Genomic DNA, 57,671 nt, shown 5'->3' on the forward strand with positions numbered 1-57,671 from the left:
ACACTAGATCGCGTGTTTATCAAAATTAGGATCTAAAAAGAAGGTATTGCCAGTTTCACCGATGAAGCGTGGAGTTACGATATTTGACACCGGTTCTAATTGTTTTTAAAAAGCCCAATCAACATAAAGATCCACATCAGCTTGGTAATAATCTTCTTCTAACTCACTGCGTACAAAACTTGAGTTTGAAGAGCCCGCATCACGACCGCCTCCAATTCCACTTTGCAAGTTAGCTAGTGTATTAGGGTCAATATTAAGTGATACATTATTTTGGTTGAGTGACCAGCCTGCCGTTTGAGCAGCATTTTGAATAGCAGTGGCGTTTTCGCCCGCGTTTGAACTTTTATATGCAGCTTCCCAGCTTTTCTTCCGGCCCCCCTTCTGATTTTGTATTACACTAGATCGCGTGTTCGCGCTTTAAAATTATCGCCTTCATAAGTTAAATTAAAATCAAAGGTATCGGAGGTGGATTCTTCACGTACATAACTGCCGCGCATCCACGGAAACTGCATATCACTTTCAATACCGCTTGCCATCGCATCGTATTGCATACCTGTAACAATACTTCCCGACTCATCAAGATTTACATCAGTTAAAAAATCAGAATTTAAAGACCACTCAGGTATATCAATCACAGATTCAGTTCTGTCTTGGCCGAGTGTAAAGCCAAAGTAATTAAATCCAAGCTCTAAACGATTTGTTGGTCGCCACTGTGTACTAACTTGAATTCCTTCGCGCTCACGTTTTTCGTTAAGAACTGAGCCTCGCACAACTTGTGGAAACCAAACGCCATCGTAACTGTTGCCGTTTGCATCATTAATAGTATCCCAACCATTATTGTTATTAACTGCGTTACCGTTTATGTCTGTAGGTTGTCCACCGCCAGTGTAGCGCCATACATTTGCATCAGTTCCTCCCGAAAGTGTCCTGTTTGTGCGTTCCTGATACGTATAGCCAACTAATACACCAAAGTCTTCGTCGTCGTTTTTCCATGAATATAAACCCGTAAACTGTGGTTCGTATTCTTTTGTAACATCAGCGTAAGTACTCTCTACATTAAATACACCCGAGTTTGCATCCATACTCAAAGGCTTTCGGCTATGCATTAATACAGTACCACCAACCCCTCCTTCATCTAAGCGTGCCTCTGGCGATTTATAAACCTCTACACTTTCAATCATCGAAGACGGTAACAAAGCATAATCAAACGAACGCGAAGGCTCTCCCGGAGAAGACGCAATAAAATTACCATTAAGCTGTGTAAAGGTAAGTTCTGACGATAAACCACGAATACTGACAGATGAACCTTCTCCACCATCACGCTCAATTACCACACCGGGTACACGCTGAAGAGAGTCTGCTACATTTTTATCAGGGAATTTTCCAATATCTTCAGCGGTAATTGCATCAACCACAGAGCCAGACATACGTTTTACATCTAAGTTTTCGGCCATGCTTGAACGGATACCACGTACTTCTATTACTTCTATATCTTTTGTGTGCTGCGAGTTTTCGTTTTCTTGCGCTGCAAAAGCACACGTAGAACCCAAAGCAGAAAAAATTGATACATAAAGTGATGACTTACAAAACGTTGAAAAAGGGAAAGGGTATATACTTACTACTATCATGTGAGAGGCTGTTCCATTTAAATCTGCTCATAAAACTAAAGCGAGAAGTTAGTCCTTTTACGCAAATTATTCACGTAATGGCAAAAATTGTTCCCAATTCTACACAGCCAAACTTAACCGTTTGTTAACCAAAAATATAAAATCGAGTGGATCCTCTTTTAACTGTATTTATACCTATTAAATGAAAGCTAAAACCCAGCCCACACATCAAAGCCGCTCTCAATTAATAAACTAAGAGCGGCTTTGTTGTATTTAATAGCTTAATAAAATAATTACGGTGCAAAAATCATCATAAAGTGTATACAAAAAAACGAAGGGGATAATTAGGTGTGGTAGTCAGCAGCTTACATTTTAAAAAGCAAAGCTGCCGAATGATATTTAAAAAGTAGAAAACCCTAAAGAGCAGATGACTTTTCAAGTGTAGCAATAACCTCTGAAAGCTCGAGTAATGTCGGCTTTCCACCATAATAATTGGTATCTATATGATAACTATTACCCACCCAAAAAGGTGCTTTAGTTGAGTTATGTCCATGTATTGAAAAGTCGACTCCATGACTTTTAACTACCTTATTTTGTTTAACTACTTCGCGATCCCACAATAAAGATTGCACAATCACCGATTTATCATCAGGGTAATTTTCCCAATCCCACGATTGTGCAAATGTATGAGACAACCCAAATTTATAACCGCGATATTCAAGTACTATTGAAAGAGGTTTAGTTAGTAACTCATCGCACATAACATTGAGCTTTTCACTCGATACCGACTTGTGCCAATTGCCGCCATTGTCAGTCCATAATTTAAAAGCCGCTTTATCATTACTTAATAATGATTCCAACATTAAATGCTCATGATTACCTAATATCATACATGCCCTAATGGCCTGTAAGTATGTAAATAAGTCATATGTTTTATCCCCGCGATCAACAAAATCGCCTAGACAAAACAAAGTGTCTCTTTCAGGGTCAAAATTTACGTTATTAAGTGCGTTTTTTAAGGCCGGTAAATCACCATCAAGATCGCCAATTACAAATACTCGGCACTCATCATTAATAAATATGGCTTGTTTTGAAGATACAGCCTGAATAGCGTTAATACCTATATCCAAAATAGACTCCTATAGAATGCAATCTAAAACTTAGATTAATGCTTGAGTTTATAAAGCCTTAAGGTAACACAATATAGTTGATAATTAATGAAGGTAATAAGATTTGATTGAAACTAAAAATGCATGGCAGAGGACCTTAGCTACAACCTAAATAAGTAATGTAAGTAGTGTTTTTAGCCTAAATTAAAAGCTGCTTAGCAAAATACCTGACGAGTTATTTGCCAGTTACCCGCACAAATTTCTCTGCTAGTTCGTCCAAAGTTTCACGCTTATTCGGATCGGGCTTTATGCAGTCAATAGGGCAAACACTTACGCAAGTAGGTTTATCATAATGCCCTACACACTCTGTACATTTGTTTGCATCTATTTGGTATATTTTAGCGCCCATATAAATAGCCTCATTAGGGCATTCTGGGTCACACATATCGCAGTTAATGCATTTGCTATTTATGAGTAGAGCCATTTTTTAGCCTTTTCAATTAATATCATTATAAAACAAAAAGATAAGTAAAAACAAATGTGTGTAAAGGCTAACTTTTGTGCAGTTCTAGTTTAATAAAAAACCGCTATTTTTCATTAAATCGTAACACAAATTAGTAACACAAATTTTTATTTTTGGGTGTAAATTACAGCCGCGAATTATGCCTATCTTTCTCTGTTGCTTTGTTGATCTTAATCAATAAAAATCGCCGAAAGGCCTTTATTTATATAGGTTTAATCAAAGTGAAAAAATCACTATCAACGCTTACCAAAGCTCAATACACGAAAGCGAAACTAGAATGGAAGCAACTTAAATCGCCATTTTCTATGCAGCACATAAATCGCTGTGTTATTTTGGCCTCTCAAATCATCTTTTTTGAGGAAAAAGAAAAATCAAAACAAGAGGTTAAGAAACAAGATACGAAGCGATTATCGAAATATGAGGCACAACACAATCTTCGTCTTATATTTACCCTATCTGGAACAGTATCTTTTTACTCAGCTTTCCCTAAATCATCTGGCATAGCTAATACCAAGTTAGGTGAAGCACCTGAATTAACAATAGCAAAAGCGCGTAAGCTTACTGATCAAATGAAGTATGGCGTTTTAAATAATCATAATATTAAAACTGTGTTTGATGCATATGAACAAAGCTTAATAGAGCGTCATAACATCGCACCCACTAAATTTGCAGCTTCATCGCTCAGAACATATCAATGCAGAATAAAAAAGCTCAGGCATCATTTTCCGCTTAAGAGAGCGTTCCAGTCTCTTACAGCTGGAGAGTTAGAAAAGATTGTAGATATAATTATAAAAACAGAGTCTAACAACCAAGCAATTGAGCTTTTTGCACAAATTAGAAGAGTATGGCGATTTGCCAAAAACAAATTTAACTCAGGTAAAAACCCAGCTGCTGATATCGATGACTTTTACGTATCTGACCGTGTAGAAAGCCCCCGTCCTTGCCAAGTTTATACAGACTTAGATTCGATAGCTGAATTATGGATAAATCTAGCATCGGCCCCAAATGTACATCAAAAAAATGCTGCGCGATTTATGATTTTGACAGGCATACGCCCTATTAATATTCCACAAATGAAGTGGGAGTGGCTCAATAGTATCGACTTTCCAACCTTAATTACCTTTCCGGCATCTGTTGTTGGGGTTCGTGGAGAAATGAAAAACCAAAAAGAATATAAGCTGCCATTAACCAAGGCCATGCGCACCATTATTTTAGAGCAGAGAGCCTGGATGGAAAATGCATTACCCAACTGTAACCCTGATCATATATTTCTTCAGCCTCGCGATCTTAACAAACCATTTGCTAAAAGGTCGCTGGATAAGATCATTAAAGATTACTCACCTGTTGATGCAGTAAAAGGAGATAAAAGAAATATTGTAATGAAAGGATCTGCAGGTGCATTTTGCACAATGTGCCGAAGTTTTTTAAATCCAACGCAAAAGCGATTATGGTTGCCAACGGCTATCATTTTAAACACGCAGAGGAACTCACAAGACTCGCGCTTCATCACCTAAGAAAAGAGGACGATCCAAACGGCTTAAACTATGATAAATCTGAAGAGCTATTTGGCACTTCAACAAAGCTAAAATTTAATGTATTCAAAATTCATGAAGCAAGTATTTTAAAAAGAGCCAAAGAACTCGAAAGCCAACAACTCAAACTTACAGGTATGCAAAGTAAACAAGCTAAAAACCTAGATGAAAACAACCAAAAGAAAGCCCTGAGAGATAGAATTAAAGCTCATTTAGTTCACAAAGGCAGTTATGTAAACTTCATTAATCAGCCTCTTGGTGATACGGGCAGAGTAGCAAAAGATTTGATCTTAACCGAAGAAGGAAGAGCTGTCGTTGAGAGGTATTTAAGTGACCAAGAAGCTAAAGCAAAAAATAATTAAAAAAAGTTTAATTTCGACTTACCAAAGTTTTTGTAAAAAAAATTAATTTCATATCATTGCCTTATTAGAGCGATACCTCATCAGTTATTTGATGATTTTAACTTTTTTAAGGCTTATATATTAATGGCAACATCAGTATTAAATTCAATAAAACCATGTGAGGTCACGATTAAAAGTCGTGACCTTTGCATGGCTGAATTTAATGCGAATAAGCCTCCATACAATGACAAGTCAATGGAAGAGCTAGCCAGTCTTGCGACTATTATATTGGCGCAAGAAAAAGGAAAAAGACTTTCAAAATATCAACTTAAAGATCAAATAAGAATTGTCTTCCAGAATGATGGCATTATTAAATTTTTTACTCATTTTAAAAAAGAACATGGCATAAAAAATATCAAGCTTGGTGATTCTAATGATATGAGTTTTTCAGCAGCGAAATTAAAAGCGGCTGAAATATACAAAAAGAGCACTTCTAATTACACATTCGAATTTGTAGTATGTAAACAAATAGAAAACTTACAGTCAATAAATAAACATAGCCCTAGCAAGTTAGCTGAAACCACAGTAACAACATACACCTCTTACCTTAATGCAATTCAAAATGCCTTTGGTAAAAATACGTTATTTCAGACTATTACGCCTGAGATAATAGAAGCAACGCTTGACCAACTACTAACAGAGAAAAGTGGCCCGCATGTGGCTAAGCTATTCGAGCAAATGAAAAAACTGTGGGTATTCGCAAAAAATAAATATAATAATGGCACTAATCCATTCCTAGAAATAGACAATAATTATATATCTTCTCGAACGGCGAAGCCTATTCCTTGTAAGGCCTATACTGATATATCTCTTGTTTCTCAGCTATACATAAACCTAAAAACAGCTAAAAATAATACATTAATAAATGCCGTACTACTGATGATGTTTACTGGGCTAAGACCCATAAATATTTTGCAACCTTCATCTATCGTATATAGATGATTTAGATAACCCTAAGTTTTTGACGTTTCCTGAAACAACTCATACCACTCGCGGTGCTATGAAAAACCAAAAAGAGTTTAAAATACAACTTACATCCGAAATGAAAAAAGCGATACAACAAGAATTAAAATTAAACCCAGACATAAACCGCACCTATTTATTCTGCAAGGTTAAAAACGCCTCAAACCCAATAAGTAAAGAGAGTTTAAACCGAACTCTTAAATATCATGCACCAAAGAACATGGTGGCGGCCCCGCGAGATAACATAAATATAAAAGGATCTGCCGGAGCATTTCCAACACTACTGCGCAGCTTTTTAAAATCGCACATGAAAGAAGTGCTAACTAAAAAAATTGGCTCATCAACGATTGCTGAAATTGAGTCTAAAAAAATGCTTCATCACTCTGTTTCAGAGCACGATCCAATGAGTAAACATTATGACCACTCGAATAAATTATATAATACTGATATTAAAGCACTTTATAAAAACTTCTCACTATTTGAGAAGGAAGTACTTAAAGAAGTAAAAATACAGGCTAAGTTAAAAAACAAAACGACACAAAAATCATTTTTTAAATTTGATAATTCAAATACATTTATCGCCAACGTCAAAAGCACAATAAATGCATATTCAACTATCTGGAGTAATATAATCCAGCAAACCCAAAAGCTTAAAAAGAGCCGCCCTTTGCAAATATTAGAGTAGCGCTTACATATTGCTATACAGCGTTGTCGTTATTTACAAACCTATAAAGAGCTTTTACTAGGTGGTGCAGATTGATTTCTTATAAAAGCAGGGATGTCAAAAATATCAGATGGCTTTGGCTTAGTGGCGACTACTTTAGAGCTTGACTCACTTTTAGTGTCATCAAGTACCATTTTAGAACTCGCGCCCGTAGCAATAACCAGTAGCTCATAATTGGTTGCTAAGGTTTCTATTTTTGAAACACCACAAATAACTAACGCATTAGGGCTTACCTGCTGACGTACTGTATCGGTAATGAGGTTGTAACTACCCAGTGAAATTTCATCTTTGCAATTGACTTGTATTATTACACCCGTACTTGATGACATATCAACTTGATTAACCAGCGGATTGTTAAGTGCCCCATCAAGCGCAGTAGTAAGCTCGCTTTCTTCATCGCATTTACCAACACCTAGTACAGCATCTCCCTGGCAATCCATAATTTTAGCAAAGTCATTTAAATCAACGTTTATTAAGCCTTGATGGCAAAGCATATCGATGAGTGATTTTATCAGTGAGTGGAGTATTTGGTTTGAATGTTTAAACGCATCGAATAATCCTATATCGTTACCAAGCACCTCAATCAGTTGATCATTTGGGAGAGTAATAACCGCATTAGCATGCTCTTTAAGCTCATTTAAACCTGCTTGCGCTATATTATTTCTAAACTGCCCTTCACTACTAAATGGTAATGTAGCAACAAATATAATGGGCTTACCTTGCTCACTAGCAAGTTGTGCAATATACGGGCTAGCGCCAGTCCCAGTACCGCCCCCCAACCCTGTTGCACACAGAATTATATCGCAGCCATTAATGAGCGATAAAAGCTGCTCTTTACTCTCTTCTGCCGCTTGTAGTCCAACTTTAGGGTCGGCTCCTGCACCATAACCATGAGTTAGCTCAGCACCTATAAGCACTGCTTCATCACTCTGTGTATGCTCAAGTACTACTTTATCGGTATTAACACTGTACAAGTGCGCCTGATCAGACTCGCGTTGCTCAAAAATACTGTTAAGGGTATTACAACCGCACCCACCAATACCAAATACACCGATTGATAAACCATCATTTTGCTGAATTAATTGAAACATAATCTAATCACTCCTTAACTTTTAAAGGAGCATAACAAATAGGTGCGTCAAAAATTGACGCACCCAAGTTAATTAGCGTTATTGATAGTTACTAGCAGCCGCTTTAAGCTTAGAAATAATTCTTTGTCTCAGCTTTTCCGGCTTAATCACTTCAAGCCAATGTGCACATTTAAGCAACTCATCGGTTAATTGCTCGGTATCAATAGTTTGGTAGGTAAGTAATACGTTTTTTTCATCAATACTTTGCTTGTCAGTCAGCTCACCAAGCTCAATAAATCCTTGATTAACAGCAGAGTGTTTGGGAGCTTTTACAATAAGTTCAATACACTCTTGGTTCATGCATTTATTAATAGCACTGCGCAACGTTTTTAGTTGTTCAGCACTCGGTTCTCTACGATTTTTTTGTAGTACATGTACATTACGAATGCGATAAACCGGCATTTGATAGCATTTATCGTGAAGCGACCCCACCATAAACTCCGCCATCAACACTCCGCCTTGCTCAACTAAGTTATAAAAACTCAATTCAGCAAACTTAAGCCAATGTGCCTCATCGTAAAGTACTCTATAAAGCTCAGTGCTCACTGCACGCTTATGCTTAATCGCATGCTCAATTTGCGCAACTAACTGATTATCAATATTCACTTTTAACGAAGGCTTAGGCAGAGTCGAAAACCACTCAGGCACATGGCCATTAACACGTTTTAGTGCCTGCTCTGCTTTAATATGTACCGACTGCTTAACATCTATGGGGGCCGATTGTGGTAGTAACTGCTCTAGAAGCAAATAATGCTCAGCAACTTCGCTGCTCATAACTTTTGCGTTACCACCTCGCCACTGAGCATTGATAGACCAGCCATAGGGCTTACTGCGGGTATCTTTTTCAAGCCCAAAGCAACCTTGCTCGTAAAGTGATTGCAGGTCACGCTGGAGCATGCGGGTTGATAATTCAACACCTCGCTGTGATAAATCATCTTGTAGCTGTTTGACTGAAATACTTAAAGGGCTGATAGGTATATATTCTAAAAGAGTTAGGTATCGAAAAGGTTTCATTTTTATTAGTCTTACCAGCTAGGACAAAATTATCTAATTTTCATAATGTGTTATTAATATCAATCAATTCAAATATCTAATTAAATTAATACATATCAAATAAACCTCTAATATAAATTTAAAATACTAGTACTTTAGTACATCTCAGATGTCGATTTTAGCTATTATTAAGGGAAATAATATGGGTATTATAATAAAGAAGAGGAAGATCTTCGGCTTTTAGTAATAAAATTTCCCGCATGTCATTTATTTAGAAAGCTAGGTTATTTTAGCTTAATGAATAACCTGCTTCTTTACCTTTTGCTAACTTTACATGTTGCAAAATGGGGTTGTTAAATCCTACTTAGTAACACTTGATTTTGTCACTGTAAGCTCTTCTACTAATTTTATAAATTCGGGTCTCTCAATAAGGTTTTTCTGTAATTCGCTAAACACCCCAAGCACTATATTTACTTGTTCTTGGTGAGTATTGGTACTCTCAAACAGAGGGAGCATTGGCTTTAAAATAATAATTGGGTGCCATTTATTGTGTTTTGCGTTTGGCTCTACAGCCGTATCTATATACTCCCAATCATTAACAAACGATTTAAGTCCCTCTTTAAATTTTTTATAATTCTCTGAATGTTTAATCGTTTCTTGGCCTGTTCGATTAAAGTCAAAAACTAAACATAATTTTAGTTCATTGTTTGTAAAGTTTTTAACCCCGTGATCCGCACCATCGAGTAACACACCACAAAATATTCCAGGAAGCCATTGCCTGCCTTTATCTTTAATCGTAGGGCAAAATTCTAGCCCAACTCTTGACTCAGTTCCTTGGCGCTTAAATACAGGCTCCATTCCTATGCTTTGTAGCGGCCATACTAGTTTTTGAGCCTCTTTGAAGATAGAGTCAACTTGTTCACTAAACTTCACGGCCTCTAAATAATTAGCAATTGAGAAGCGATTCATTGGCGTTTTTGGCCCTAATCCCTCTGATTTTAGTAATGATAAGAAATCTTCGATTGCCCAACTCGCGTGCTCATCATTTATTTTATCAGCCAAAACTATTAAGCATTTATAAATTTCCTCCCAACATAATGCAGCATCAGGCTTTTGAGCGTGCTGAAAAGAAGTAGCGGTTATTAATATTATTTTGTGGTTGTCATAAGTTTTGAGTGCATATTCTCGATAGTTTTGAAGTTGATTTAAATGCAATGGAGAATTAACCTTGTGCTCAAATACAAGCGTGCAATCATGCCAACTAATGACTAGATCAGGGAATTTATTATTAAAATTTTCCTGCGTTGAAATAAAAATATCACCATCGGGCACATTAATTGGTGGTTGCAGTTTGTTATTTATACACTCCAGTACTGCTTGTAAAACTTCTCGGTTACTTCTTAACAGCCAAGCAAACGCTTCTGTTAAAAAGTTTTCTAGTGGATCATTATTTTCTCTAGGGCGGTATTTTCTTAAATTGACTAAAAGGCTTTCCATAATTGCTACCTGTAAAATTGCTCCGCTAACTAACTTAGCAAGTTAGCCTCATTTTCGTATTAAACTAGATTAGAGTTTATTTAACTAATTTGCATGTCGACCAGCAAAGTTAGAGGAAAAGACCCACATAGATGCTTAAAAATCTGTAAGTGCATAATAATTTAAAAGTAATAACGCAATTTAGCATAGAATGCGTCACTTTCAATATTATCAATTAACCTATCAGCTATAATTACCCTAAGTTTCTGGGGGTCTGAGTATTTAACTTCCATTGAATGAGTAAGCGCATTGAAATGTTCTGGGCTAGTAGCATGCAAAATTTCATTTTTTTCATAATCTAAAAAGTACACAAAGAGCCCTAATTCGAATGCGGTGCTAATTCTTGAGCTCCAAAAACGCCCATCGCTACCTCCTTTATGGAGATCTGTAATTAACACCTCCGTGCTCGCGAGTATGTGTTTGACATTACATGATCAGCTACATCTCTAGGGGTATATACCGAATCAAAGCGCGTCATAATACATTTTGTAACTTTTAAGCCTGACTTTTTAGTTATTTTGGTATTTGTTACAGCGATTAAATGAACATTTTGGGTATCATGTTTTAACAATGCGATTTTATTGTCTGATTTTACTAAATCAAAATGCCAAGCTTTTCTAATAGAACTCGCTTTTCATTAGTTGAAATACTGAGGCAGTGAGCCGAATTAACCTCTTTTAAGTTGAGGTTATAATCACTATCAGCTACGTTGCTATTAGGCTCATTTAACGCTAATACAGTTTCAAAAATATCATCATAAGGGTTCATAGTCCGAGCCTAATTTAAGCCTACATTTACTGCAACAGACTTTAAGATATTATAATATGATTTTTGGCATTATAAAAATGACGACACTAAAAAAGCGCGCTGGAATTGGGCGCTTTGCTTTTAAGACAAATACACAAGCTAAGAAAGTAAATTAAGTAAAAAAAATACAAAACTTTTGGGTATAACCGTCGCCAGTTAAAGTGACCAATAAGTCACTTTAAGGCCCAAAATGCAGCTTAAAGATCCCTAAAAGGCACTTTATGGTGAAAAGTGAAAAACACTAAAATGCGTTTTAATTTTTTACGCTTCTAATTTGATTTACACTCTATTGTATAAGGAACCTGAACAAAATTAGCCAGTATCTACTTTGCTTGGCATTAACACGTATCAAACGCTTTACTCGCAACAAAATAGACACTATAGTATCCATTAACCCTATTTAAAATCCACTTTAGATACACACATGTCTTTTTTGAGGTTCTATTATTAATTATTTATTATTAAGCGAAGGTGATGTGCAGCTAGCTTTTGCTGAGCATCTAAAAGAACGCCGCAAAAAAGCAAAGATGTCACGTGAGGCGTTAGCTAAAAAAAGTACGGTACCTGCTTCTACAATAAAAAAGTTTGAGGTTACAGGACTTATTTCATTCAGGCAGCTATTACTTTTGTGGCAATCTCTCGACGATTTGACTCGTTTATATGAATTAACAAAAGCGCCAACTCAAGGTAAGAATGCGCCAACGTCAATTGCTCAGGTATTAAACAATGGCCTTTAAACCCATAGAAAAGCTAGAAGTAAAACGTACACTGTCAGACTCAACAGAGTTAATGGTTGGTGTACTTGCTCAAAATAGACAAGGTGTTTACTTTCAATTCGATCAAGGCTATTTAGACACATATGGTAATCTTTCACCATTTTCACTCGCCTTCAATAGAGATGTTCAGTTAGCACCCAAAAGCCCACATAATGGATTGCATGGGGTCTTTTCTGATTGTTTACCTGATGGGTGGGGGCTATTACTACAGGATCGTGTATTCAGACAAAATAATATAATGCCTAACTTTGTTACAGCAATGGACCGCTTATCTTTTGTTGGCCATTCGGCTATGGGAGCATTATCGTTTACACCTGAAACTCATTATGATGGCACAAATGACGATGAAGCTGGTCTTGCTACATTAGGCCAACAAGCCCAAGCAATATTTGACGGACAAACAGAAGAAGTACTTTCTGCGTTAGTGGCTGCTGGTAGCTCCGGCGGTGCACGCCCAAAAGCCCAAATTTATTTTTCTGACAATAATATACAAGAATGTAGAACAAAACCTAAAACAGGTGATGATGCTTGGTTAATAAAATTCACATCCAAAAACCTCGCTTTAGGACATGAGGAAGGGTTATGTGAAGCTGTGTATTTGGATTTAGCTGAACAAGCGGGATTAAACCCTCCCCAGAGATTACTGGTACCCGCCCCAGAAGGGACCGGTGCAAAACAATGGCTTGCCCTAAAACGATTCGATAGGTTTAAATTAAGGGGTAATAAAATGGGCTGCAAACATATGCATAGTGCATGTGGCTTGCTTGATGCTGATTTTCGCACACCTACATTAGATTATGAAGATTTAATTAAAGCGAGCCGTGTTTTATGCAAATCACCTGCTGCAGGGCAATTACAATTTCGTCGGGCTATGTTTAATTTATTTAGCTGTAACCAAGACGACCACAGTAAAAACTGGGCTTTTTTACAAGAAGATTCTGGTGAGTGGGATTTAGCGCCTTTTTATGATGTCACTTTTAGTCCTCACCCTTTTAATGAGCATGCTACTTCGTTTGCTGGATTTGGAAAAAACCCGCCACTAAAAGCGATTCAAAAGCTAGCCTCTGCTGCTGGTTACGCAAATTGGAAGCAGGTACAAGTTATCATATCTGAAATAGCAGAGATTATTTTAAACTTTAAAAACACAGCAAAAGCGCTCGACGTAAATAAGCAAACGATTAGTTTAATAGAGCAACAGCTTGATAATACGTACGCCATAAATAAGCATTTAATAGGCAGTTAATTGTATTAAGCTAATAGTATTGATTTATTTATAACTCTAAAAAGGCAGCGGCAACTTTATTTCTAATTGACATTTCTAATTGACATTTCTAATTGACATTTCTAATTGACATTTCTAATTGACATTTCTAATTGACATTTCTAATGTCTATTTCAATGCCCCTAGCAAACATGACTTCAAACTACGTTTAATTCATTTAGCTGATCAGATTGAGTTACGTTATCTACCAGTACTCTTACTTACTTGGAATCTTATTTAAGCGTTATTAGATTTAAATAATATCGATTCAAAGTTTATGGTAGTTTGTGTTTTTAATTTTTTAGTTAATACAATTTGCCTTCTAAGGTTCTTTTTAAGATACTAACCAAGTGCTAACGAGTTACGTAAAATCGTAGCACAAGCTATAGCACGACAAAGTAACGAGCTGTTTTTAAAGACTTTAATTGAAAACCTTATAACTATCGCAGTTAATGCATTTACTATTTATGAGTAGAGCCACTTATAAGCCTCGTTCATTAAAGTCCATATAAAACAAGCAATGAAAAAATAGAGCATTCACTGCTGTATTTTAAATAATATGATTAACAGCGTTAAATTATGCATTTTATTAGCTTTTTCTTTGTTGATCTTTATCAATAAAAACCTCGGTCTTCTCTACTTTTAATCTCGAATGAAATTTTAAAGTGCCGCTGTTAATATTGTCTACCTCCTAAATAATAAAGTAGTTCTAATGGCAGCTAGTTATTCTCTTGATGATTTACGTTACTTTTGCACCATAGTAAAACTAGGTAGCTTTAAAAAAGCATCCATAAACCTTGGTATGTCATTATCAACTTTAAGCCGTAGAATACGTTTATTAGAGCAAGCCCTTCAATTAACGTTACTAAATCGAGATGCTCATAGAGTTACACTTACACATACTGGCGAATTATATTACGACCGCTACCGCAAGTTATTTGACGAAGTAGAGTGTATTGAGCAAGCACTTTGTGATGAGAAAGACCAACCTAAAGGAAAAATTAGGATCTCTGCACCCATTTACATAGGTAAACACTTTTTAAGTGCTATTTTTTGTGAATTTTTACTGCAACATCCCGATATTCAATTAGATTTACGCTTTTCAAATAATCTTATTGATATTGAAAAAGAAGGGATTGATATCGCGTTTAGAGTAAGAAACCCAGCCATCGACAATTGGGTTATTAGAGAACTTAAGCTTACTCATAACCTGCTGTGTGCTCATCCTGACTATGATTATCAATCCATCACTCATCCTGAGCAATTAGAAGAGCAATCAAAAGTTACGTGCGTTGGGTTGGTACCGTGGCAATTAAAAAATCAGCAAACGAGTGAAGAGTACTGTTTTAATCCAAACACACATGTTCGATTAGAAGTTGATGAAATTCAAATGATGAAACAAGCAGTTGAGTCTGGTGTGGGTATTAGCTACATCCCTGATTATATAGCATTACCACTTATTAAAGCCGGAAAGCTTAAACACATTCTTCCTGATTGGCAAAGCAAAGGGCAGCCATTTTCTATGCTTTATCGCGACAGAAAACAAATCCCTTATCGAGTGCGATTACTTATAGAGCATACACTGCAACACTTCACTAAAATGTAGCAGTGTAGGCTTTTCACAGCAAAGTAATTAAGCTAATTCATCTTTTAAAAACTAAGCCTTAGTACGATTACACCTAAAAATGCCGTTGTTAATCCTATAACTTCTTGGCGTGTAAAAGACTCTTTTAGAATGATGCGTGAATACAACAAAATAATTAAAATATTCATACCTGAAATCGCTGAAACTAGCCCTGTATTACCAATAGCAAAAGCCGATATTATTGCAACCATGCCAGCTACATTTGTTAAACCAATAAGTAACCCGCACGAAAATGTTTTACCGGCAGACCAATACGCTTGAGAAGAGCCTTGCTCTGCTAGCATTTTTTTTCGCTTTACTAACCAACTGACGGCAAAAAGAAAGCTACCAAAACCAAACATAGACGTTAAAGTTGCAAACGTATCCGCCTCAAGAAGCGTTGATTGCTTACCCATTAAATCATTAAATGCAAAGGACAGTGCCGCCAGTAACCCCCATTGCGCGCCTTGTAAATTACTTAATGAGATATCGCTGGAGTAGCGAATAATATAAAGGCCGCCAAAAATAATAAAAAAGCCGATTAATTGAATAACAGTTAAGGTTTCTTTCCATAATAAAAAGGCAAATAAAAGTACAAATAAAGGCGTTAACCCCGACAGGATGCTAATTAAAGACGCTTTCCCAACCGAAAACCCTTTGTGCAAAAACCCATTAGCCGCAAAAGATCCAAAACCTAAAGCGAGTCCAACCGTAATATCAGCCCAGCCGTACCATGTGTGCTCAAACACCACAGTACCTAGCGCACTAATTATAAATCCCACAAAAAAAACACCGAATAATAATAGATTACGATTAATCTTTTTTTGTGACGTCCATTGGTACATTATTCCTCGCGCACCAAAAAAAACAGTGGCGAGTAATGCAAAAATTATCCACATATAAATGAGACCCTTTATAATTTACTTCGATAAACCTGAATAAAAAGTGGTTATTTAACATTGTTGAATGCAATGACTATTACATAAAGGTTCAGCTGTAAAACACGTAGCCACTACAAGAGCGTTACCCGATACCTAGCTTCTACTCTATAAAATAAGCAGCTTAAGCTTCAAAAAATAAAATACTAGCCACACAATTACACATTAATAAACAACAACACCAGTATATTCAATCTATAAATATTATAAATAGGCATAAGTGGCACTATAGATCCCATAAATAGCACTTAACTATTTAGTCGTTTAACTTCAATTACATAGTGAGCAACTAACACACAGAAATAACAACAACTTAGTGAAAAAAACGAATTTATAAAAACATAAAAAACAGTTTTAAACTGTCATTTTATCGACAATATATTTTTAACCTAAAACTCAATTGACTTTATTTTTAAACTCAATATGATTGATTTAAACAAAGAGGATAATATGTTTAATTTAATCACATACCTGCTAAAAACAAATACCACCTTCGGAATTTAAGCCGAGTGTAACCCTTACACTCGGCAGTTACACTGTACCTTTATATATTTAAATTCGATTTAGTTTTTGTGGGGGTTAGTCCGTGCTTTCTTTTCTGTTCGAGCGTAAAAAATCTTTCCTGTCTAAAAATGACTTCACAGACGCAGCGGTACTATTACAACCGCTGAAGCTTGCGTATTTACTACAAGAAGTCGAGTATTCACAGCGGCCTTGGTCAAAATTCAATCCGCATGTACAAATTAATAGCACGGTGGTCATTAAAAATATAACCACCGGTTTTAAGCGCCGCATAACTTTAGTGCCTCCAAGCCAACGAAGGCACTTTATTAGTGACGTATCATTTCACTCTCCTCTTGGGGTCGCTCTTTTAGGGCATAAAATAAATCATATTATTGAATATAAAGAAGCTGGGGAATCCCACCTTTGGGAAATAATAGCCATTAATATTAAGGAGGAAATATAGAGTAAATTATTTCAATTTTTATTTATTAATTTTATATATTTAATTGGAGTTATTTGTAATGAGTAAAGAAAAACCTAAAAAACATGCAAGCAAAATATTAAAACAAAAACGTAAAGAGCGAAGAGATAAGCTAAAGCAACTTGAAAAATAATTAATATTATTTTAAATAAAGTCGCAAACTCGGGGTTTTTATAACCCCGAGTTTTTTGAAAAAACTATATTCAGCTGTAGCTAAACAGCTTGTTTAAATGGATTACGAGTATCTTGGTGTTCCTCAAGATTACGCATTAAAATAGCATGCGCAAAGTTAATGCCTTCATTTAGCGGTATTTTTACAATGTGACCAGAGCCTTTAGCATCGCTAATACTTTCGCCCTTTTTGTTTTCCATATATTCAAGCTTAAAAGTAAAGTTACCTTGTGGTGTCATAAGCTCTAAGGAGTGACCTATACAAAATTTATTTTTAACGTCTATTTCAACTAATCCATTTTCGCAGCGCCCAAGTACTTCACCCACAAATTGCTGTTTAGTTGATACAGAATGACCGTACTCATAGTTTTGATAATCTTGATGGGCATGGCGTTTTAAAAAGCCTTCTGTATAACCACGATGCGCTAGATTTTCGAGAGTTTTAAATAAGTTATTATCAAATGGTTTACCCGCAACAGCATCGTCTATTGCTTTGCGATAAACTTGTGCTGTGCGCGCTACATAATAAAATGACTTAGTACGCCCTTCTATTTTTAAACTATGTACCCCCATTTCTGTTAACTGCTCTACGTATTGTACTGCGCGTAAATCTTTTGAGTTCATAATATACGTGCCGTGTTCATCCTCAAACGCAGGCATATACTCACCAGGGCGACCTTGTTCCTCTAGCATAAATACATCGTTACTTGGCGCGCCTTCACCCAGAGTAGGAATCACCTGTTTGGGGTCAATTTTATGCACCATTTCGCCGGTTTCGTTTTCAACCCCTGGTTTTACATCATAATCCCATCTACATGCATTAGTACACGTGCCTTGATTTGGATCGCGCTTATTTATGTAACCAGAGAGCAAACAACGCCCCGAATACGCCATACAAAGCGCACCATGTACAAACACTTCAAGTTCGGTGTCTGGGCAGAGTGTGCGTATTTCGGTTATTTCTTCGAGCGACAGCTCCCGTGATAAAATAACACGTTCAATCCCCTGTTTTGCCCAAAATTGTACACTTGCGTAATTTACCGCATTCGCCTGTACTGATAAGTGAATAGGCATGGCTGGCCATTTTTCACGAACAAGCATAATCAAACCAGGGTCTGACATAATCAGCGCATCGGGCTGCATCGCAATAACCGGTTCTATATCACGTAAATACGATTTAACTTTGGCATTATGCGGCGCAATATTAGACACCACATAAAACTTTTTATTTTGCGCATGGGCTTCACTAATGCCGACTTGCAGAGTGTCTAGGTCAAACTCATTATTACGCACACGCAAGCTATAACGAGGCTGCCCCGCATAAACCGCATCTGCGCCATAAGCAAACGCGTAGCGCATGTTTTTTAAACTGCCTGCGGGGCATAATAATTCAGGAATAAAAGGAATAAAAGGCATTGAAGAAATAACGGGTAACATGTGCGCTCCATACATCGAACTGGGTTTAAACCAGTTGCATGAGTTTTACCAATTTGATTGAAAAATTAAGCATTAATCCAGTGAAATTGGTGTTATTGAAAAATACATAAACACAAGCGCAGCAGTATAAATATGGCTAATAATTTAAATTTGATCGAGATCATAAAACAGCAATCAAACTGGTTTTTAATAAAATTAGGATTTTTCAGTTAAAGCGCGTATAATTCGCGCCCGTTAATATTCACACTTTTACTTAAAATTATTGGAGCATAAAGATGGCTTTAGAGCGTACTTTCTCAATCGTAAAACCAGACGCAGTTGCTAAAAACCACATTGGCGCTATCTACAACCGTTTCGAATCTGCTGGCCTTAAAATCGTTGCAGCTAAAATGGTTCACCTTTCACAAGAGAAAGCTGAAGGTTTCTACGCAGAGCACAGCGAACGTCCTTTCTTTGGCGCTTTAGTATCTTTCATGACATCTGGTCCAGTAATGGTTACAGTTCTTGAAGGCGAAAACGCTGTTCTTAAAAACCGTGAAATCATGGGTGCTACTAACCCTGCTGAAGCACTAGCTGGCACTTTACGTGCAGACTACGCTGATAGCATCGACGAAAATGCTGTTCACGGTTCTGATGCTGTTGAATCTGCTGCTCGCGAAATCGCGTACTTCTTCGCTGACGAAGAGCTTTGTTCACGTACTCGTTAATTCGAATTCGTTAACAAAATGAAAAGGGCTTTCGGGCCCTTTTTTAGTCATTACGTAAAGTATTCATAAGTACATTTTTGATATTTTACTTAATGATTAAACTGAGTGAATTGTGTACAATTCGTACTTGTAAATTTTTATCTCCACCGTCACCGATTGAGGTTGTTTCATGACCGAGCAAAAAAAGATTAACTTATTAGATTTAAACCGAGATGCAATGCGCGAGCTATTTGTATCGTTCGGTGAAAAGCCATTTCGTGGCGACCAGGTGATGAAATGGATTTATCATTTTGGCGTAGATAACTTCGACGAAATGAGCAACGTAAATAAAAAGCTTAAAGAAAAACTTAAAAACGAATGCGAAATTGTAGCGCCAGAAATATCTGTTCGCCAACAAGCAAGCGACGGCACAATCAAATACGCATTAGTACTTGAAGGCGGCCAAGAAGTAGAAGCTGTGTGGATCCCAGAAAAAGAACGTGCAACGTTATGTGTATCTTCACAAGTTGGCTGTGCTTTAGAATGTACGTTTTGTTCTACCGCCCAACAAGGCTTTAACCGCAACTTAAAAGTATCAGAAATTATTGGCCAAGTATGGCGCGTAGCTAAAGATATTGGCCTTGATGGCAACAGCGAAAAACGCCCTGTTACTAACGTAGTAATGATGGGTATGGGCGAGCCATTACTTAACGTTAAAAACGTAGTACCAGCTATGGAATTAATGATGGACGACTGGGGCTTTGGCTTATCTAAGCGCCGTGTAACATTAAGTACATCGGGTGTAGTACCTGCACTTGATTTATTAAAAGAGAAGATTGACGTAGCACTTGCTATTTCACTTCACGCACCAGATAACGCACTGCGTGATATTTTAGTGCCTATTAATAAAAAGTACCCTATTGAAGAGTTTTTAGCAGCATGTCGTCGTTACATTGATGGCTCTAAAGCAAATAAAGACGTTACAATTGAATACGTAATGCTTAATGGCGTAAACGACAGCACTGATCAAGCGCATGCTTTAGTTCAAACGCTCAAAGGTACTCCATCTAAGGTTAACCTAATTCCGTTTAATCCATTCCCTGGTAACGAATATACACGTTCGAGCAATAGTCGTATTGACCGTTTTTCAAAAGTATTACAAGCCGCTGGCGTTACATGTATTGTTCGTCGTACTCGTGGTGACGATATTGACGCAGCGTGTGGGCAATTAGCTGGTGATGTAGTTGACCGCACTAAACGTATGGCGAAAAAGAAAATGCGCGAAGATAACGCTATTAGCGTGAATATTCATCAGGCATAATTGCATTAAGTGCTCGCATGTTAATTAAACCTGTGAGCACTTAAGTCGTTTATTTTTAAATAAATGATGCAACGTAAAAGCTTTTAGGTAATATAGACGCTATGGACAAAAATAAAGAGACAAGGTAATGCGATCTATACTTGCTATAACACTATCAACACTTGCCCTAAGTGGTTGTGTGAGCGAAAGTAGTTATAACGGCAGTAATAAACCCGTCGTCGAAAATAAAGTTAATAATACTGGCGCAGCACGAACACGAATTGCTTTAGCCCTACAGTATTTAAAAACGGGTAATAATTCTCAAGCCAAATACAATTTAGAACGTGCAGCAGCATTTGCTCCTGACCTACCTGAAGTACATTACTCTCTTGCTTATTACTACCAACAAGTGGGCGAAAACCCGCTAGCTGATAAAGCCTACCAAAAAGCACTTGAAATCAAGCCAGACGATCCTAACACCCTCAATAACTACGGTGTGTTTTTATGTGGTATTGATGAATACGATCGTGCAACTGATCAATTTTTAAAAGCCATTGAAGTACCAAGTTATATTCGTGTTGCCGAAAGCTACGAAAATTTAGCCTTGTGTGCTATTGAATTTGATGATTTTGAAAATGCAGAAAGCTACTTTCAACAGGCACTTAATCACAGCTCTCAGCGTACATCTACATTAATTAGCTTAGCCGCACTGTATTACGCTAAAAGTGACTTGTACAAAGCCAGTGAACTTTTAAAACGCTATGAAAGTACGGGTCGAGTATCTTCTCGCGCATTAATGCTTAGCTATCTTGTAAAAAACCGAATGGGCAGAATTGAAGAAGCTGAAAAAATTTCAAACACTATTTTGCAAACTTACTCTACCAGCAACGAAGCCTATGCGTTAAAAGAGAAAAGAACACGTTTTAATGAGTTTGAAATACTGCGAGAAAAATACCGTAAAGCGCAGTTAAAAGAACTAAAAAATGACGCAAGCGGCGCGCACGTTAGTTCAAAACCAAAAATAAAAGTTATAAGAAAGAAACGTTCGCCAGAGGACGGGTCAACAAGCTTGGTAACAAACAACGAGCAAAAAACAGATAAAAAGCTCGCAACAGCAAATAACCAAGATGTAAATCCAGTTATAGCAAGAGAAAAGCAAGCTCAAGCATTGCCAAATACGCTCATTACGCAAACCGACGAAGCAACCGTAATAGCAAAACAAGTAACGACCCAAAAAGAAGAAGCTCCTAAAGTCGTCGCGCCAAGTACCCCTACCGATACATCGGCTGTTATGCTTGCACTTACTACTGAGCACGACTCTGCAGATTCTATAGTAGCAGCGCCTGAAAAAGCGCAACCCGTTTTAGAACCTCAAAAAGAAGTTATAGCGACAAAACAACCGGCTAAAGCCGATGACGAGGTAACAATAATATCGTTTGGCGCACCTAAAACAGGCCAGTTTAATTCGCAGCAAACTAGTAACTACAGTAATTCTGCACCTGCAGTTACGAATCAAAAAAACAGTAGTGACGTGGTATTCTACGAAGCGACTAAAAATACAACCGTTTTTGAAAACAGCAACTATCAAAATAATGCTGATATTGAATTTAAAAGCTACGAAGCAGTGCAAAAAACTGAGCTTCCAATGCTTAATCCTAAAGTATCGCCTTTACGCGTGCCATTTCATGTAATTGCTGTTGGCGAAAACCTATTTAGCATTTCGGTGCGATACAATGTTAAACTACAAAAACTCCTGCAATGGAATGGTTTAAAAGAGTCGGATCGGGTAATGAATGGAAGTAAAATATACCTAAACGATCCTAATATTTATTACGAAATTAAAGCTGGTGATTCCCTTTACGATATAGCTACCCAGCGGCATGTATTAATTGATGAATTAATGCGATGGAATAAATTAAGTCCTGATATAGCATTAAAACCAGGGCACAGACTTTTACTAGTGGATCCAGACTCATACACATTATGAATGAAGAAAATACGCAAACACAGAGCGAACAGCCGACTGTAGGCCAAATACTAAAAAATCATAGAGAGCAAGCAAACGTTAGCATCGCAACTATCGCTGCACCGTTAAAGCTGTCTGAACTTCAAATTAAACGCCTTGAAAATGATGAATTTGCGTTACTAGGCCCTATCACTTTTGTTAAAGGCTATATAAAAAATTATTGCCGTGAATTAAAAGTCGATAGCGCACCTATATTAGCAATGATGCCGGCCCCACCAGAGCCGACCAAGCCCGCTAATATGCAAAGCTTTTCGCGCCGAACAGAAAAAGAAGCAAGCGACAACCGTTTAATGTTTTTTAGTTATTTAATTTTAGCGATTGTTATTGGCTCATCTGCTTTATGGTTTTGGCAAAACGCTACCCCCATTGAAGAGCAAACCAGTAAAATAAACGTTGCCAACTCAATAATGAGTGAACGACAAGCAGCTCAACCCAGTATTTTACAGCAACAGCAACAAGCCGAAATTAACGACGAATCACTATTAGAATCAAAAGATACGCTTGAAACATCAACAAGCTCAGAAGCCGTTACAGAAACGGCTCCTATTACATCTAACAACGAAAGCCAAGAAGATGCTAGCAGTACAATTGTTATGAACTTTAACGGCGAAAGTTGGGTTGAAATTTACGATGGCGAAGGCGAAAAAATAGCATTCGGCGTTAAAAAAGCAGGCTACATTATGACCGTAAGCGGAACGCCTCCTTTTTCAGTTGTGCTTGGTAAGCATGACGCTGTAGACATTACTTTAAACGGCGAACCTGTAGATGTTTCTGCATTTCCTAAAAACCGTTTAGCCAAATTTACATTACCACTAGCAGAGTAGTCGCTATGTTTTCAGAATCCCCAATTAAACGCAGAAAATCCACCCGTATCAATGTAGGTAACGTCCCTATTGGTGACGGCGCCCCTATTGCTGTGCAATCAATGACCAATACCGACACCATGGATGTTGATGCAACCGTTGCACAAATTCAGGCAATACAAGATGCAGGTGCCGACATAGTGCGTGTATCAGTACCGACTATGGACGCAGCTGAAGCGTTTAAAAGTATTAAAGAACAAGTGACTATTCCGCTAGTAGCCGATATTCACTTTGATTACCGTATAGCCTTAAAAGTGGCAAAGTACGGCGTAGATTGTCTGCGCATAAACCCAGGTAATATAGGTAGCGAAGAGCGTATAAGAGCTGTGGTCGATTCGGCTCGCGAGCATAACATTCCTATTCGTATTGGTGTAAATGGCGGCTCACTTGAGCGCGACTTACAAGAAAAATATGGCGAGCCTACACCTGAAGCCTTATTAGAATCAGCAATGCGCCATGTAGATATATTACGCCGCCTTGATTTTGACCAATTTAAAATATCGGTAAAAGCATCAGACGTATTTTTAGCGATAGGCGCCTATCGCTTACTCGCTAAAGAAATAGACCAACCACTGCATTTAGGTATTACCGAAGCGGGCGGCATGCGCTCAGGCTCGGTTAAATCAGCCGTAGGTTTAGGTATGCTACTTGCCGAAGGTATTGGCGATACACTGCGAGTGTCGCTTGCAGCTGACCCTGTTCAAGAAATTAAAGTAGGTTTTGATATTTTAAAATCGCTGCGCATACGTTCGCGCGGTATTAACTTTATTGCCTGCCCAAGCTGTTCTCGTCAAGAGTTTGATGTAGTAAGCACCATGAACCAGCTAGAAGAGCGCCTTGAAGATATTATTGAGCCTGTATCGGTTTCGGTAATTGGCTGTGTTGTAAACGGCCCAGGTGAAGCCCTTGTGAGTGATATTGGCCTTGCCGGTGCAAACCGTCGCTCAGGTTTATACATTAATGGTGAGCGCCAAAAAGCGCGTATTGACAACAACAACATTGTTGACCAGCTCGAAGGCTACGTGCGCGACTTTATTGCTCAAAAAGAGCAGCAAACACCTATCGATATTAAAATAGTCGAATAAATACCGTATAAAGCGCCAAACAGCGGTGTTTGGCGTTTACCTTTATGACCAGAACGCTATAATAGCGGGTCAATTTTTAGCATTCTTGTTGTGTAAGCATTTTTTATTACACATAAACAGCATTTAGGATTTATCAGTGGCAAAACAAATTCAGGCAGTTCGCGGTATGAACGATTGTCTGCCGGGCGATACACAAGTTTGGCAGAAAGTAGAAAGCATTTTACGCGAGACAGTAGCATCGTTCGGTTATCAAGAAATTCGTTTTCCTATTGTAGAATCAACCGACTTATTTAAACGCTCTATTGGTGAAGTTACCGATATAGTAGAAAAAGAAATGTACACCTTTGCCGATCGCAATGGCGACTTATTAACACTTCGCCCAGAAGGCACCGCAGTATGCGTACGTGCTAGCAACCAAAATGGCTTACTATATAACCAAGAACAACGCCTTTGGTACATGGGTCCAATGTTTCGTCACGAGCGTCCGCAAAAAGGTCGTTACCGTCAGTTTCACCAATTTGGTTTAGAAACATTTGGTATTGCCACAGCCGACATAGACGCAGAAGTTATTTTATTAACAGCGCAACTATGGGAAGCCTTTGGTATTACAGAGCACGTTCGTCTAGAGCTAAATTCTTTAGGGTCTAACGAAGCGCGTGCAGATTACCGTGATGCGTTAGTAGCCTACCTTGAGCAACACATTGATGTGCTTGATGAAGACTCAAAACGTCGTATGTATTCAAACCCATTACGCGTACTTGATAGCAAAAACCCAGACGTACAAGCAATTTTAACTGATGCGCCTAAATTGTCTGAAAACTTAGACGCTGAATCAAAAGAACATTTTGAAAATTTATGTGAACGTTTAGACGCTGCTGGCGTCTCATATACGGTTAATGAAAAGTTAGTACGTGGTTTAGACTACTACAACCGTACCGTATTTGAATGGGTAACCGATAGTTTGGGCGCACAAGGCACTGTATGTGCTGGTGGTCGTTACGACGGCTTAGTTGAGCAACTTGGCGGCAAAGCAACGCCAGCAGTTGGTTTTGCAATGGGTCTAGAGCGCTTAGTGTTATTACTACAAGCGCTTGAGTGTGTAGGTGACATTCGTCGTAATGCTGATGTATATTTAGCAGCAATGGGCGACAAAGCAAGCATTCAAGCTCCTGCAATTGCAGCGCAACTACGTAAAGACGTACCGGGTTTACGCGTTATGGTGCATGCGGGCGGCGGCAACTTTAAAAAACAATTAAAACGTGCTGATAAAAGCGATGCACTTGTTGCAGTGATTATTGGTGAAGATGAATTAGAAAAAGGCGTTGTGACCATCAAGTATTTACGCGAGCGTAAAGAACAAGTCACATTAGAATTAGAACAAGCTAAAGCGCTATTAGCTGAGCTTATTAACGGCTAAGCGAACATTAGAGGTAAGAATGGATATTTATTCAACAGAAGAACAACAAGCAGAAGCCATTAAACGCTTTTTCCGTGAAAACGGCATTTCACTTGCACTAGGCATACTTGTTGGCCTTGGTGGCTTATATGGCTGGAAAGCATATAACCAAAATCAAATTACTACCGCTGAAAAAGCATCAGATTCATATACAGCGCTTGTTGAAAGTGATGATGTATTATCTTCAGCTGATGCGTTTATTAGCGAAAATAAAGATACAAACTACGCAACACTTGCTGCATTTGTTGCTGCAAAAGACGCTGTAGAGGCAAAAAAATTAGACGTAGCAAGCGAAAAGTTAAGCTGGATAATGTCTAATACTGAAAATACAGAATTAAAAGCAATTGCGATTACACGTTTAGCGCGAATTCAAATTGCACAAACTAACTATGACGATGCATTAACTACATTAAATGCACCATTACCTGAAGCATTCAATGCAAACGTTGCCGAGCTTAAAGGCGACATTTACACACAGCAAGGTAATAAAGATCAAGCACGTACTGCATACCAAGCAGCAATAGATGCGGGTGGATTAACAAGTAACCCACTATTACAAATTAAGTTAGATGACCTAGCAGTAACTAGCCCAGCGGCATAAGGTTTTAGGTATGAAAAAATTTACAACAGCAGCCCTTGCCCTATGTATGGCAACACTGATGGGTTGTTCATCAAGTGATGATGAAGATGAACTAGTACTTCCTGAAATTGTAAACCAATTTGAAACTGACGTTGTTTGGCAAGAATCTGTAGGTGATGGCGTAGAGCATTACTTTTCTCGTTTAACACCCGCAGTTTACAAAGATACTGTATATGTTGCTAGCCGCGAAGGCCAAGTAGAAGCGCTTTCGCTTACTAACGGCGATACGAAGTGGGAAACCGATGTACGCCAAGATTTATCGTTTTGGCCATGGGCTGACAATGGTAATGCAAAATTATCAGGTGGTATTTTGCAAGCCTATGGTAAAATTTATATAGGTTCTGAACACGGCTTTATTATTGCTCTTGATCGCGAAACCGGTGAAGAAGTTTGGCGTAAGAATGTACCAGGCGAATCACTGTCTAAACCGACAGCAGGCGATGGCTTAATATTTGTAAATTTAGGCTCTGGTAAATTGTTAGCCCTTCACCCAGATACGGGCGAAGAGCGTTGGAGTTTTGAACAAGAAGTTCCACCACTAACATTACGCGGACAAAGCTCGCCAACTGTTGCTAACGGTGGTGTATTAGTAGGCCTTGAAACAGGCAAGCTAAGCGTTTTAATTTCAGACAGTGGTTACTCAGCATGGAGCACAGAAATTGCGGTTGCTAAAGGCGCATCAGAATTTGAACGCCTAGTTGACGTAGACACTCAACCACTTATTAGCGGTCCATACGCTTACGCTATAGCTTACAACGGCAACTTAGCCGCTGTAGATATTCGCTCTGGCAATGTTGTATGGAAACGCGAGTACAGCAGCTACCGCGAAATTGCGATGGATGCACAAACAATTTATTTAGTAGATAGCGATGGTGTTATTTACGCATTAGATAAAAATTCAGGTATTGAACGTTGGAGCCAACCCGCTCTACGCGGTTGGTACCTAACAGGCCCTGCAGTTGCAGGTAGCCACTTAGCTTTAGGCGACCAAGAAGGTAACCTACATTGGCTAAATAAAGAAACTGGCGAGCTAGTATCTCGTGAAGACTTTGACAGCTCGGGCTTTTTTGTTGAGCCAGTTGTTGCCGACGATAAGCTAATTTTATACACCCGTGATGGTGAAGTTAGTATGGTAAAAATGCCAAACTAAGTTACTAATAGTCATATGGTTTTTTTAAGGCTTCGCACTGCGAAGCCTTTTGTTGTTTTTTAAAGAGGTAGTTTATGCTTCCCGTGATCGCTCTAGTTGGGCGACCCAATGTGGGCAAGTCCACATTATTTAACCGTTTAACACGTACTCGTGATGCACTCGTAGCCGATTTTCCAGGTTTAACACGAGATAGAAAATATGGCCAAGCTAGTTACGATGGCTATGAATTTATCGTGGTAGACACGGGCGGTATTGATGGCTCAGAAGAAGGCATCGAAATCGAAATGGCAGATCAATCTCTGCTAGCCATTGAAGAAGCCGACATTGTTCTGTTTTTAGTAGATGCTCGTGTAGGTATGACCGTAGCTGACCAAGCCATTGCTAATCACTTGCGTAAACAAGAGAAAAAGTGCTTTGTTGTTGCCAATAAAACCGATGGCATTGATGCAGATTCAAACTGTGCTGAATTTTACCAATTATCATTAGGTGAAATACATCACATTGCAGCTGCACATGGCCGTGGTATTACCCTATTACTTGAACAAACACTTCAGCCGCTTATTGCTGAACTAGCTGCTCAAGATGAAGAAGTAACAGGTGATGACGAAGAGCTTATTAATCTTTACGAAGAAGGCGAAGGTGATGATACCGATCATCAAGCGTTTGCAGACAAACCTGTAAAGCTTGCTATTATTGGTCGCCCTAACGTTGGTAAGTCAACACTTACAAACCGTATACTGGGTGAAGATCGCGTAATTGTATACGACATGCCAGGTACAACGCGCGATTCTATTTATATTCCAATGACGCGTAACGACAAAGAGTATGTGTTAATTGACACAGCCGGTGTTCGTAAGCGTAAAAAAGTAAGTGACGTAGTTGAAAAGTTCTCAGTAATTAAAACATTACAAGCAATCGAAGATTGTAACGTGGTTTTACTTGTTGTGGATGCGCGCGATGGTATTTCTGATCAAGACTTAAGCTTATTAGGTTTTGCTCTTAACTCAGGTCGTTCGCTGGTTATTGCCGTTAATAAATGGGATGGCCTTGACGACTACGTTAAAGATCGTATTAAAACAGAGCTTGATCGCCGTTTAGGCTTTATTGACTTTGCACGCTTACACTTTATATCTGCACTTCACGGTACAGGTGTTGGTCATTTATTTGAATCGGTTGATGAAGCGTACGAGTCAGCAACTAAGCGTATTAGCACCGCAATGCTTCGCCGTATTATGGACATGGCACAGGCCGATCACCAGCCGCCGCTTGTTCGTGGTCGTCGTGTTAAGCTTAAATATGCGCATGCCGGTGGTTACAACCCGCCACGTATCGTAATTCATGGTAACCAAGTTCACGATTTACCAGATAGTTATAAACGCTACCTGATGAACTACTACCGTAAAGCACTTAAAATTATGGGCACCCCAATCAAAATTGAATTTAGAGAAGGTGATAACCCATTTGCAGGGCGAACTAATAAAGTAACGCTTTCGCAAAAACGTAAAATACGTGCCTTTGCAAAAGAAAACCGTAATAAATAAATTCGTTAGAGTTAATTTATTACAAAAAAACGGCGTACTTTTTAGTACGCCGTTTTTTATGCTTTATACCAATTAGCTTAATTAAGTGATCTATTTTGAGATTTGAAAAACGTGTTGCTAGCTAGGCAAAAAATTCGCTATTTAGTGGTTCAAATGAGAATTTTTAATGCAGGGAGCGACATATTTAGCTCCGCAAAATGATTAAGTATTATTGCAGATAAGTACGCTTATAATCCTTCATATTCAGCTTCCCTTGGCTTTAAAATATGTTCTTGGCAAGTCATTTTGTTCCAACAATCCGTTTCAGGTACGCCGTAATACCAGGCTCTAAAAATCGGTTGATACTTTTCAATCACCCGTTGTTGCATACGTTTTGAAAAATGAGGTAAGTACATAGTTTTGATCACCGTAATGTGCCTTTTAATCGTCTTTCCTAAATTAAAGCGCGCTTGGAGATACCTTATGTCTGCTTTTTTATATTCCCTGCTATCAGGTGTAAAGTTTTGCATGTCTTGTTTAGGGCCAGTCGCCCAGCCAGCTACTTTATTCATTTGTTCAGCAAACGGCTTAACGGTAAACGTAATATGAATAGGGTCATCAGCATCGGTGGGCCCAAAACCTCGCGGAAATCCGCCTTGGTGATAATTAGGATGGGTAACCGTAAACTCAATCGATGCATAGGCGTTGGGCTGTAATAAATCCAAACGCTCCCGTGGGAAGGTAATTGGCTCATTAGCATAGGCAGCTTTAAAATACTTATAACCAAAATCAATACCACAGCTACTATGACCACACGACTCTGAATAGGCCGACTTTATCAAAAAAGGCAATTCTGGCACTGAGCCATCTTCTGTTTCAATCGTCACAACAATGGGCCCACGATAGCCATGTGCTTTATCAAATAAAAAATCACAGCCTGATGTCAAAACACACGCCAGTAGCACACAGTAAAATTGCAGTGCAGTTTTACGCTTATAATCCTTCATACTCAGCCTTCCTTGGTTTTAAAATTTGTTCTTGGCAAGTCATGCTTTTATTAGCAGCACTTGCGAGCTTAAAATTAATGTAGCATTCAAGACTACTTTATTATTCAAAGTTAAGTAATGCTAATTGCACCAGCCGTTCAACTGTCGTGTCTTGAACATTTTTAGGCGCTCTGGGGTAATACTTTGATTTTGGCGGCTTAATAGTTATAAACCCATGATTGGTTGCCATTTCGTGGGCTAACAGCTTTCGCTCTCGGGGGGTTAAATGGTTTTCGTGTATTTTTGCCAGCTCGCCGCTATCAAGCCATATGCCTGCACAACCTGGGCATTCGTCTATTTCAACCACTTTAAGCGGCGAAAAATACCGGCGCATCATCACAATACTTAAACATTTAGGGCAATTTACTCGCGATGAGACTTCGCCCTCACCTTCGGTATAATTACTCAAATACTTAAGTAAAACCTGAGCATGCTTTAACTCCGGCGAGCTAAACTTAAAAATTTGGCTGTTATCAAAAAATACGCCGCCTTGCGCTGACGTAAAAACAGTAATCCCGCCAACAAGTAAAGGTTCAAGTGGCGTATTACTACGAGGACAATACATTTAAAATTCCTTTTTATTTATTTTCTTTTACTCAAGTGCTTTGTGAATAAGCCCAACAAGCGGCGCCGGTAACGTAATATTACCTGCAAGTACAAACTCATGGGCTTCATCTGACATTTTTTGCCATGTACGACGAATAATACCAATCCATTTTTCTTCATTGTAATCTGGTTTTGCATTGGCAAACCCAAGCATGTAGTGCTCAATAAATACCAAACTTGCTACATCTTCAACTAGTTGGCTATCTGGATTGCGCTTAATATCTTTTTTAGCAACAGCGTTATAAACACGGTTTTGGTCCGTATCGTTAAACCCAGCCTGTTTCATTAATTCAACGGCTAGTGACGCATGAAAAATATAAAGTGCGCTGCGCCATTGATGATAACCCTGCTTGTTCATTTCAAAGTCGCTACGTGGCGACTTCCAACGCTGAATATGCTGTGCGCGCACTGCAACTTGCATGAGTGCATCGGCGTTAGGTTTAAAGCGAGTTAACATTTCGCTCATACGCAAGGCGTATAAATACTCTTTTGGAAAGCTTTGCCCATTGTACTGCTCAGTATTAGGGTCTAGGTTATTAGCTTCATCAATCAGCGCTATTACTTTATTAAACATGACAGTCTTTTATTGTAATTAGTTTTAGTCATTCTAAACGCTGATAAAACAATAAACTAGTGGCCCACTCACTTCAGCGGTGAAATTTGTTCAATCAAAAGTAAAACCGATTGATACTGGTTATAAAAGTAAGCGCATTGATAAGGTTAACTTGGTACTATATTAAAAACAAAAATGACACATGTGCGTAAACTAATAAAAATTAACGCGCTAAAAATGAGAATAATATGTTTAAAAAAACAATTTTAGCTATTTGCTTAGCTGTAGCATCACTGCCGAGCGCAGCCGATAGCAATGCAGATTTAAAAACCATTATTGATAACCATTGGCAAAATGCAAAAGCCGAAAAAATATTCTTTCGTACCGACCCTGATGGTTGGAAACCCAGTGGTACATTACCAAATTGGACCGAACAAGCCATTGCAAAGCGCCAAGCTTATAATAACAATGTATTAAAAAGCTTAAGTAAAATAGATCCTAAAACGCTGAGCAGCTCGCAATTAATGAACTACCGTTTATTTAAATACGAGCGAGAAACAGAGCAGCAAAGTTACCTTTTTCAAGATAAGTATTTTCAGGTTAACTTTTTAAGTGGCTGGCATACCTACTTTGCCGAAGCACCGGCTAATATGGCATTTTTAACACCTGATGATTACAACGCATTTTTAGTAAGCCTTGCCGACTACCCTCGCTTTAATCAAGAAAACATTAACTTGATGAAGGAAGGAATTGAACTGGGGTATACGCACTACTGCAAAACATTTAAAAATTACAGCCAGAGCATTAACGCTCATATTGTTAAGCAACCTGAAAACAGTGCCTTATACGAGCCCTTTACACGTATACCAAATACGTTTACAGCAGAGCAAAAGGCCACATACCAAAACAAAGCAAAAGCCTTAATTAGCTCAAAAGTAGTACCGGCTTATCAGCACTTTTACGACTTTTTTGAAAACGACTACATGCCTAACTGTAGAGCGCAGCCAGGTATTTCAAGCGTTAAAGGCGGGCTTGAGTATTACAAATATGCAGTTAATTACTACACCACAACCAATGCCACACCAAAGCAAATTCATGAGCTTGGCTTAAAAGAAGTGGCGCGTATAAAAACGCAAATGCAAAACATCATTGATAAAGTAGGTTTTGATAGCACGTATGCTGAGTTTTTAGAATTTTTAGCGACCGATGAGCAATTTTACGCAACAGACGCGCAAGACCTGCTTGAAAAAACAGCCTTTATTACGCAAAAAATGTATGGCAAGTTACCCACCTACTTTAATCATTTACCGCGAAACACCTTTACTATAAAAGGCTCAGCGAGTCGCGGCGCGTTTTATATGCCACCTGCTGATAACCGCTCCCCTGGCACTTACTTTTTAGCCTCAACACCTAAGTTGCAACCTTTGTATAATTTAGAAGCGCTAAGCCTGCACGAGGCAATACCAGGGCACCATTTACAAAACGCTATTGCAATGGAGTTAAATGTACCCGAATTTAGACGCACACTTAGCCACTCAGCATTTGGCGAAGGCTGGGCACTTTACACCGAACGCTTAGGTAAAGAAGCCGGCTTTTATCAAGACCCATACAGCGACTTTGGTCGTTTAGGTTACGAAATGTGGCGCGCCGTGAGACTCGTTGTTGATACCGGTATTCATGCATTTGGCTGGAGCCGCCAAAAGGCAATTGACTACTTGGCAGATCACACTGCTTTGCCACAAAGCGCGGTGGAGGATCAAATAGATCGTTATATATCATGGCCAGGCCAAGCGCTTTCGTACAAAATGGGCGAAATAAAAATACGCGAACTGCGTGCAAAAGCCGAAAAAGAACTCGGGGCTAAGTTTGATATTCGCAGCTTTCACGACACCGTTATCGGCCAAGGCTCGCTGCCTATGGAAGTATTAGAAGACGTAATAAACGATTGGATAGCAAAACAAAAATCGGCTATTTAACATTAAAGGAGGCGGTATTATTTGCCGCCTCTTTTTAAAACCCTCTTAAACACCTCAAAACTAATCCCTACCCGCTTTTGCTTCGTAAAGTTAATGATTACAAAAACCTGAGTAAACCTATGAGCAAACGCATTTTATATTGGCTACAAAACGATTTACGAATAGACGACAACCCTATTTTAAGCGAACTTGCTACTAAGCAATGTGCGCTCGATATTGTATTTGTAATAAACCCGCACTGGTTTAAAAATAATAACTATCAACAAAAGCCGTATGGCGTGCATAAACAGCAGTTTTTAATGCAAAGCTTGTACGAACTCCAACAAGCACTTATTGAGCGCGGGCAAACCCTGCATGTGCTTGAAGGGGAACCTGTATCGCTTTTGAAAGCGCGTATTAATAAGCAAAATATTGATGAAGTTGTATACAGCGAGCAATTTGGCCTGTACGAGCAACGCCAAATAAACTTACTCAAAGCACATTGCCCCAATGTACAGTTTACAGGGGCGCAGCAAGACACGCTCTTTAAGCAAAGTGACCTCCCCTTTGATTTAAGCGAATTACCTAAACACTTTACCCCGTTTCGTAAAAAGGTAGAGGCCGCCACTAGCCCCATTTCACTTTCAACATTACCAAACGGTTTGCTCCCTCAGCCAATAACCCTGTGCGCTAAAAAACCTTTAGAGCGTATAGCAAATAATGGTGTAATGCATGGCGGGTTTAAAAGTGCGCAAACACACTTAAAGCAATACTTTTCAGGTTTACTACCAAGTACTTATAAAATAACTCGAAACGAGCTTGATGGCTTTAATAACACCACAAAATTTAGTACCTGGCTTGCTTTTGGCTGTGTAAGTGCGCGGCAAGTTTATAAAGCAGTTGAGGCGTACGAACATAACCAAATAACAAACGAGTCTACTTACTGGATTAAATTTGAATTGCTATGGCGAGAATATTTTAAATGGCATGCACTTAAGGCAGGTAAAAGCCTGTTTAATTTTAAAGGCCAAAAGCAAACAAAACCCCTTACTACATTTATGCCAAACCGCTTTGCTGCATGGTGTAATGGCTCAACACCCTACCCATTAGTCAATGCCATTATGAACGAGCTAAACGCTACGGGTTATATATCAAATAGAGCAAGGCAAATTGCAGCAAGCTGCTTAGTGAACGAGCTTGGCCTTGATTGGCGCTATGGGGCAGCTTATTTTGAACAACAATTGATTGATTACGATGTAGCCGCTAATTGGGGTAATTGGCAATATATAGTAGGTGTAGGCGTTGATCCGCGTGGTGGTAGGCACTTCAATATTGAAAAACAAACGTTACAGTTTGACCCGCACGCTGTTTACACTAATAAATGGCAAGGCAATGAAAATACCAGCACGCAGCTGGATACCTTAAACGAAGTTGATTGGCCAATTTAAACCGCCAATCAACTTTTACAAAGTAACGTTTAAAACAGCTCAGCAATGCCTATATTAATAGCGTAACCACCCAATGTTAAAAACAAAAATAAACACAGCGCCAGTAACAGCGGTTTAATACCCGCTTGGCGAATTGCCCCTACATGTGTGCGTAAGCCTAAAGCCACCATCGCAATGGTGAGTAATATATTATCAAACCAAACAACTGCGCTTGTAGCCACTTGAGGAATAACTGATAGCGAATGTACACCACTTGCCACAATAAATAACACCGCAAACCAAGGGATCGTAATACCTGCTTTTTGCTCGCCGCCATGCTCGTTATTGTTTGTTTTAGCATGCTTTTTACTTTGCCAAAACGATAAGCCCACTAAAAATGGTGCAAGCATCATCACCCTTAGCATTTTTTCTATAACGGCGGTATCTGCAGCATTGGCGCTTACAGCAGTGCCCGCTGCAACCACTTGCGCTACTTCATGAATAGTTGAGCCTACAAAAATACCGTAAGCGTGTTCACTCAGCCCCATGTAATCAAACATAATTGGGTAGGCGAACATGCTTAACGTGCCAAACACCACCACCGTTGCCACCGCTACCGATACTTTATGCGCCTGTGCTTTTATTACAGGCTCAGTTGCCATAACCGCAGCGGCACCACAAATAGAACTACCCGCGCCAATTAATATGGTTGTTTGTTCATCAAGCTTAAATACGCGCTTACCTAGCTGCACTGCCAAAATAAATGTGCCTAACAGCATTACAACATCGGTTAATAAGCCTTCCCAGCCTACGCCCGCTACTTGCGCAAAGGTAATTCTAAACCCAAACAACACAACCCCCGCTTTAAGCAATATACTTTTAGCGTAATCAACACCTATATCGGTTTGCGTAGCAATACGCGAAAACACACTGTTACCCACAATAATGCCAAGCACTATACCAATAGTTAAAGAGCTAAATTGCGCACTTTGCATTATGGATAACTTACTTAATGCAACAGATGCTCCCGCCAAAACAACCACCAGCACCATACCTAACCACCAGCGCGTATCGCCGTATTGCTTAGTATTAATACCCAAATTTTTAATAGCGCTAAGCATAATATTCTCTCAATTGAACAACGTTAAACTGTTGACTTCATTTTAAGAAAGCGCAAAATATAACTCCAATACATTAAAATCATGATTCGATAACTTAAAGTTATGTGATTTGAGAGGCACAATGAACTTGCATGCACTTAGGGTGTTTTATACGGTAGCAAAGCTTGGTAGTTTTTCAGGCGCAGCCGAGGCGCTTTTTATAAGCCAACCGGCTGTATCTAAAGCGCTAAAAGAGCTTGAGCACCAATTAAATATTCAACTTATAGAGCGTGCATCTAAAGGCAAAAAACTTACCTTAAGCGAGGGCGGCCAAGCCTTGTATGATCATGCACGTAGCATTTTTGCCATTGAAAAAGCCGCCATTGAAGATATTAAATCACGCACAGGGCTTAAGCGTGGCACGCTCGTTATAGGCACTAGTACAACCATTGCCAGCTATTGGCTACCGCCCTATTTAGCTAATTTTTGCGCGCAGTACCCAGATATAAAAGTAGAAGTACAAGTTGCCAATACCGCGCAAATTGAGCACGCATTGCTAGAGTGCACTATAGATTTAGCACTGGTTGAAGGCACACCCACCGAGCCGCATATTATAAGTAAACACTGGCAAAACGATTTAATGAGTGTTGTTATACCTAGTAACTTTAAGCCCACTAAAAACTTAAAAGCATGGTTAAACGAGCAGTTTTGGCTACTGCGCGAGCCAGGCTCTGGCACTTTAGAGGTGTCGGTTAAGTTATTAGCAGAGCATGGCGTGCAAGCAGAGCAAAGTATGCAATTAGGCAGCAACGAAGCCATAGCAAGGGCCGTCGCTCAAGGTATGGGGGTCGCTTTATTGCCAAATGTAGTTACTGAGGATTTAGTGCAACTAGGCAAATTAACACGCTTGAGCCAAAAAAATAACGAGCAACTCTCTCGGCCACTTTATCAATTACACTATAAGGACAGACCCTCTTCACACGCTGCACAAGCGTTTGAAAAAAGCCTGTTTAGTGATCGCAATCTGTAAGTAGTAAGGCACTAGTAGCAAATTTACATAAAGTTTAATCTTTTAAGTCAAAATTTGAGCCCTTTAGTCTTTCTAATGCCTATTAGCTAAGTTAAAACTCACTTGTGTCACGTGATACACCTTTCATGCTTTACTATTAAATTAAAATAATTTTTAAACATGTGTTCAAAGCTGGTATCCCTTAAATCCACATCAAAATAGTAGCCGTCTTCTAAAACTTTCAAACTCTCTAAATCATTGCAAATGCGCTCAAGAATCAGATGTTTATATTTTGGCGTTATATTTTTTATTTCATCCAGAGTGAGCCCTTCGGCATCAAAATTCACAACAACTCTTAAACTGGTACCTGAATAACCATGCCTTACAAAACTAATTCGGCTATCAATTGATGAAAAAAAAGTGCTGAAGTGGTTTTTATCTTCCTCGTATTCCCATTGAGAAGCATCCCCCCAGATCAAGACAAAAATAGCACCAAAAACAGCTGCAGATACATACAATTTGTTGGCATTTATCATAAACCACAATTGAACTTTTTCAGTTCGCATTAATTTCATAAGTCACATAACTTTTAAGTAAAAGACTAAAAATCAAAACCAAAGTCTTGCTCATTCACATGTGTGGGTAATATAACTAGGGTTAAGAAAAATATCTTGATGCTACACCAATGCCGATAAGTAAAATAATTAATAAAACCCAATACCTTTTGAATCATCTAAATTTTCACCGCAGACTGGGCAAGATGATGACGCGATTGGAGTCCCGTTAATATTTGTCGTTTTAACAATTGGGGAGGTAATTCCTGATTTACACTTTTCGCACTTCATAAATATCCATATTAATTATAAATAAAATCGCGGGTTGATGCTCACAAAACGCTTACTTAATTGACGTTAAATGACAGGCTATAATTAGCAACAAATCACAGAAAACCAACCTTTATACATCCTTTTAATTGAATTGCCATAACATAAGAATAGACCTTACAAACCCTGCGTTAAGTCTTGTGCTAACGTACCCGTTGGCTTTTCAACTGCACGTACTAACTCTTTGCCATTTTGTTTAACAATAAACGTAGGTGTGTATTGTAACTCGTTAGCTTCGGCTATTCCGGCATCATCGCGTTTGTTGTAACCCACGGCCACGTAGTCAATGCTTGCAAGTTGTACTTTCGATGCATCAATTAACTTAATGAGTTTTGGCACTTCGCGCTCGCTGTTGTGGCACCACGTTCCAAATAATACAATAAGCTCTTTGCCTTCTAGTTTTTGCATTAGGGCTATATCTTGCGCTCTTGGCGTAAACGCCTTGTATTGTTCGTTAAATTTGTCGTAGTCGCTTAGCAGTGCTTGCGTACTTATCTCGCCCGAAAATGGCGCCGTAGCAGCGCAGCTTACAAGCGGCATGCTTAAAGCACACAATAAAATTAATTGTTTAAACATGAGGTACTCTTTAATTGGGTATTTAATTAAGTATTAAATTAGGTATTAAACGACTATACCCAATATTGAGTGTGGAGTGAACAACTCAAAACCGTTACTTTTTATCCATAAAAAAGTTAACTTGCGATAAGTTAGTTAAATATTCTCGCCTTACGTCTTTATTCTCAGCTAGCTTGTCTAAATCACCAATTAAGGTAGCAAGCTTAGTATACGAGTGGCGGTTCGTTTCTATAAAATCGTCTTGCTTGTCATCACTCTCATCGCGCTCTTTTTTATTCATGTTGTAGCTGTTTTCGTTTTCTTCAAGCCAAATATCGTCAATTAAGCGAATGTCGCTTTTACTAACTGTTTGCTCTTGCATCGCCATTTGCAGCTCGTATTGATTTGTTTGTGGATTAAACTCAAACATTTTTGTATCAACATCAACTTCGTGAGACTGGTCAAGCCCCACAAGTTCTTTATTTTTAACTGCGTTACCTACGTTATAACTCTCTTCTTTGTCGTAGTAGTCGGGGCGACTGTATTGATAATCAAAGTGACTACTTACGTTTTTACTTTGTGTTACACCGCTAAGATCCCCTAATTGGGTTTGTTCAGTCGCTTGGCTTAGCTCAATAGTGTTTTTAGGTTGATAGTCGCCATTATCCAGCGCATAAGAAAACGTAGCATCAAAATCAGCGAGCTTAGAAATACCCGCCCCTAAAGTATTGGGTGCTTTATTACCGAGTCCTTGGTAACGGGCATCGTTTGTAATCATGTTATCAACTAAATCGGCAACCATGGCGCGCCCGTCATTAAACTTCTGATCTGCAAGCGACTCCAAATTGCTATAACGCTCAGCCGCTGACGACATACTTGTAAACGCGCCTTTAAACAATGCAAAGCCTTGCTGCATTGCCTCGTCGCCACTTTTACCAAATGCCGATTTTTTATCGTCCTCACTACTATTAACTCGACTATCTTCTAGGCTTTGATCAAGCGACGCTAAATACTGCTGCATTTGCTGCGTGTCTTTAGCGCCAATGGTTGACATATCGAGTGCAAAATCAATGTCGTTTTGCCCACCTACTGCTTTAAACACAAGTGCTTGCTGATTTGATGCTTCATCAATGGAATAACTTAAATCAAGCGTATTCTGGGCAGTATCAAGCGCATCATTTTGCGTTGTTGAAAACGACACATTAAAACCGGCTAACTGCTCACTATTAAAGCCCGCTAAAAAATCTAAGCTCATGTCTGTTTGGTTTGGAACTATAATAGGATTAAATGAATTCTCACTCACTTTAAAAAACTCATCAGCCATTTCGCCAACACCCGCCATAACCTGCGTTAAAGCGCCATGTTCAGCCTCAGATAAATTACCATTAACTTCGTAACTTATGCCAAAGCCATCTATCGCTTCACCTGTTTTTTCGTCATAACCTTGCGATGAGTTAAAGGTAATGTTTATAACATCACCCTCTTTAGTTTTTACCGAGAGCTCAAACAGGTAGTTATCGTCATCCTCGTATTTTGTGCGATTAAGGCTTTCCATGTATGGATTAAGTGAACGCTCAACACGTTGCTGGCTTGAGGCTAAAAACGTTTTTTGCTCATGCCCAAGCTGACCTAAACTCGATAAAATATCGCTGGTATTAGCATAAGCACCCTGAATATTTTTAACCGACGTATTTAATCGCTCAATTAATTGGGTGCTATTTTCGTTTTTTAATAACCCCTCATGCTGAGAGCTTATTACGGTGCGCAGGGCGAGTTCTTCATCGGAGAGTTTATAGTTAAGCATGCTGGGCGTGCTTGAAATAGTAAATAACGAGGTAAGTTGCTGCTTTAAAACGTCCTCTACCTTTTGATTACTGGCTAGTGCTTCGTCAATAGTTTCGTTATTTAGCTGGCTTAATAATTCATCGGATATTTTGGGGGCGTTAGTTTGTAAATCATTAATAGCTTGAAGGTCGCTACCGGTTAGTAGTGAAGGACTCACAGAGGTTTGGTTAGCGTTATTAACTGATTGGGCAAGTAAAGTGCTTAAATTAGCGTGGCTGCCAAGTGCATTATTAACCATGATTATCCTTAATCGCTAAACCCTATTAAGTAATTTATCGGACGCAGCATTAAAAGCTTTAGCTTAAGGAAACGTTTTTTACCTATTATTTATACAAACAACCCATTAATAAATTAAATAAGCATAAATCTAAATCGAATAAGCGTAGGTCGGATAAGTGCAGCGCCATGCGACAATTCACTATTCTATTCGCTTAACACTTCCATCTGTTTCTTTAATTCTTTTTACTAAAAAGTCGACCGCCGCTTTTACCTTTGGTACTAAATAGCGCTGCTTTTGATACAACAAATAAACCGCCATAGTCGCATTTTGGCTTATAGCTAATTCATGCTCAAATTTAAGCTCTTGCAACTGGCCAGACTCAAAATATGAAGCCAGTGCCCATCAAGTTGACATTAAAATACCTTCCCCGTTACATGCTTTTTTGGCAAGCCACGACCCGTTATTTGAAATAGCGACCGCAGGCCCAGAAACTTCATGCCATTGATCATCTACTTTACATAACCACGGCGTTGGCCCTGAAGGCGTTTTAAAATAAAGCCCATTATGGTGCTTTAATTCCATGGCGTTACTTGGCACTCCGTGTTTTTGTAAATAGCAGGGCGACGCCACAGGGATAAAACCATTATCCATAAGTTTTATTGCTATCACGCGCTCATTGGGTGCATAACCACCACGAATAGCAATATCAACATCGTCACGGCCAAGTGTCGACAGCTCATCGCTTAAGCTTACATCAAGTATTATTTCGGGGTATAACGCGCTAAGCTCATCAAGCAGCGGCATGAGTATTTTGTCGCCAAAACCTACCATGCAACTTATAGATAAACGCCCCTTTGGGGTTGTTTGGTAACTTCGTACCGTTTAGTGGCTTTGCTCAAGCTGGCTCACTATTTTTTGTACATCACTGTAGTAAATTTGCCCTACTTCGGTCAGCTTAACTATGCGGGTTGAGCGTTTTAAAAGCGTAGCCCCTAGGCTTTTTTCTAAATCGGCAACTCGCCTCGACAAAGACGAAGGCGGCACACCAAATGCTTTTGCGGCTTTGGTAAAACTGCCCGTTTCAACCACTTTAATAAAATACCGTATGGCTTTTAGTTGATCCAAGTCGCTTCTCCACTAAATAAAATCCTTTATTGTCTTAAAGACAAAAGTGATTCGCATTTTCCCTTATATATAAGCAAATTAAAACAAGTAATAATAGGTTCAACTTAAACACGGTGACCAAAATTGCATTATTTGGCAATGAGTATCCTCACGTTAATAATGGAAAGCTGACTTATGATTACTTTGCACGGTTTTGCTGCTAGCAACTATTACAACCTAGTTAAACATGTACTTTTACACAAACAACTGCCATTTAAAGAACACCTTGTTTACGGCGGTAGTGAAGAGTTACTAGCTATAAACCCTATGGGAAAAGTACCGGCTATTACCACCGCTGATGGGCTAAATATTGCAGAGTCGAGCGCTATCTGCGACTACCTTGAAGAAACTTACCCAAGCAACACGCTATACCCTGAAGATTCAGCCGAGCGTGCTTTTGTTCGCCAAATTATGAAAATAAGTGAGCTTTACTTTGAATTACCAAGCAGGCGCTTAATCCCGTATGTATTTACAGGGTCCCCTGCACCTGAACACGTAAAAGACGACATTCGCAAGCTATTAACGCGCGGTGTAAACGCCCTTTGTGAATTAACGCATTTTTCGCCGTGGATAGCAGGCGAACAATTTAGCATGGCAGATATTTACGTTTACTACGTAAATACAGTGGTTAACGCATTCACGCCAAAAGAGCTTAATTGGGATGTACTGGCCGAAATCCCAGGTATGAAAGAGTGGCAAGCAAAAATGAGCCAATCGACTATTGCTCAGCAAATAGAGGCAGATCGCCAAGCAAACATGCCTGAGTTTATGCAAAAGGTAACAGCACAAATACAAGCAGTTCAAAGCAAATAATTACGCTATACGCTACCCATTCTCAATTTATAGGAACAGTATTATGACAGATAAAAATATCCAACTTACTTCAACTATCAGCGAAGACAATAAACTCACACTTGCCTTAAAAAACATCGAGATGCCAAAGCCAAATGCCGATGAAGTGGTTATTCGTATTGAAGCTGCACCATTAAATCCATCAGACTTAGGCGTTTTATTCAGCGCAGCTGATATGTCTACTGCAAAGCAATCGGGTACTGATGAAAATCCAGTAATTACTGCCGATGTTCCAGCTCAATTTATGCCATCACTTAAAACACGCGTAGGTAAAGCCACACAAGTAGGTAATGAAGGCGCAGGCACCGTAGTGGCAGTAGGCTCATCACCAGCCGCACAAGCATTAATGGGTAAAACCGTTGCAGTAATTGGCGGTGGTACGTATCGTCAATTTATTTGTGCCAATGTACAAAGTTGCCTAGAGCTAAAAGAAGGGACTACCGCTAAAGAAGGTGCATCATCTTTTGTTAACCCACTTACCGCACTAGCAATGGTAGAAACCATGCGCGCTGAAGGTCATAAAGCTATTATTCACGCGGCTGCAGCCTCTAATCTTGACCAAATGCTAAACCGTATTTGTATTGCTGATGGCGTTGATTTAATTAATATTGTTCGTAAACCAGAACAAGAAAAATTACTGCGCGATATGGGTGCAAAATACATTATTAACTCAAGCAGCGACACTTTTCTTGCTGACCTAACAGCTGCAATAATCGAAACCGGTGCAACTATAGCGTTCGACCCTATTGGTGGCGGCCAACTTACAAGTGACATTCTTAACTGTATGGAAGTTGCAGCTGCGCGCGATATGAAAGAGCACACAATTTATGGCTCTGATACATTCAAACAAGTGTACATTTATGGCGCACTAGACCGCGGCCCTATTACATTAAACCGTAACTTTGGTTTTGCGTGGGGTGTAAACGGGTTCTTATTATTTAATGCCTTAGGTAAATTAGGCACAGATACAGTAATAAAAATGCGCAAACGTATTGCAGACGAAATCACCACAACATTTGCGAGTAACTACACGCACGAAGTGTCACTAACTGAGGTATTACATTTACAGTCAATTGCGGCTTATTCCAAACAAGCAACAGGCGAAAAGTACTTGATTAAACCTCAAGCTTAATTAAATAGGTTTAAGTAAGTATTAAAGACCGCAGCGCTAAGCACTGTGGTTTTTAAATATAAAAGCAGATGCTAATTAGGTATCTGCTTTTTTATTTGGTCGTTGTAAAAGCGAGCTCGGAGTATTTACTTTGGCTAATAAATTACAATCGTGGATTTCTATGACTTTTACTAAATAGCACTTATCAAACTGGCTAATCGCTAACGTTCATTCTTATTCTCTGTCTTGTAAACGCCCCTAATAAATTAAATACTTCTGTTGTTAATAATCAGTAGGTTCTCATTTATCGGTGTTGCTATTTTTTTGGCGATGACTTTAATCCAAACTTTAAACTACATTCAGACTTGAGTTCTATCTCTTGTTCTAGAGCTGACCATGTAATCCCAAACCTAGAACAAAAAGATCATTTTTGATCAAACCAACTTAACGCGTATTTTTTATACCATAAGAGTCATAATTCTGTAACTTTGATCCGCGATAATCTCTATCCGATAAATGAATACACTCAAGAAGATTAAGTAAGATGAGTACACCTTTAGTGCAACTAACATTTGCACAGCAATCATTTGATGATTCTATGTCTGCGGCGATGAGCCACGCTATGGAATATGAAAAGCTATCGCTAAAAGCCAATGCTGCGCACAACATTACGCTGCAGTGTGTGTTGCCTGATGGCGCAAATGAGAGCGATGTTATTTCACTAAGTGCAACGCAGCCCAGTGCGCGTGGAGCGCAGTATTTTACTGAAAAAACGCTGAGCAATGCGGACCTTGAATCTGGTACTGTAAATCTTACTTTAAGTAACATTACACAAAGCCAATGTTTTGTAGTGCAAATGATGCTGCACGGAAAAAACACCACCTTAAAAGAAAGCCAACAACTCGATGTGTACATTAAAGCATTTGAGCAAGGCTACATTCCTGAGCAAATAAAAACTGAACATGCTAAACCTCAAGGCGTTCGTAGCTACTTTGCGAGTATGGGGTCTACGTTTTTATCACTGTTTTAGTACTGACAGCACTTGAATTACGCTACTTAGAAGTTATTAGTCTGCAAAACTTACTTTACCCATAGTAACTCCCGCAATACCTTGTCCGGTATTACTTAGGTGTTGCTGCTCTCCGGCTAGGCATTCGTTTGCTAAAATAGCAAATAACACAGCCTCTTTTGCATCAGGGTTTATACCTAAATCGTCAGTATTTTTAAAAGCCTTAATACGTGGGCAAAGCGTTATAAGTTGCGCCATTAGTAACGGGTTATGAATCCCCCCACCACTTGCATACACCACACAATTTTGTTCGCGCTCTGCACACTCGTTTAATGCATTTGCTATAGCGGTTGCAGTAAAGGTATTTAAAGTGGCCATTACATCTTCATGGCTTAAGTGCTGTGTATTTGTAAGCTGCTGTGCGGCGTTTAAATACGCTAAGTTAAATACCTCAGGCCCTGTGGTTTTAGGTATTGGGAGTTTAAAAAATGCGTTATTACATAATGCATTTAATAATGGTGTATTTACCTTGCCTGCTTTAGCTATTTTCGCGCCATCGTCATAATGCATATCTTTAAAATGTTGCTGTATGTAGGCATCCATAATGGTGTTACCTGGGCCAATGTCGGAGCTAAACACACCGTTTGCATCGCCATTTTTGGGTAAAAACGTTAAGTTAGCTATGCCGCCCATATTTAGCAAAATCCGACTCTCCACAGCGCTCGAAAAATACAAATAATCGCCATACACAGCAAGTGGTGCGCCCTCGCCTCCTGCGGCTATGTGTTTTTGCCTAAAATCACCAATGGTTGTAATACCCGTGGTAACGGCTATTTGGTCGCTATCGCCAATTTGTAAGGTGCCATTAGTAAAGCTTTTGTGGTTATGCTGCGACTGCGGGCAGTGGTAAATGGTTTGCCCGTGGCTTGCTATTACATCAATACTTGCTGGGTTTATATTCCACTTAGCTAAGCACTGATTAACCATATTGCCATGGAGTTTACCTACCCACGGGTGCAGTAAAGTTACAAGCTCTAAATCACACTCTCTTTTGGCAAATACCTGCTTTATTTTAGTTTTATAATCGTCGTTGTAGTCAACGGTGGTAAAATTTAAAACCTCAATGTGAGTATTTAAGCCCGCGCCCGTTACTTTACACAGTGCAACATCAAGCCCGTCCAACGAGGTACCGCTCATTAAACCAATAATTAAACGGCTTGGTTTTAGGGCGCTGTTATAAAGCGCTTTAATGTGAGGGTGCATAATGGCATCTAAAATAGGTGTAATATTTTGCTTATATTAGAGGACTTTAAAACAAAGTAATAGCCGTAAAGAGCTTAATTTAGGTTCTGATTGTTTAACTCTTAAATGATTGTTAAGTTAGTGTGCATACTAAAAATTTATGAAAAAATATGATCACCCTCAGAGAGTTCAAAGCCCAAGACGCGCCTTTTATTATTAACACCTTAAATGATGAACAGGTAACGCGTTATTTATCGTCAAAAATTCCGTTTCCGTATACGCAAGCCGACGCCGATTGGTGGATAAGCCAAGGCTCAAAAAACGGCATTATTAAGGCCATTGTTGTAAATGGGCAATTTGCGGGCTGTATTGGTATAACTCCCGGCGAATTTGAATACAGCCACAGTGGCGAAATTGGTTATTGGCTTAATAAAGCCTATTGGGGGCAAGGTATTATTACTCGCGCTATTGAACTTATATGCAATGAAGCGTTTGCAAGCTCACACTTAAATAGAATTTTTGGTGCCGTGTTTGCTGGTAATACCGGCTCTATGAAAGCACTTACTAAGAGCGGCTTTGAGCAAGAGGCTGTGCTTAAACAGGCCATTTATAAAAACGGGGTATTTTACAATAGTCATATTTTTAGCAAGCTAAAATAAGCCATTTAGAATAAATACTCTGCAAAGCTTGAATTACCAGTACCTCGCCCAAAGCTAATGTATTGAGGTAAAAATATATATTTACACTGCTTAGCGCGCATTATTGTTTAGGTTAGATATTAATTTAACGCATAAACATTCGCTAAGTACATTCACTTTAAGAGGAGATTTTTATGTCTGCAACTAGTCGTCAACTTACTTTAGCATCACGCCCTAATGGCGCCCCGAACGAAAAAAACTTTGAACTTAAAACGGTAGAGCTTCCTGCATTAAAAGATGGCGAAGTTTTACTACGCACTATTTACTTATCGTTAGACCCGTATATGCGTGGTCGTATGAGCGATGCTAAGTCGTATGCTGATCCTGTTAATATTGGCGATGTAATGGTTGGCGCAACCGTGTGCCAAGTAGAAGAGTCTAAAAACGATAAGTTTAACGAAGGCGAATGGGTACTTGCCTACACAGGTTGGCAAGACTACGCCATTACCGATGGCGAAGGCTTAATGCAATTAGGTAAAGAGCCTGCAAATCCTTCATACGCATTAGGTATTATGGGTATGCCTGGCTTTACGGCTTACATGGGTTTACTTGATATTGGCCAGCCTAAAGAAGGCGAAACCGTAGTTGTTGCAGCAGCAACAGGCCCAGTAGGTGCAACGGTTGGTCAAATAGCTAAAATTAAAGGCTGTAAAGTAGTCGGTGTTGCTGGTGGTAGCGAAAAATGTGCACACGCCGTTGAAAAACTAGGGTTTGATGCCTGTATTGATCACAAAGCTGATGACTTTGAAGAACAGCTAGAAAAAGCCTGTGATAAAGGCATTGATGTTTACTACGAAAATGTGGGCGGTAAAGTATTCGACGCCGTATTACCATTACTAAATACAGCAGCGCGCGTACCATTGTGTGGTTTAGTATCGCAATATAACGCAACTAGCTTACCAGAAGGCCCAGACCGTTTAGGTATGCTAATGGGTCAATTGCTTACTAAGCGTATTAAAATGCAAGGCTTTATTATTTTTGATGATTACGGCGACCGTTACGACGAGTTTGCACAAGACATGCAAAAATGGCTACAAGACGGAAAAATTCAATACCGGGAGCACATGGTAGAAGGCATCGAAAATACAGTAGACGCGTTCAACGATATGATATCCGGTAAAAACTTTGGTAAAACTGTGGTTAAAATTAATAACCCACTTTAATTTTATACGGCTTGTAAGGCAAAGCCCTTACAAGCCACAAAAGGACTGACATGATTAAACTACACCATTTAAATAAATCCCGCTCTAAACGTATAATTTGGCTTTTAGAGGAGCTAGATGTTGACTACGAAATTGTGGCTTATCAGCGTAATAAAGACACATTCCTAGCACCTGACGAACTAAAGCATATTCATCAACTTGGCAAGTCACCGGTAATTGAAGATGGCGGTTTAATTATTGCTGAATCAGGCGCTATTACCGACTACCTTATTTCTAAATACGGCAACGGTAAATTTGCTCCAAAAGTAGATACCGCTGAATATGTTGACTACCAGCAATGGCTGCACTTTGCAGAAAGCTCAGCAATTTTACCGCTTTTACTTAAAATGTTTGTACTAAAAGACGGCGCTAAAACACAGTTTTTAGAAGGCTATGCCGACGCTGAAACAGCTAAAGTAATTAGCTACTTTAATGACCGCCTAGAAGGTAAGCGTTATTTAGTGGGCGATACTCTAACCGGCGCTGACTTTATGATGTCGTTTATTGTTGAAATTGTTAAAAACTCAGGTCAATTAGCACACTTTAAAAACCTCGTTAAGTACGACGAGCAATTACAAAGCCATGAGAAGTTTCATACAGCTAATGAGCTAGAAGCAAAGTACGACTAAACCTTTATATAATATTTTATATAACACGAGGGGCATTTAGCCCCTTTTTTAATGCCTGTAAAATATGCCCCGCCAAAGTTACGCTTGTAAACTAAATTAACAATCACCTACCTTATTGCTAATAAAACTTTAATTAATAAGGCATAATGCTGCTATTGTTTAAGTATTTTCACTAATAATACAAGCTGCTTTTGCGCGTATTGACTCACACTTGGGATCAACCATGACCATAAACATGCGTTTAACGACCGGCTTTGGCGTAATTTTATCAATGATGATTATTTTAACCATTATTGGAATTTCGCGCGTTAGCCTTATTAATAATAATATTACCCACATGACCGACGTAAATTCGGTAAAGCAACGTTACGCAATTAACTTCAGAGGCAGCGTACACGACAGAGCAATAGCCGTGCGCGACGTAGTGCTAATTACCGAGCAAAGCAGTTTAAGTACCGTGTTAAATAACATACAAGAGCTAAACGCATTTTACCAAACGTCAAGCCGCGCTATGGCTAAGCTAATGGGTGATATGAATAGTGAAGAGCGCGCTTTAGTTAATAAAATAAATCAAATAGAGCAGCGTACTCAGCCTTTTATTCAAGGTGTAATAAACGCTAAAAATGCAGGAAACCTAAACGAAGCTAAACACATTTTATTAACCGATGCGCGCCCTGCGTTTACCCAGTGGCTAAATGTTATAAACCAATTTATAAATCTGCAAGAGCAAGCAAATCAAACCACCACTATTGATACTCTCGATATTGCCAGTTCATTTGAAATTTGGATGATTTCGCTCACCGCGCTTGCAATTTTAATAGGTGCAAGCGTTGCGTATGTTATTAGCCAACTGATCAGAAAGTCTGTAGGTGGCGAACCACAAGAAGCCGCCGAAGTAATTGCCCTTATTGCCCAAGGCGATTTAAGAGGTGATGTACAGTCGTGTTGCCCAAATAGCATGATGGCTTCTGTAGGGGTTATGCAATCTAAATTAAAAGCCATTGTAGATAGCATTATTAACTCATCTGAAGAGCTTTCTACTCACTCTGCAAGCGTAGCGTCTGGCTCGCAGCAAGCACTTAGTGCCGCTGACGCACAAGTAACCTATACAAACTCGGCAGTAAGCAGCCTAGAAGAAATGAGCCGCAGTATTAATGCTGTTGCAGGCTCTGTTAAACAAACAGAAGATAACTCAAAAATAACCGCACAATTATCGCAGCAAGGTAGTATTGCAGTGCAAAAAGTAGCGGCGGAAATTGAGCAAATTTCAGTAACCGTAAAAGCCACCGTTACCCAAGTAAATGTTTTGCAAGAACATGTAAAACACATTGGCGATATTTTAAGTGTGATCCGCAGTATTTCTGATCAAACAAACTTGCTTGCACTAAATGCGGCAATAGAAGCTGCAAGAGCAGGCGAAACCGGCCGTGGTTTTGCTGTTGTAGCTGACGAGGTAAGACAGCTTGCCCAGCGTACTGGTGATGCAACAGGCGACATTGAGAAGATGATTTTGCAAGTACAAGAAAACACGCAAGCGTCGGTAACAGCTATGGAAACCACAGTACCGCAAGTAGAAAATGGCCTAACGCTTACCCATGAGGCAAACGAGTTACTGCATCAAATACAGCAACAAGCTAACGACTCATTAAGTAACGTGCTTGAAATTGTTGAATCAACATCAAACCAAGTAGCCACCGTGGCGCAAATTAGTACCGGCGTTGAAGAGATTGCCAGTATGTCTAAAGAAACCAGCATGTCGCTTAACAGTAACGCACAAGAAGCCGTTGCATTAACTGACCTTTCAAACACGCTTAAAAAGTATATTAGCTACTTTAAAGTTTAATTTTTATAGTAAGTAATAAACAAAGGGGCTTTTAAGCTAATGCCGATCAGTTAAGAAAATGACCGGTTGACCGATCCAAACGATCATGCAAAATCCGTAGTTAGGAAACTAACTACGGATTTTTTTTGTGAATATAGAACAAGCACTGCAAGCAACACTTGAAGAAAGCAGCCGATACCATACCTTTGAAAAATTATCAGAAATTCTTGACCCTGAAATCATTGAACAAGGCTTTCAACAAGCAGGGATTGCAACCGTTCGTAAGCGAAGATTACCGCTTGAAGCCGTTTTGTGGTCAGTTATTGGCATGGCATTGTTTCGAAAAGAATCAGTTTGGAATATCGCTAATAAGCTAGATATCATGTTACCTGGCAAGAACCCACTCGTTGCTCCAAGTGCGATGGTACAGGCGAGACAAAGGTTAGGTGATGATTCCGTTAAACACGTTTTCAATAAATCTGCTCAATCAATGTATAAGCAACAGTCATTCGAAACATGGAATGGTTTGAACCTATTAGCTGTTGACGGTGTTGTGTGGCGAACAGCCGACACGCCTGATAATCGTAAAGCCTTCTCTTCAGGTAGCAACCAATACGGTGATACAGCCTTTCCTCAAATACGCATGGTCTGTCATATGGAATTGACCAGCCATCAACTGCTCAGTAGCGAGTTTGATAACTATAAAACCAACGAGATGAAATTAGCTGAGCGTTTAATTGAACGTACACCAGATAATTCACTGACTATGTTTGATAAAGGATATTATTCTTTAGGCCTGTTAAATCGTTGGCACCAAACTGGGAAGATGAGGCACTGGCTGATACCAGCAAGGCCCGACTTACAGTATGAAATCATCTCCAGCGCGGGTAAAAATGACCATATCATTGAATTGAAAACAACAAAGCATGCACAAAAAAACTTTCCCGATGTTCCTGAAACGATTAAAGCGAGATTAATCAGCAAAACAATAAAGGGCAAAAGCTACCGTATATTAACCTCGATGACGGATAGATTGCGTTATCCAGGTAATGAAATTGTTGAATTATATTGTCATCGTTGGGAGATAGAACTTGGGTTTAGAGAAATCAAACAAACCATGCTTGATAGCGCATACCATTTAAGAAGTAAGCGCCCTGACATGGTACGTCAGGAGCTATGGGGCGTGTTACTCGCCTATAATTTAATACGAAGAATAATGACGATGGCGGCGACAGTCACAGGGATATGGCCTAACCAGCTTAGTTTCTCTAGCAGTTCGATGGCTGTCATTCAGTATTTCTCGTCAGTATCTATAATGAGCCCAGGAAACATTCCAATACACTGGCAGCACTTACTCAATACACTGGTCTTATTTAAGCTTCCAGCTAGACGAGAGGATAGAAGATATCCCCGATGGGCTGAGGGATCCCCACTTTATCCAGCGGCCTCTTTTTCGTAATTCAAAATAAAGTTTTTTAAACTTTTTTCTATATAGCTTTGTGTAATACGTCTCTTACATAGCTTTATGACTTGCTTGGCTAAGGTTAAAAATGAAAGAACTCGGCGATTCTTAACGCTATTTGCTTGAAATTTTATATGCCACTTTCTTTTTTCCGCTTCACACCCTATAAACCATAACGCAGTGCTCGCTATTGTGGCTATCAAGCATAATATTCCTATTCTATTTATGCCGGTGCTTTTACTAAAACGCCACGAAAAACCATATCTCAAACTTTTGTCATCGCGGAAATTTTGCTCTATTTGCATTCTTTTACTATATAAACCAACTACTCGCTTACTCGTCATTGTATTGTCTGATGTCGCGAGTAACCATGGCTCTTTAGCTAAGTTTTGATACATTTTTGTATCTTTCGTAAATCTGCTTTTTCCTTTTCTTCCTTTATTTTTTCCATGATATACGTGTAAAAATGCATCGCATGCTGTCGGGCTGGACTGAGTTAGTCGTGCTTGACCTAACGCCTTAGGTATATCGCTGGCACCAGCCCTAAGTTGTTTTAATGTATGCCATTGTGATTGCATGGCTAGTTTACACTTCATTGAGCCTCTTAATCGACCTATCATATGCCAACCAAGTTCGCGTACTTTACTATACCAAGGCGTAAGAAAGCCGCCGTCTGTTACAATATAGACACTAGGATGTCGTCCAAGCACTTCATAAAGTTCATCTAAAAACAGGCTGTTGGTTGCTGGGCTATCAAAATCCTTCTGCTCAACAATCATGTTATAAATCACGATAGAGCGCCCATCCACAAGTAAGCTTGCTCGCAGTAAGTGATAGTCGTGACCACAGGCACCGCTCCAGTCAACGGCAATTGCAAGCATGGGTAAAGAGTCAATAATAGGATGAGCTAATGCTTCATAGATAGCGACCCTTTCATTGTAGAGGTGAGTATTTTTTAAGAAGCGATCAACGCGTTTTATTTTATGTTTTACATCCACAGCGCCAGACAAATTTCTGCCGATTTCAGTTAAGGTAAGTTTATTGCCCGAAATTAATGCATTACTGCAGCTTAGTAATGTTTTTACTCTGGCATTATTGAATGGCGCTAATGCATGTTTAAAGTACTTATGGCAAACTGATGTCTCAGGCATAGCAGTTGTGACTTATGTGGGTTGTGGTGATTTACATAAGATCATAAATTGCTGTGCCTGTCACGTTTTGGGGATTCGTCAGCCCGATGGGTTAAGCCAAAACCATCTAAGTATCCCCATAAAAAGAAAAATGCCAGTCAGCTTAACTGACTGGCATTAGGCTTTTAAGCCCCTTTGTTGTTTATGTACTTTAATAATAGCGGACTATATACCCGCTAAATCGCGCTCGGTAATACACTCGTCTGAGGCCATTTCAAACTCGCGGCAAACTAATGGGCGGTTTTCGTAAATGGAGCACATAAGTGTATTGCGGTCGAGTGCTTGGCACCAACCGTCGTCAGCGCGTTTCATTACTTCGCTGCCCCATTTATCGTATTCAATGTAGTTAAATGGCACGCCGGTGTCGGTTACTATTCGCACTTCTAATTGGCAACAACAGGCTTGGCAGTTAGCACACGTAACAGGCTCTGGGGTAGTAGAAATATTTTCAACAGGAATAACAATATGAGGCATAGTGGCTTACTTTTTTGAATAAGCCACTAGGATACAGTAACTAATTTAACGCGCTAGTAGTTTTGCTTTAATATCGCTGTAACGCATTTGCTCGCACAGTGCAAAACCACTCAATTGGCGCACTTTATTACGCGCAAATAATGGCACACTCATCCCCGCTAAAAAGCGGCATTGGGTTTCAATACCCACATTATGATTACCTTTGTCTGCCATATGCGCTAAAAACTCATCCACTTTTTGATAAATAAGTTGCTCGTCAATATAAGCAGGCTCTATAGAGTATTCAAGCTTAACCACATGGCCTCTACACACACTACAATGCCCACATTGCTGTGGTGCATTTTGATCGTCAAAATAGCGCGCTAAGTTATAGCTTAAACAACTTTGTAGCTCAAAAAAGCGTACCAGTGCAGCAATACGTTTAATTTCGGCTTGTTCTTTATCACTAAAGTAGTCGTGAAGTTGCTGGGCAAGTTCTGGGTTATTTATAACCTCGCTATGCACTTTGTATACTTGGGTAATACGTTTGGTTTCGAGCGTTATTAGGTTTTTTTCGGCTAGGTAATCAAGGGCTGCCACTACGCGTTTTCGATCAACCTGCGCGGCTTGCGTAAGGGAGTCAAAATTAAGCGTGCCCCATATTTTTTTAAAATCGGTATGGCTAAATATTTGTGTTAAAAATCCTTGGCGTTGCTCGTCAAACTGGCTTAGTAGCTCGTTTTTATCAACCAAAAATTTGTATTTAAAATCGGCGTAGTAGGCATATTGCGGCGTTATAGCGCCTTGCATTTCTAGTTGTACGAGTAAGGTTTTAAGTGCCAGTTGCCTAATATTACTTTCGCTTGAAAGACTGTATTCTTGCATTTCCCATTGCTGGTGGCTTTGGCGAATATCGTTAATTACGTATTCGATACCGCTAAGCTCTGGGGTGTCGCCATATACAAAGTTTTCAACCGTATTTAGGCCGTCTAGGTTAGCAAGCGTGTAGCAGTTTGATGGATTGCCATCGCGCCCTGCACGGCCAATTTCTTGGCTGTAGTTTTCAATCGATTTTGGTAAATCGTAATGTATAACAAAGCGAATATCCGATTTATCAACGCCCATACCAAAGGCTATGGTTGCAACCACTACGTTAATTTTACCGCTCATAAAGTCATCTTGAATTTGCCAGCGTAGCGTATCTTCAAGCCCCGCATGGTAAGCAACAGCATGAATACCTTGCGCACCCAATGTGTTTGCTACTTGCTCGGCACTTTGCTGCAGCGTTACATACACAATACCAGGGCCATTTTGCGCACGTACAATATTGGCAAGTTCGGTGTTTTTATCGGCGGTTTTAACACTCAGCACGCTTAAATCTAAATTAGCACGGTAAAAGCCCGTTTGCACAATGCACTCAGGCGCAATAGCAAAGCGCTCTGCCATATCGCGTTTTACTTTTTTAGTGGCCGTTGCCGTAAGTAACAACACTAAAGGAATATTAAGCTCTTCGCGGTAACGTGGCAGTTTAAGGTAGTCGGGTCTAAAGTTATGGCCCCACTCAGATATACAGTGCGCTTCGTCTACCACTAACATCGAAAGCGCCACCTGGCTTATAAACTCTCTAAAACGCTCGTTTTTAAAACGCTCAACCGACACCATTAATACTTTAATTTTACCATTTCGCACATCATTCATTACGGTGCTGCTTTGCATTTGATCTTGGCTCGAATCAAGGCTAGCCGCATAAATACCTTTGCTATTTAAAAAGCTAATTTGATCTTTCATCAATGCAAGTAAAGGCGAAACCACTAACGTTAAATTTGGTAAATGCAACGCAGTTAATTGATAGCACAACGATTTACCCGAACCGGTCGGAAATATAGCCAACGACGATTGACCATTTAAAAGCTGCTCTATAGTTTGTTGTTGCCCTGTTCTAAATTGGCTAAAACCAAAGTGCTGCTCAAGTGATTGAATTAGTGGCGTGGTCATAAATGTCCTTTTCGGTGTTTTTAACAGCAATTTAACTGCACAGCTAAACCATAAGAAAGTGAGTATAACTTATATGCCTTTATTCAGCATTTTTTGCTGACATCACCTTTATTTAAGCGCAAAATAGAGCACTATAAAATGAGTAGTAACTGCTTGTTGCCAAAATAATTTATTGATACCCAAGTCATCTTAAAAAACTAATAAAAATACAGATCACTTGGGTATATTATTTTTGAGGGCAACGTTATGAATATTACTACACCTAAAATCGTCGTTATTGGCGGTGGTGCTGGCGGATTAGAACTCGCAACGCAATTAGGTCATAAATTAGGAAAGAAAAAACAAGCTGAAATTCTACTAATAGACAAAAACCGTACCCACATATGGAAGCCGTTATTGCACGAAGTAGCGACAGGCTCTATTGACCCCGATTTAGATGGCGTTGTGTATTCAGCCCATGCTGCAAAACACCACTATAACTTTCAACTTGGTACTTTTTGCAATATAGATCAAAGCAATAAAACAGTTACCCTTGCACCACTTTTAGATGAGCTAGGCCACACAATTTTACCCGAGCGCACCGTGCGCTACGACCACCTAGTCATTGCCATTGGCAGCGTAAGTAACGACTTTAATACCCCAGGTATAAAAGATCACTGCTACTTTTTAGACTCAAACCAACAAGCAGAGCGCTTTCAGCATTCATTACTAGATAGCTTTACACGTCTTCACCAAGACGATAACCAACAGCAATCACTTAATATTGCCATTGTAGGCGGCGGTGCTACCGGTGTTGAGCTCTCAGCTGAGCTTTATCATGTGTCTGAGCTATTAAAGCTTTATGGTTTAACAAATATGTCGTCTAAGCGTTTGCATATTCATTTAATAGAAGCCGGCCCACGTATTTTACCTGCATTACCAGAGCGTATTGCCGTAAGTGCCAAACGCGAGCTATTAAAGCTTGGCGTAAACGTGCGCGAGCAAACGCAAGTAAAAGAAGGCACCTCACAGGGTTTTATCACCAAAGACGAAGAACACATTGATGCCGATATTATGGTGTGGGCGGCAGGCGTAAAAGCACCTGATTTTATTAAAGGCTTAGGTATTTTTGAGCTTACTCGCAGCAACCAAATTCAAGTAAACGAGTTTTTACAAAGCACCGTAGACGAAAGCATTTTTGTATTAGGCGATTGCTGCGCATTTACCCAAGCGGATGGCAAGCAAGTACCGCCACGCGCACAATCGGCGCATCAAATGGCGCAGTGCGTCGAAAAAAATCTTATCGCAACATTAAAGCAGCAACCACTACGCGGCTTTAAATACAGCGACCATGGCTCGCTGGTTAACTTATCGAGCTATAGCACCGTGGGTAACTTAATGGGTAACCTAACCAGCAATACCTTTTTTATTGAAGGTAAAATTGCCCGCTTTATGTATATATCTTTATACCGTATGCACCAACGCGCCATACACGGCAGCGCAAAAACCTTTGCATTATGGATAAGCGAAAAAGTGCTGCGTGTAGTGCGCCCTAAAATGAAATTGCACTAATAAATTAAGTACGCTCAGCAAACCACTAAAAAGCTTTAAGAGTTAATAAGTATTATCTATTAAGGCTTTTTGCACTTTGCGTACCTAAAGTAGTACGATGTGAGAATATTTTAATAACATCAAAGGATTGGCGGTTATGAAAAAGCGACTTCTCGGACTTATAATTATAGCGGCTTTGGCAGTATATCTATTTAAAACCCAGCCTAACACAGCCGCTGTAGAGCAGACCAACGTGGCTGCACCAAATGCCACTGAGCCTAATTTAGTTAATAAAAAGCAGCCCGTAGAAGGCACACCGCTAAGAATAGTCACAGATCTAAAAAAAGATATTCGCCTTTGTAGAGATCAATCACAGCAACAACATATAAAAATAAATAATTTAAACCAATCGCTTGTTTCATTTTTTGTGAGTGAGCTTAAAAAAGGGACGTCGGTCCCCACGCTTTTAAAGTATGCAACCCTATCAGGAATCTATAAGCGTCAATATATTGCCTTTTTAAGAGATGCCATAGTTGCTGAGCAAAAGCAGCAGCTTAGTATTACTAGCTCTTTAGACGAATTAGCTAATTGGCAAGGCATTGAGGCAATTAAAGGCTTCACCAATGAAAAAGTAAAAGAAATGATTCAACAGCTTGGAGATAATAAGCATAGCCCTCCAGGACTTACTCTAAGTGTACCCCTTGATGAAAATGTACAAAAAGAAACCCTTTATGCTTTATTAAACAACACTGATACATTTACCACTTACTCTAAAACGTTTATTAAACTTGAGGGCAGTGAAGTTATTTCCCCGGCGACATTGTTTGTGCTTAATGCAAATAAATTTACGCCAAAAGAGTTTGAGCAGG

General features: G+C 39.3%; 49 protein-coding genes and 2 pseudogenes (1 of these 51 running past the window's edge). 30 read left to right on the top strand and 21 right to left on the bottom strand.

Annotated elements, in window-relative coordinates:
• Positions 1-18: 18 nt before the first annotated feature.
• The 3 genes and pseudogenes from ABX891_RS16845 to ABX891_RS16855 form a co-directional block, all read right to left on the bottom strand.
• Positions 19-1,628: pseudogene (locus ABX891_RS16845) on the bottom strand (TonB-dependent receptor); the annotation flags it as partial.
• Positions 1,629-2,023: 395 nt separating this feature from the next.
• Positions 2,024-2,737 (bottom strand): metallophosphoesterase, encoded by a 714-nt coding sequence (locus ABX891_RS16850; RefSeq protein ID WP_354630148.1) that lies wholly within the window; start codon positions 2,735-2,737, stop codon positions 2,024-2,026.
• A gap of 214 nt (positions 2,738-2,951) precedes the next feature.
• Positions 2,952-3,200, bottom strand: coding sequence for a YfhL family 4Fe-4S dicluster ferredoxin (locus ABX891_RS16855; RefSeq protein WP_024595039.1), 249 nt, complete (start codon positions 3,198-3,200; stop codon positions 2,952-2,954).
• 260 nt (positions 3,201-3,460) lie between these two features.
• Between ABX891_RS16855 and ABX891_RS16860 the strand changes: the two genes are divergently transcribed.
• From ABX891_RS16860 to ABX891_RS16875, 4 genes are all read left to right on the top strand, one after another.
• Positions 3,461-4,753: a tyrosine-type recombinase/integrase gene (locus ABX891_RS16860; RefSeq protein WP_354630149.1), complete on the top strand. Its 1,293-nt coding sequence runs from the start codon at positions 3,461-3,463 to the stop codon at positions 4,751-4,753.
• A complete protein-coding gene (locus ABX891_RS16865) occupies positions 4,687-5,133 on the top strand; it encodes a hypothetical protein (RefSeq protein WP_354630150.1) in 447 nt (148 codons plus the stop codon). Before ABX891_RS16860 ends, ABX891_RS16865 begins: the two co-directional genes overlap by 67 nt.
• A 123-nt stretch (positions 5,134-5,256) precedes the next feature.
• Positions 5,257-6,114: a site-specific integrase gene (locus ABX891_RS16870; RefSeq protein WP_354630151.1), complete on the top strand. Its 858-nt coding sequence runs from the start codon at positions 5,257-5,259 to the stop codon at positions 6,112-6,114.
• Between the two features lie 58 nt (positions 6,115-6,172).
• Positions 6,173-6,820: a hypothetical protein gene (locus ABX891_RS16875; protein WP_354630152.1), complete on the top strand. Its 648-nt coding sequence runs from the start codon at positions 6,173-6,175 to the stop codon at positions 6,818-6,820.
• Between the two features lie 41 nt (positions 6,821-6,861).
• Here ABX891_RS16875 and ABX891_RS16880 read toward each other — a convergent pair whose 3' ends face one another.
• The 4 genes from ABX891_RS16880 to ABX891_RS16895 form a co-directional block, all read right to left on the bottom strand.
• Positions 6,862-7,950 (bottom strand): cell division protein FtsZ, encoded by a 1,089-nt coding sequence (locus tag ABX891_RS16880; protein ID WP_354630153.1) that lies wholly within the window; start codon positions 7,948-7,950, stop codon positions 6,862-6,864.
• Between the two features lie 78 nt (positions 7,951-8,028).
• Entirely contained in the window at positions 8,029-9,003 is a 975-nt protein-coding gene (locus ABX891_RS16885; RefSeq protein ID WP_309169383.1) for a helix-turn-helix transcriptional regulator, read from the bottom strand.
• 339 nt (positions 9,004-9,342) lie between these two features.
• Positions 9,343-10,479 carry a hypothetical protein gene (locus ABX891_RS16890; RefSeq protein ID WP_354630154.1) on the bottom strand — a complete coding sequence of 379 codons (1,137 nt, stop codon included), beginning with the start codon at positions 10,477-10,479 and terminating at the stop codon, positions 9,343-9,345.
• 633 nt (positions 10,480-11,112) lie between these two features.
• Entirely contained in the window at positions 11,113-11,286 is a 174-nt protein-coding gene (locus tag ABX891_RS16895; RefSeq protein ID WP_354630155.1) for a hypothetical protein, read from the bottom strand.
• 485 nt (positions 11,287-11,771) lie between these two features.
• Between ABX891_RS16895 and ABX891_RS16900 the strand changes: the two genes are divergently transcribed.
• The 3 genes from ABX891_RS16900 to ABX891_RS16910 all read left to right on the top strand — a co-directional run bounded on the left by ABX891_RS16900 (position 11,772) and on the right by ABX891_RS16910 (position 14,968).
• A complete protein-coding gene (locus ABX891_RS16900; protein ID WP_090493474.1) occupies positions 11,772-12,062 on the top strand; it encodes a helix-turn-helix domain-containing protein in 291 nt (96 codons plus the stop codon).
• Complete coding sequence (locus tag ABX891_RS16905) at positions 12,052-13,344, top strand: type II toxin-antitoxin system HipA family toxin (protein WP_309169385.1); 1,293 nt, start codon at positions 12,052-12,054, stop codon at positions 13,342-13,344. The genes ABX891_RS16900 and ABX891_RS16905 overlap by 11 nt, the downstream gene beginning before the upstream one ends.
• Positions 13,345-14,074: 730 nt before the next feature.
• On the top strand, positions 14,075-14,968 hold the full coding sequence (locus ABX891_RS16910) for a LysR family transcriptional regulator (RefSeq protein ID WP_354630156.1): 894 nt from the start codon (positions 14,075-14,077) through the stop codon (positions 14,966-14,968).
• 44 nt (positions 14,969-15,012) lie between these two features.
• Here the strand turns inward: ABX891_RS16910 and ABX891_RS16915 are convergent, their stop codons facing one another.
• A complete protein-coding gene (locus tag ABX891_RS16915) occupies positions 15,013-15,885 on the bottom strand; it encodes an EamA family transporter (protein WP_165744906.1) in 873 nt (290 codons plus the stop codon).
• Positions 15,886-16,510: 625 nt separating this feature from the next.
• Here ABX891_RS16915 and ABX891_RS16920 point away from each other — a divergent pair.
• A complete protein-coding gene (locus ABX891_RS16920) occupies positions 16,511-16,891 on the top strand; it encodes a GreA/GreB family elongation factor (protein WP_024604280.1) in 381 nt (126 codons plus the stop codon).
• A gap of 231 nt (positions 16,892-17,122) precedes the next feature.
• Here the strand turns inward: ABX891_RS16920 and trhP are convergent, their stop codons facing one another.
• Complete coding sequence (trhP, locus tag ABX891_RS16925) at positions 17,123-18,517, bottom strand: prephenate-dependent tRNA uridine(34) hydroxylase TrhP (protein ID WP_354630157.1); 1,395 nt, start codon at positions 18,515-18,517, stop codon at positions 17,123-17,125.
• A gap of 275 nt (positions 18,518-18,792) precedes the next feature.
• Between trhP and ndk the strand changes: the two genes are divergently transcribed.
• From ndk to der, 9 genes are all read left to right on the top strand, one after another.
• A complete protein-coding gene (gene ndk / locus ABX891_RS16930) occupies positions 18,793-19,224 on the top strand; it encodes a nucleoside-diphosphate kinase (protein ID WP_007377442.1) in 432 nt (143 codons plus the stop codon).
• A gap of 169 nt (positions 19,225-19,393) precedes the next feature.
• Complete coding sequence (rlmN, locus tag ABX891_RS16935) at positions 19,394-20,524, top strand: dual-specificity RNA methyltransferase RlmN (protein ID WP_149592712.1); 1,131 nt, start codon at positions 19,394-19,396, stop codon at positions 20,522-20,524.
• A 127-nt stretch (positions 20,525-20,651) separates the two neighbouring features.
• Complete coding sequence (pilW, locus tag ABX891_RS16940) at positions 20,652-22,490, top strand: type IV pilus biogenesis/stability protein PilW (RefSeq protein WP_354630158.1); 1,839 nt, start codon at positions 20,652-20,654, stop codon at positions 22,488-22,490.
• Entirely contained in the window at positions 22,487-23,353 is an 867-nt protein-coding gene (locus ABX891_RS16945) for a RodZ domain-containing protein (protein ID WP_354630159.1), read from the top strand. Before pilW ends, ABX891_RS16945 begins: the two co-directional genes overlap by 4 nt.
• A gap of 5 nt (positions 23,354-23,358) precedes the next feature.
• The gene (gene ispG / locus ABX891_RS16950) at positions 23,359-24,477 is read left to right on the top strand and encodes a flavodoxin-dependent (E)-4-hydroxy-3-methylbut-2-enyl-diphosphate synthase (RefSeq protein ID WP_165744163.1); all 1,119 of its coding nucleotides are present in this window, start codon (positions 23,359-23,361) and stop codon (positions 24,475-24,477) included.
• Positions 24,478-24,613: 136 nt separating this feature from the next.
• On the top strand, positions 24,614-25,894 hold the full coding sequence (gene hisS / locus ABX891_RS16955; RefSeq protein ID WP_354630160.1) for a histidine--tRNA ligase: 1,281 nt from the start codon (positions 24,614-24,616) through the stop codon (positions 25,892-25,894).
• A 19-nt stretch (positions 25,895-25,913) separates the two neighbouring features.
• Positions 25,914-26,534 (top strand): YfgM family protein, encoded by a 621-nt coding sequence (locus tag ABX891_RS16960; protein ID WP_354630161.1) that lies wholly within the window; start codon positions 25,914-25,916, stop codon positions 26,532-26,534.
• Positions 26,535-26,544: 10 nt separating this feature from the next.
• Positions 26,545-27,723: an outer membrane protein assembly factor BamB gene (gene bamB, locus ABX891_RS16965; protein ID WP_354630162.1), complete on the top strand. Its 1,179-nt coding sequence runs from the start codon at positions 26,545-26,547 to the stop codon at positions 27,721-27,723.
• A 74-nt stretch (positions 27,724-27,797) separates the two neighbouring features.
• Positions 27,798-29,264, top strand: coding sequence for a ribosome biogenesis GTPase Der (der, locus tag ABX891_RS16970; RefSeq protein ID WP_354630163.1), 1,467 nt, complete (start codon positions 27,798-27,800; stop codon positions 29,262-29,264).
• 227 nt (positions 29,265-29,491) lie between these two features.
• Here the strand turns inward: der and ABX891_RS16975 are convergent, their stop codons facing one another.
• The 3 genes from ABX891_RS16975 to ABX891_RS16985 form a co-directional block, all read right to left on the bottom strand.
• A complete protein-coding gene (locus ABX891_RS16975) occupies positions 29,492-30,250 on the bottom strand; it encodes a hypothetical protein (RefSeq protein ID WP_354630164.1) in 759 nt (252 codons plus the stop codon).
• 100 nt (positions 30,251-30,350) lie between these two features.
• Positions 30,351-30,854, bottom strand: coding sequence for a TFIIB-type zinc ribbon-containing protein (locus ABX891_RS16980; protein WP_354630165.1), 504 nt, complete (start codon positions 30,852-30,854; stop codon positions 30,351-30,353).
• Positions 30,855-30,881: 27 nt separating this feature from the next.
• Positions 30,882-31,469: a DUF4202 domain-containing protein gene (locus ABX891_RS16985; RefSeq protein ID WP_197099081.1), complete on the bottom strand. Its 588-nt coding sequence runs from the start codon at positions 31,467-31,469 to the stop codon at positions 30,882-30,884.
• 227 nt (positions 31,470-31,696) lie between these two features.
• On the opposite strand from ABX891_RS16985, the gene ABX891_RS16990 reads away from it, so the two are divergent.
• Complete coding sequence (locus ABX891_RS16990; protein ID WP_165744167.1) at positions 31,697-33,424, top strand: DUF885 domain-containing protein; 1,728 nt, start codon at positions 31,697-31,699, stop codon at positions 33,422-33,424.
• 119 nt (positions 33,425-33,543) lie between these two features.
• Positions 33,544-34,851, top strand: coding sequence for a DASH family cryptochrome (locus ABX891_RS16995; protein ID WP_165744168.1), 1,308 nt, complete (start codon positions 33,544-33,546; stop codon positions 34,849-34,851).
• A 29-nt stretch (positions 34,852-34,880) separates the two neighbouring features.
• On the opposite strand, the gene ABX891_RS17000 is transcribed toward ABX891_RS16995, so the two are convergent.
• The gene (locus tag ABX891_RS17000) at positions 34,881-35,951 is read right to left on the bottom strand and encodes a YeiH family protein (RefSeq protein WP_354630166.1); all 1,071 of its coding nucleotides are present in this window, start codon (positions 35,949-35,951) and stop codon (positions 34,881-34,883) included.
• A 121-nt stretch (positions 35,952-36,072) separates the two neighbouring features.
• Between ABX891_RS17000 and ABX891_RS17005 the strand changes: the two genes are divergently transcribed.
• Positions 36,073-36,960, top strand: coding sequence for a LysR family transcriptional regulator (locus ABX891_RS17005; protein ID WP_354630167.1), 888 nt, complete (start codon positions 36,073-36,075; stop codon positions 36,958-36,960).
• A gap of 107 nt (positions 36,961-37,067) precedes the next feature.
• Here the strand turns inward: ABX891_RS17005 and ABX891_RS17010 are convergent, their stop codons facing one another.
• The 4 genes and pseudogenes from ABX891_RS17010 to ABX891_RS17025 all read right to left on the bottom strand — a co-directional run bounded on the left by ABX891_RS17010 (position 37,068) and on the right by ABX891_RS17025 (position 41,568).
• The gene (locus ABX891_RS17010) at positions 37,068-37,514 is read right to left on the bottom strand and encodes a hypothetical protein (protein WP_354630168.1); all 447 of its coding nucleotides are present in this window, start codon (positions 37,512-37,514) and stop codon (positions 37,068-37,070) included.
• 426 nt (positions 37,515-37,940) lie between these two features.
• The gene (locus tag ABX891_RS17015; RefSeq protein WP_354630169.1) at positions 37,941-38,399 is read right to left on the bottom strand and encodes a thioredoxin domain-containing protein; all 459 of its coding nucleotides are present in this window, start codon (positions 38,397-38,399) and stop codon (positions 37,941-37,943) included.
• Positions 38,400-38,493: 94 nt separating this feature from the next.
• Positions 38,494-40,461 carry a hypothetical protein gene (locus ABX891_RS17020; RefSeq protein ID WP_354630171.1) on the bottom strand — a complete coding sequence of 656 codons (1,968 nt, stop codon included), beginning with the start codon at positions 40,459-40,461 and terminating at the stop codon, positions 38,494-38,496.
• Between the two features lie 180 nt (positions 40,462-40,641).
• A pseudogene (locus ABX891_RS17025) lies at positions 40,642-41,568 on the bottom strand (LysR family transcriptional regulator).
• Positions 41,569-41,742: 174 nt separating this feature from the next.
• Between ABX891_RS17025 and ABX891_RS17030 the strand changes: the two are divergent.
• The 3 genes from ABX891_RS17030 (at position 41,743) to ABX891_RS17040 (ending at position 44,600) form a co-directional block, all read left to right on the top strand.
• The gene (locus ABX891_RS17030; RefSeq protein WP_354630173.1) at positions 41,743-42,420 is read left to right on the top strand and encodes a glutathione S-transferase family protein; all 678 of its coding nucleotides are present in this window, start codon (positions 41,743-41,745) and stop codon (positions 42,418-42,420) included.
• Between the two features lie 43 nt (positions 42,421-42,463).
• On the top strand, positions 42,464-43,591 hold the full coding sequence (locus tag ABX891_RS17035) for a zinc-binding dehydrogenase (RefSeq protein ID WP_354630174.1): 1,128 nt from the start codon (positions 42,464-42,466) through the stop codon (positions 43,589-43,591).
• Positions 43,592-44,114: 523 nt separating this feature from the next.
• A complete protein-coding gene (locus ABX891_RS17040; protein WP_149592727.1) occupies positions 44,115-44,600 on the top strand; it encodes a hypothetical protein in 486 nt (161 codons plus the stop codon).
• A 36-nt stretch (positions 44,601-44,636) separates the two neighbouring features.
• Here the strand turns inward: ABX891_RS17040 and ABX891_RS17045 are convergent, their stop codons facing one another.
• Positions 44,637-45,842 carry an anhydro-N-acetylmuramic acid kinase gene (locus ABX891_RS17045; RefSeq protein WP_354630176.1) on the bottom strand — a complete coding sequence of 402 codons (1,206 nt, stop codon included), beginning with the start codon at positions 45,840-45,842 and terminating at the stop codon, positions 44,637-44,639.
• 149 nt (positions 45,843-45,991) lie between these two features.
• Between ABX891_RS17045 and ABX891_RS17050 the strand changes: the two genes are divergently transcribed.
• The 5 genes from ABX891_RS17050 (at position 45,992) to ABX891_RS17070 (ending at position 51,631) form a co-directional block, all read left to right on the top strand.
• On the top strand, positions 45,992-46,480 hold the full coding sequence (locus ABX891_RS17050; RefSeq protein WP_354630178.1) for a GNAT family N-acetyltransferase: 489 nt from the start codon (positions 45,992-45,994) through the stop codon (positions 46,478-46,480).
• Between the two features lie 173 nt (positions 46,481-46,653).
• Complete coding sequence (curA, locus tag ABX891_RS17055) at positions 46,654-47,682, top strand: NADPH-dependent curcumin/dihydrocurcumin reductase (protein ID WP_354630179.1); 1,029 nt, start codon at positions 46,654-46,656, stop codon at positions 47,680-47,682.
• Between the two features lie 50 nt (positions 47,683-47,732).
• Positions 47,733-48,350: a glutathione S-transferase family protein gene (locus ABX891_RS17060; RefSeq protein ID WP_002962787.1), complete on the top strand. Its 618-nt coding sequence runs from the start codon at positions 47,733-47,735 to the stop codon at positions 48,348-48,350.
• 223 nt (positions 48,351-48,573) lie between these two features.
• The gene (locus tag ABX891_RS17065; protein WP_354630180.1) at positions 48,574-50,193 is read left to right on the top strand and encodes a methyl-accepting chemotaxis protein; all 1,620 of its coding nucleotides are present in this window, start codon (positions 48,574-48,576) and stop codon (positions 50,191-50,193) included.
• A 127-nt stretch (positions 50,194-50,320) separates the two neighbouring features.
• Positions 50,321-51,631: an IS4 family transposase gene (locus ABX891_RS17070; RefSeq protein WP_354629160.1), complete on the top strand. Its 1,311-nt coding sequence runs from the start codon at positions 50,321-50,323 to the stop codon at positions 51,629-51,631.
• Here ABX891_RS17070 and ABX891_RS17075 read toward each other — a convergent pair.
• The 3 genes from ABX891_RS17075 to ABX891_RS17085 form a co-directional block, all read right to left on the bottom strand.
• Positions 51,607-52,785, bottom strand: coding sequence for an IS4 family transposase (locus ABX891_RS17075; RefSeq protein ID WP_165745053.1), 1,179 nt, complete (start codon positions 52,783-52,785; stop codon positions 51,607-51,609). The genes ABX891_RS17070 and ABX891_RS17075 overlap by 25 nt on opposite strands.
• 204 nt (positions 52,786-52,989) lie before the next feature.
• The gene (locus tag ABX891_RS17080; protein WP_002962790.1) at positions 52,990-53,298 is read right to left on the bottom strand and encodes a YkgJ family cysteine cluster protein; all 309 of its coding nucleotides are present in this window, start codon (positions 53,296-53,298) and stop codon (positions 52,990-52,992) included.
• 45 nt (positions 53,299-53,343) lie between these two features.
• Positions 53,344-55,272, bottom strand: a complete 1,929-nt coding sequence (locus ABX891_RS17085) for a RecQ family ATP-dependent DNA helicase (protein ID WP_354630181.1) — start codon at positions 55,270-55,272, stop codon at positions 53,344-53,346.
• A 246-nt stretch (positions 55,273-55,518) separates the two neighbouring features.
• On the opposite strand from ABX891_RS17085, the gene ABX891_RS17090 reads away from it, so the two are divergent.
• Together ABX891_RS17090 and ABX891_RS17095 are read left to right on the top strand one after the other, a co-directional pair.
• Entirely contained in the window at positions 55,519-56,823 is a 1,305-nt protein-coding gene (locus ABX891_RS17090; protein WP_354630183.1) for an NAD(P)/FAD-dependent oxidoreductase, read from the top strand.
• Positions 56,824-56,959: 136 nt separating this feature from the next.
• Positions 56,960-57,671 carry the 5' end (the start) of a cupric reductase gene (locus ABX891_RS17095; protein WP_354630184.1) on the top strand. The gene runs 1,379 nt beyond the window's last position, so 712 of the gene's 2,091 nt are visible here — the first part of the coding sequence; the start codon lies at positions 56,960-56,962; its stop codon lies beyond the right edge, outside the window.

Origin of the sequence: Pseudoalteromonas sp. NCIMB 1079 (genome assembly GCF_040567695.1) — a bacterium.
GTDB classification, from domain to species: domain Bacteria; phylum Pseudomonadota; class Gammaproteobacteria; order Enterobacterales; family Alteromonadaceae; genus Pseudoalteromonas; species Pseudoalteromonas distincta.

Coding starts and splice junctions, on each gene's coding strand:
- ABX891_RS16855 (WP_024595039.1), bottom strand. CDS start 3,200: ATGGCTCTACTCATAAATAGCAAATGCATTAACTGCGATATGTGTGAC.
- ABX891_RS16865 (WP_354630150.1), top strand. CDS start 4,687: ATGGTTGCCAACGGCTATCATTTTAAACACGCAGAGGAACTCACAAGA.
- ABX891_RS16870 (WP_354630151.1), top strand. CDS start 5,257: ATGGCAACATCAGTATTAAATTCAATAAAACCATGTGAGGTCACGATT.
- ABX891_RS16875 (WP_354630152.1), top strand. CDS start 6,173: ATGAAAAACCAAAAAGAGTTTAAAATACAACTTACATCCGAAATGAAA.
- ABX891_RS16880 (WP_354630153.1), bottom strand. CDS start 7,950: ATGTTTCAATTAATTCAGCAAAATGATGGTTTATCAATCGGTGTATTT.
- ABX891_RS16885 (WP_309169383.1), bottom strand. CDS start 9,003: ATGAAACCTTTTCGATACCTAACTCTTTTAGAATATATACCTATCAGC.
- ABX891_RS16890 (WP_354630154.1), bottom strand. CDS start 10,479: ATGGAAAGCCTTTTAGTCAATTTAAGAAAATACCGCCCTAGAGAAAAT.
- ABX891_RS16895 (WP_354630155.1), bottom strand. CDS start 11,286: ATGAACCCTTATGATGATATTTTTGAAACTGTATTAGCGTTAAATGAG.
- ABX891_RS16905 (WP_309169385.1), top strand. CDS start 12,052: ATGGCCTTTAAACCCATAGAAAAGCTAGAAGTAAAACGTACACTGTCA.
- ABX891_RS16910 (WP_354630156.1), top strand. CDS start 14,075: ATGGCAGCTAGTTATTCTCTTGATGATTTACGTTACTTTTGCACCATA.
- ABX891_RS16915 (WP_165744906.1), bottom strand. CDS start 15,885: ATGTGGATAATTTTTGCATTACTCGCCACTGTTTTTTTTGGTGCGCGA.
- trhP (WP_354630157.1), bottom strand. CDS start 18,517: ATGTTACCCGTTATTTCTTCAATGCCTTTTATTCCTTTTATTCCTGAA.
- ndk (WP_007377442.1), top strand. CDS start 18,793: ATGGCTTTAGAGCGTACTTTCTCAATCGTAAAACCAGACGCAGTTGCT.
- rlmN (WP_149592712.1), top strand. CDS start 19,394: ATGACCGAGCAAAAAAAGATTAACTTATTAGATTTAAACCGAGATGCA.
- pilW (WP_354630158.1), top strand. CDS start 20,652: ATGCGATCTATACTTGCTATAACACTATCAACACTTGCCCTAAGTGGT.
- ABX891_RS16945 (WP_354630159.1), top strand. CDS start 22,487: ATGAATGAAGAAAATACGCAAACACAGAGCGAACAGCCGACTGTAGGC.
- ispG (WP_165744163.1), top strand. CDS start 23,359: ATGTTTTCAGAATCCCCAATTAAACGCAGAAAATCCACCCGTATCAAT.
- ABX891_RS16960 (WP_354630161.1), top strand. CDS start 25,914: ATGGATATTTATTCAACAGAAGAACAACAAGCAGAAGCCATTAAACGC.
- bamB (WP_354630162.1), top strand. CDS start 26,545: ATGAAAAAATTTACAACAGCAGCCCTTGCCCTATGTATGGCAACACTG.
- der (WP_354630163.1), top strand. CDS start 27,798: ATGCTTCCCGTGATCGCTCTAGTTGGGCGACCCAATGTGGGCAAGTCC.
- ABX891_RS16975 (WP_354630164.1), bottom strand. CDS start 30,250: ATGAAGGATTATAAGCGTAAAACTGCACTGCAATTTTACTGTGTGCTA.
- ABX891_RS16980 (WP_354630165.1), bottom strand. CDS start 30,854: ATGTATTGTCCTCGTAGTAATACGCCACTTGAACCTTTACTTGTTGGC.
- ABX891_RS16985 (WP_197099081.1), bottom strand. CDS start 31,469: ATGTTTAATAAAGTAATAGCGCTGATTGATGAAGCTAATAACCTAGAC.
- ABX891_RS16990 (WP_165744167.1), top strand. CDS start 31,697: ATGTTTAAAAAAACAATTTTAGCTATTTGCTTAGCTGTAGCATCACTG.
- ABX891_RS16995 (WP_165744168.1), top strand. CDS start 33,544: ATGAGCAAACGCATTTTATATTGGCTACAAAACGATTTACGAATAGAC.
- ABX891_RS17000 (WP_354630166.1), bottom strand. CDS start 35,951: ATGCTTAGCGCTATTAAAAATTTGGGTATTAATACTAAGCAATACGGC.
- ABX891_RS17005 (WP_354630167.1), top strand. CDS start 36,073: ATGAACTTGCATGCACTTAGGGTGTTTTATACGGTAGCAAAGCTTGGT.
- ABX891_RS17010 (WP_354630168.1), bottom strand. CDS start 37,514: ATGAAATTAATGCGAACTGAAAAAGTTCAATTGTGGTTTATGATAAAT.
- ABX891_RS17015 (WP_354630169.1), bottom strand. CDS start 38,399: ATGTTTAAACAATTAATTTTATTGTGTGCTTTAAGCATGCCGCTTGTA.
- ABX891_RS17020 (WP_354630171.1), bottom strand. CDS start 40,461: ATGGTTAATAATGCACTTGGCAGCCACGCTAATTTAAGCACTTTACTT.
- ABX891_RS17030 (WP_354630173.1), top strand. CDS start 41,743: ATGATTACTTTGCACGGTTTTGCTGCTAGCAACTATTACAACCTAGTT.
- ABX891_RS17035 (WP_354630174.1), top strand. CDS start 42,464: ATGACAGATAAAAATATCCAACTTACTTCAACTATCAGCGAAGACAAT.
- ABX891_RS17040 (WP_149592727.1), top strand. CDS start 44,115: ATGAGTACACCTTTAGTGCAACTAACATTTGCACAGCAATCATTTGAT.
- ABX891_RS17045 (WP_354630176.1), bottom strand. CDS start 45,842: ATGCACCCTCACATTAAAGCGCTTTATAACAGCGCCCTAAAACCAAGC.
- ABX891_RS17050 (WP_354630178.1), top strand. CDS start 45,992: ATGATCACCCTCAGAGAGTTCAAAGCCCAAGACGCGCCTTTTATTATT.
- curA (WP_354630179.1), top strand. CDS start 46,654: ATGTCTGCAACTAGTCGTCAACTTACTTTAGCATCACGCCCTAATGGC.
- ABX891_RS17060 (WP_002962787.1), top strand. CDS start 47,733: ATGATTAAACTACACCATTTAAATAAATCCCGCTCTAAACGTATAATT.
- ABX891_RS17065 (WP_354630180.1), top strand. CDS start 48,574: ATGACCATAAACATGCGTTTAACGACCGGCTTTGGCGTAATTTTATCA.
- ABX891_RS17075 (WP_165745053.1), bottom strand. CDS start 52,785: ATGCCTGAGACATCAGTTTGCCATAAGTACTTTAAACATGCATTAGCG.
- ABX891_RS17080 (WP_002962790.1), bottom strand. CDS start 53,298: ATGCCTCATATTGTTATTCCTGTTGAAAATATTTCTACTACCCCAGAG.
- ABX891_RS17085 (WP_354630181.1), bottom strand. CDS start 55,272: ATGACCACGCCACTAATTCAATCACTTGAGCAGCACTTTGGTTTTAGC.
- ABX891_RS17090 (WP_354630183.1), top strand. CDS start 55,519: ATGAATATTACTACACCTAAAATCGTCGTTATTGGCGGTGGTGCTGGC.